Below are 56,718 nucleotides of genomic sequence, written 5' to 3' on the forward strand. Positions count from 1 at the left end.
AGGGTATCATGGCGTGCGGCGAATACGGCCCCGGCCGCTTGCCCGAGCCGCCCGCGATCGTCGCCGCGATCGAGGCGATGCTCGCCCCGACCCCGCCGAAGCGCCTGGCGGGGCGCCATGTCCTCGTCACCGCCGGACCGACGCACGAGCCGATCGACCCGGTGCGCTACATCGCCAACCGTTCTTCGGGCAAACAAGGCTTCGCGATCGCCGCAGCACTGGCGCGGCTCGGTGCGCGCGTGACGCTGGTCGCGGGCCCCGTAAGCTTGCCGACGCCGCCCGCGGTCGACCGGATCGACGTCGAGACCGCACGCGAGATGGCGGACGCGGTCGACCGCGCGCTGCCCGCCGATGCCGCCGTCATGGTCGCCGCCGTCGCCGATTGGCACGTCGAATCCGTTCCGCAGAAAATCAAGAAGGGCGACGCCACGCCGACGCTGACGCTCGCGGAAAATCCCGATATCCTCGCGACCTTGGCGCGCAGCCCGCGCCGCCCCCGCCTCCTGATCGGGTTCGCCGCCGAAACCGAGCACGTGATCAAACATGCCGTCGCAAAGCGCGTGCGCAAGACCGCGGACTGGATCGTCGCCAACGACGTATCGGGCGACGTGATGGGCGGCGCGGACAACAGCGTCCACCTCGTCACCGAAGCCGGCGTCGAGAGCTGGGAGCGTCTTCCCAAGGATGCGGTCGCCGCACGACTGGCGGACCGCATCGCCGATGCGCTAGAAGCCGCGTCATGATCCGTATAGAACTGAAGCGCCTGCCGCACGGCAAAGGCCTGCCGTTGCCCGGCTACGCGACCGAGGGGGCCGCCGGAATGGACGTCGTCTCCGCAGAGGCACTGACGCTCGCCCCCGGCGAACGCGCCGCGGTCGCGACCGGCTTTGCGATCGCCATTCCCGCCGGCCACGAGGTCCAGGTCCGTCCGCGCTCCGGCCTCGCGCTGAAGCACGGCGTCACCTGCCTGAACACGCCCGGCACGATCGACAGCGACTATCGCGGCGAAGTGAAGGTGATTCTCGCCAATCTCGGCTCGGCGCCGTTCGCGATCGCGCGCGGCGACCGGATCGCGCAGCTCGTGCCCGCCATTGTCCTCCGCGCGACGCTCGACGAAGTCGTGACGCTCGACGACACCTCGCGCGGTGCAGGCGGGTTCGGATCGACCGGGCGATGATCGGCCCCTTCCTCGCGCTTCTCCAGGTCGTCGCCCTTCCCGGTTCGGCCGTACCGCCCCCCCCTGCACCGACGTATCCAACCATGCCATCCGGCGGGGCGGCCTCGACGAGCGTGCCGCTCCCGCCGCAGGATTGGAGCACCCTGCCGGTTCTGCGGATCCGTCAACGTTCGACGACGCTCGCCAACACGTCGGCCTATGTCCATGCCGAGGTCGTGGCGGGACGGTGCACGAAGGCCAGCCGGACGGCGCAGGGGTGGACGCTGAGCGTCGACCTTGCCGTGTTGATGACCTCCGAAGGCCGCGTGCGACGGATCACGCCGCGCGCGATCGATTGCCCGACGGTCGAGCAATATGCGGCCGGCGTCATCCTTGGCGCGCGCGATGCGATCGACGTGATCGATACGGATACCGACACTTGGTATCGCACCAGCCTGACGTTCGCCTGGGGCGCATGATCCTCTCCGACGACGAACTCACCCGGTATGCGCGGCATATCGTCCTCAAGGAATTCGGCGGCAGCGGGCAGGCGCGACTGAAGGCGGCGACCGTGGTGATCGTCGGGGCCGGCGGCATCGGCTCGCCTGCGATCCAGTATCTCGGCGCAGCGGGCGTCGGGCGACTGATCCTGGTCGACGACGACAGCGTCGAGCCGTCCAACCTGCAACGACAGACGATCTTCACGACCGCGGACACCGGCGTTGCCAAGGTGGACGCGGCAGCGGGGGCGGTACGCCGGATCAACCCGCATGTCGCCGTCGAGACTCATTGCCTGCGGATCGATCGGGCAAACGTCGCGAGCCTGTTGGCCGGGGCCGACGTCGTCCTCGACGGCTGCGATAATTTCGCGACTCGCTTCTGCGTCGCCGATGCCGCGTACGCGCTTGGCATTCCACTGGTTTCAGCGGCGGTCGGCCAGTTCGAAGGGCAGCTGGCAACCTATCGCGGCTGGGAAGCGGACAAGCCCTGTTATCGCTGTTTCGTCGGCGAGGATCCCGAGCGTGCCGAGACCAGCTGTGCCGAGGATGGTGTACTTGGCCCCGTCACCGGCGTCGTCGGCAGCCTCGCCGCGCTTGAGGTGCTTCGCGCGATTGCCCCCTTCGGCGACGATCCGGCCGGCAAATTGCTGTTGATCGATCTACTAGCGCTCCGCTTCCGTTCGATCCGCCTGCCGAAAGATCCTGGTTGCAGTGCGTGCGGAAAAAGAGAGCCTACGCTGTAAGTTAGCCTACGAAGTGCGCTAAGCTGCGGCATCGCTTCGGCAAATAACTACTATGGCAGTGTTCATAGTGCATAGTAGTTCTTTTGCATCGCGGTATTTCGCGGTAATGCTGCGTGCAAGGGGGACTGCACGCGTGTCCAATAGGTCTATGAACGTAGAGGACAAGCTAATCGATCGGTCGGCAAGATCCGTCGGTGAGAAGAGGATCGTCCGGACTTGGCGGCCGAGCGCGTCGGCGTTGAGGATCCGTATGATCCTTGGAATCCTGACGGTCGACATCGGATGTATCGTCGCCAGTTATCTGGCAGCGGTCTGGTTGCACGGGATGATCGCCGCCACCCCGGCATGGGCCGACGTCAACTGGATCCTGATCCTGGTCGTTCTGCTGCCGGTATTCGTGCTGACGACGCTCAACAACCAGAGCTACGCCGCCGCCAATCTTCAGGACCCGTTTCGATCGGTATCGCGAGGACTGCAAGCGTACGCCTTGGCGATCTCGGCCGTAATCTTCATCGCCTTCTGTCTCAAGACGAGCGACTCGTTCCCCCGCCTAGTCGTATCGATAGGATCGGGATTTGCTCTGGCGTCACTTGCGCTGGGGCGCTTCCTGTTCGTCCGGCACATGCACGCGATCATAGGCGGAAATCCGTTCAGTATCGTGCTGTTGCACGACCCCGGGCAGCGGATTCCACAAGGCAATTTTTCGGTCGTCATATCCTCGGATGCGTATTTCGACCCCGACCGGCATGATCCGGTCATGTATGATCGCCTGGCGCAATCGCTCTCGGGTGCCGATCGCGTGATCGTGGCGTGCGCGCCGCAACGCCGGCTCAGCTGGGCGCAGGCGCTGAAGGGCGCGAACATCCAGAGCGAGATCTTCATGCCTGAGCTGGATGCGCTCGCGCCGCTGGGGATCAGCGCACATGCGCAGATCCCGACGGTCATCATCGCAAACGGCCCGCTTGGCCTGTTCGATCGCTTCGTCAAACGCGGATTCGACGTCGCCCTGGCCATGGGCGCGCTGCTATTTCTAATGCCGATGCTGATCCTGATCGCGATCGCGGTGAAGATCGATTCCCCCGGCCCTGTGTTCTTTAGCCAGATACGGATCGGCCGGAGCAACCAGATGTTCCGCCTCATGAAGTTCAGGAGCATGCGTATCGACGGGTGCGATGGCGACGGCGCACGATCGACGGCGCGCGACGACGATCGCATCACGCGCGTCGGCAAGATCATCCGCAGCACCAGCATCGACGAACTGCCGCAGCTATTGAACGTGCTGAAAGGCGACATGAGCATTGTCGGGCCACGTCCGCACGCACTGGGATCGCGTGCCGCGGACAAACTGTTCTGGGAGGTCGATCAACGATACTGGCACCGCCATGCTGCCAAGCCGGGGTTGACCGGTCTGGCTCAGGTTCGCGGGTATCGCGGCGCGACCCTCTACGAGGACGATCTGCGCAATCGCCTGCAGGCCGATCTCGAATATCTCGAGCACTGGTCGATCTGGCGCGACATCAAGATCATCGTGCTCACGTTTCGCGTCTTGCTGCACCGGAACGCGTTCTAGCGGTCCGGTGCAGCGATCGCGCTGCGCAATCCGACGCCTCAGTCGGCCAGCAGCCTTGTCGCAAACTCGCGAATACCCGGCCCGATGTCGTCGCGGGCCAGCGCGATCGCCAGGTTCGCCTGAATGTAACCCGCCTTGTCGCCGCAATCATAGCGCTGACCGTCGAACGTGAACCCGTGAAACGGCTGGGTGCCGATCATCTGCGCCATCGCGTCGGTCAGCTGGATTTCGCCACCCGCGCCTTTTTCCTGCGTCTCCAAGATTTTCATGATCTCGGGCTGAAGGATGTAGCGGCCGGGGATCATCAGGTTCGACGGCGCAGTGCCGCTCTTGGGCTTCTCGACCAGCGCCGTGACCTCGGTCAGCCGACCATCGATCGCGCCCGGCGAGATGATGCCGTATTTGTCCGTTTCCGAATCCGGCACTTCGAGTGCACCGATCACGTTGCCGCCGACCTGGTTATAGGCCTCGACCATCTGCTTCAGGAAGCCGGGCTTGCCGACCATCAGTTCATCGGGAAGCAAGACCGCGAACGGCTCGTCGCCGACGATCTCGCGGGCGCACCACACGGCATGGCCGAGACCGAGCGGCTCCTGCTGCCGGACGTAGACGGGCGAGCCCGGCTTCATCCGGATATGGCTGATCGCATCGAGCGACTTGCCGCGCGCGCGCATCGTGTCTTCGAGTTCGTACGAAATGTCGAAATGATCCTCGAGCGCACCCTTGTTGCGCCCTGTGACGAAGATCATCTGCTCGATGCCCGCTTCGAGCGCTTCTTCAACGACATATTGTATCAGCGGCTTGTCGACGACGGTGAGCATTTCCTTCGGCATGGCCTTGGTTGCCGGAAGGAAGCGCGTGCCCAGTCCAGCGACCGGAAACACGGCCTTGCGCAGCGGCTTTATCGTCATTCGAAACTCCCTGTATTCTCGCTGTGTCGTCTACCGGCCGACGCTCACCCATGCAAATGCCACAGGCGGTCAATTCGGTGCAGTCCATTAGCGCGTCATTAAAGGCGTTGGGTTAGGACGTTGTCATGTCAAAGATTCTCGTCATCTTCGGTACACGTCCAGAAGCGATCAAATTGTTTCCGGTTATTCGCGCCTTGGCCGCGACCCCCGGTCTGGTCGTCCGCACCTGCGTTACGGCACAACATCGCGGTTTGCTCGATCAGGTGCTCGCGATCGCCGATCTCGTGCCGGACATCGATCTCGACCTGATGGAGCCGGGCCAGACTCTCGATCGCCTGACTGCGCGACTGCTCACGGGTCTCGGCGAAGTCATGGACGCGGAGAAGCCCGATCTCGTGATGGTTCAGGGCGATACCGCGACCGCGATGACCGGCGCGCTCGCCGCCTATTACCGCAAGGTGCCGGTCGCGCATGTCGAGGCGGGACTGCGGTCGGGCGACATCTACCAGCCCTGGCCCGAGGAGGTGAACCGCCGCATCGTCGCGCCGATCGCCGCGCTGCATTTCGCACCGACCGACACCGCCGCGAACGCTCTGCGCCGCGAGACGATCGCCGAGGCCACGATCCATGTCACCGGCAACACGGTAATCGACGCGCTGCACTGGACCGCGGACCGCGTTGCGGCGGACCCGACACTCGCAGCGGGTCTCGACGCCATCGCGGCGCGTTTCGCCGGCCAGCGCATCGTCCTGGTCACCACGCACCGGCGTGAGAATTTCGGCGACGGGATGGCGGCCATTGCTCGCGCGATCGGCCGGATCGCGGAACGCGACGACGTCGCGGTGCTGTTCCCCGTCCACCCCAACCCCAACGTCGTCTCGGTGATGGACGCGATCCTGGGCGACCGCGCGAACGTCGCCAGGATCGAACCGCTCGACTACCCGCATTTCGTCCGCGCGCTGGGCATGGCGGAGATCGTCCTGACCGATTCGGGCGGCGTGCAGGAGGAGGCACCGGCGCTCGGCAAGCCGGTGCTGGTGATGCGCGAGACAACCGAGCGGCCCGAGGGCGTGGCGGCCGGCACCGCCAAGCTGATCGGCACCGACGAGGACCGAATCGTATCGGAAATCTTTACGTTGCTGGATGACTCCGCGGTATATGCCGCGATGGCCCGCGCCCATAATCCGTTCGGGGACGGCCATGCCGCGGGTAGGATCGCAAAGACCATCGCAGAAACACTCGCAAAGGGCGCCGGGCATGCTGTCGGATACTAACCTCAACGTCGTCGTGCTCGGGCTCGGCTATATCGGGCTCCCCACCGCAGCGATCATCGCGCGGACCGGCGCGCAGGTGCTCGGCGTCGACGTGACCGAATCGGTCGTTGAGACCGTCAATTCTGGCCGCGTGCATATCGAGGAAGTCGATCTCGACGGTCTCGTCTCCGGCGTCGTCGCACGCGGCACGCTGCGCGCTTCGACCGCGATCGAGCCTGCGGACGTCTTCGTGATCGCGGTGCCGACCCCGTTCGATTCCGATCACGCCCCCAATATCCGCTATGTCCTCGATGCCGCGACCACGATCGCGTCGGTGCTCAAGACCGGTGATACGATCATTCTCGAATCGACGTCCCCGGTCGGCACCACCGAGAAGGTCCGCGATCTGCTGGCGAGCTTGCGCCCCGACCTGCGCGTACCGGGCAAGACCGGCGACCAGGCCGACATCGCGATCGCCTATTGCCCAGAGCGCGTGCTGCCCGGCCGCATTCTGGTCGAGCTGATCGACAACGACCGGGTCATCGGCGGGATCACCCCGCGGTGCGCGCGCAAGGCCTTGACCTTCTACCGCCGCTTCGTGCGCGGTGCCTGCGTGACCACGACCGCACGCGCGGCGGAAATGACCAAGCTCACCGAGAACGCGTTCCGCGACGTCAACATCGCGTTCGCCAACGAATTGTCGCTGATCGCCGACACGATGGGCGTCGACGTGTGGGAGGTGATCCGCCTCGCCAACCGTCATCCGCGCGTCAACATCCTCCAGCCCGGCCCCGGCGTCGGCGGACATTGCATCGCGGTCGATCCGTGGTTCCTGGTCCATGCGGCGCCCGACCAGACCCCGCTGATCCGCACCGCGCGGGAGGTCAACGACGGCAAGACCGACCACGTCATCGCGCAGGTCGCCGCCCTCGTCGAAGCGTCGCCGGGTGCAACGGTCGCGTGCCTGGGCCTGGCCTTCAAGGCGAACATCGACGATTTCCGCGAGAGCCCGGCGCTCAAGGTCGCCCAAGCCGTGGCGGACCAGTTCGGCGACCGGGTGCGGATCGTCGAGCCCTATGCGCAGACACTGCCGGCCGTGCTGGCGGATACCGGCGCGACGCTGATCGACGTCGATACCGCGATCGAGACGTGTTCGATCATGATCGTGCTGGTCGACCACGATGTCTTCAAGTCGATCCCGCTCGAGGAGCGCGCCGACAAGGCGGTGCTCGACACGCGCGGCATCTGGCCGGATCAGCCGCGTGCCTCGCTCCCCGCGGTTAGCGCAACGGCACGTCACGAGTCGCTAAGACTGGCGGGATGATCGGCCGCGTTGGGGTCGCCGCGATTTCTCGCGCGGCGGCTTCGAGCACGTCGGCCCGCGCCTTGGACGAGGCATGGGTACGACTGCGGAACAGTCCGCCGTCGATATTGCCACCTTTCTGACGCCAGAACCTGGGCGCGGCCATCGGATCATACCCCGCGTTCGCCAGCAGATAGATGCCGAGCAGGTCGGCCTGGTCCTCCGTCTCGCGGATCAGGCGGCCGTTGCGACCGAGTTCCGCCAGCAGGCCCCGGTTGATCTTCGCCGCGTCGAGCCTTTCGCGGTGGCGCAGGATGTTGTGCGCGAGTTCGTGCGAGACGACGACGGCGATCTCTTCGTCGGTATATCCGTCGAAGAATCGCTCGCCGATCTGGACGATCGCGCCGTCCGCGGTCGCTCCCAGGCCGCTGCCGAGCAGGATCTCGAACCGCGAACGACAGCCGGTGACCGGTTTGACCATGATCGACAACCGCCGTCCGCCGCGAAGGATCGTCAGGCGTACCGGCCGTTCCAGCGGCGATCGTACAATCACGGCCTCCGCTGCGTCGCGCGCCGCGGCACCTTCCGGTGTGGTCGAATCGGGCAGCGGCGGCTGCGCGACGTCGTTGATCGCAGCGATCGAATCATTGGCGCGAACGCCCGCCCGATCGGCCGGTCCGTTTGCCACGACAGCCTCGACGCCGACGGTCGATGCGAACCCGAACGCAACCGCCGCCCGCCCGCGCGCGGCCGGGCCGTATTGGGTCAGCGCGTGGATCGGCATGCCGAGTTGCGGCTGAAGCTGGTCGCACAGCGCCGCGTTGGCGGTCGTCAACCGATACGCGATCGTCGCCATGCGCAGGTCGGCGGTTCGCAACGTCTCGAAGAATGCCGGCGACAACCCATCGTCGGCGCGCGCCGCTTCGGCGGGGGGAGCGGCCGCAGCGAGCAGCGCGAGAGGGAGGAGGCGAGCGATCGTGGACATGGCACGCTCCTTAACCGCACAGGCGGGCGGCGTCTCCTCGCACGAACGCAGGCGCGTTGCGGCTCGTCGCGTTAAACTCTATGCGACCTTTCGCGATCAATCGCGTTGACCAGCCGATGTTTGATCAGCCTCCGTACATCTTGCCCCCTTCATCGATAGCATCATGATTTCAAAGCTTTTCAAGTCACGTACCGTTGCCAAGATCAACCAGCCTCAGATTCCGGACGGCCGTCGCGTCTACGCGGTAGGCGATATCCATGGTCGCGCGGATCTGCTGGACGAACTGATCGCGATGATCGAAGCGGACGAGCATACCCGTGGACCGGCAGAGACGACGCTGATTTTCCTGGGTGATATCGTCGATCGCGGTCCGGCTTCCGCCGCCGTGATCGATCGGCTTCGCACCCTGCGCGCCGCACGCCCCGACGTGCGCTTCCTTCTCGGCAACCACGAAGAGATCTTCCTCGGCGCGCTCGACGGCGAGCCGAAGGCGCTTCGCCTGTTCTGTCGTATCGGCGGCCGGGAAACGGTATTGAGTTACGGCATGGACGCCGCGGAATACGAACGACTCGATTACGAGGAACTCGTCCACCGTCTCGAAACGCTCGTGCCGGACGAGCATCGCGATTTCCTGAACGGCTTCGAAGACATGATCGTCATCGGCGATTACGCGTTCGTCCATGCGGGCGTGCGTCCGGACACGCCGCTCGACCTACAGCGTACGGCCGACCTTCGCTGGATTCGCGACCCGTTCCTCGATCACCGGACGGCACTCGAGAAGACTATCGTCCATGGTCACACGATGACCGACGAGATCGAGCGTCGCGGCCACCGGATCGGGATCGATACCGGCGCCTACGCGTCGGGGCGGCTGACCGCGCTCGGGATCGAACGGGGTGAGACCTGGACGTTGCAGACCGGTACCGCCGTCCGAGTCTGACGGGGCTGATCCTGATCGCTGATCCTGATCATCGTGAATCTGGCCCAATCCGAGGCCTTATGCTTTTATCGTACGAACCGGACGTTATAGTACGGATGCGGAAGTTGCGTTGCACTACCGCAACAGTGCGGAACGCTTCGCATTGTTACAAACAGGCCTTGGTTGCCTTGGGTAAGGTTTTATGCCATTGCCTGAGATGACGAGCACAAAGGGAGTTCATCATGCGTCTTGGGAAGTATCTTCTGACCGCAGCAGCAGCCACGATGGCAGTTGCTCCGGCCGTGGCAGCACCGGCAAACATGTCGGTTGCTAAGTCGGTTCGTTCGGGTTCGGTTTCGGCTGACAAGAACGAGCTCGCTGGCGGTGGCATCATCGTTGCGATCCTCGCAGCAGCAGCAGTTGTCGCTGGTATCGTCATCGTTGCAGACAACGACGACGATTCGGACAGCAACTAAGTCTTACGACTTGGTTCGAGAATAGCGGCCTTCGGGCCGCTATTTTTTTGTCTATTGTCCTGGGCCTGCGCCGATCCGAACATGGGCGAATCGCCCGGTACCGACTTTGGGGCGATCATTCTTCCCCTCGGGAACCCCGGACGCCTGGCGATGCCGCCCCCCTTCCCCGCGGCAACCGAGGTTGGCGTGCGAGGTCCGCAATGGACTGGGCATCGAGCACATCCCCCGCTGGTACCTGCCGTCAGGACGACGGACTCGGAGCGGACATCATGCTCGCACGCCGAACGGCACCACCGAACCGCGCCCTGCCCACCAAACGCAAAACGCGCCCGGCGGCGAACCGCGGGCGCGTTGCATGTCTCGACCGTAGGAGGATACGAGCGACGTCGGCTCGTATCGCGCCCCGTCGTGTTACGGCTGGGGCTGGCCCGGGGCACCGCCCGGCATGCCGCCCTGGGCACCACCCGGCATAGCACCAGGCGCGCCACGGCTCATCTGGGCCTGCGCCTGCATCTGCTGCACCACGCTCTGCGGCAGGAAGTCGAGCAACTCGACGTCGAACACCAGCGTCGAATTCGCCGGGATCGGACCGTTAGCCTTGTCGCCATAGCCAAGCGCTGGCTTCATCCAGAAGCGGTACTTCGACCCCTTCGGCATCAACTTCAGCGCTTCTGAGAAACCGGGGACCACGCCGGTGACGGGCATCGGCGTCGGTTGCTGCGACTTGTCGAAGGTCGTGCCGTTGAGCAGCTTGCCCTCGTAGTTGACCAGCGCGACGTCCGCGTCGGTCGGCTTTGCCGCACCCGGCTTGCCAGGCGCGATCACCTTGTACTGAAGCCCCGACGCGGTCACCACCACGCCGCGTGCACGCGCATTGCGTGCGAGCGGATCGTCACCCTGCCGCGCGAGCGCGACGGCGGCGATCAGCGCGAGCGCGATACCGACCCAGAGATAAACGAGGTAGCTGCGCTTGGTGGGCTGCAGCGGCACTGCGGTGACGGTCGACATCGGATCAGGCCCCGGTCATCTGGTCACGCCGGAGCGCCGCGCGTGCCGTTGGAAAGCAAACGGGGGCGCCGATCACGACACCCCCCGAAACTATCGGCCTACCCGTTCACCGGGCTGGCCGACCAAATCTTACCGTGCGCCGTCGCGCTCTGCGCGCTTGCGATCGAGCTTGCGCGAACGACGAATCGCCGCTGCACGCTCACGTGCACGCTTCTCGGACGGCTTTTCGTAATGCCGGCGCAACTTCATCTCGCGATATACGCCTTCGCGCTGCAGCTTCTTCTTGAGCGCGCGAAGGGCCTGGTCGACGTTGTTGTCGCGTACGATGATCTGCATAAACCCGTTAAGCTCCGGTCGAATAGATTTTTGCCGTCGCGAATAGGTCCGCGCCGCATGAACTGGGGCCCCTATCAGGGGAGTGCAGGGGTTTCAAGCCAAACCGGTGATGCCGACAAGTCTGCCCACGACTTTGCTGCCTTTGCGGCAGGGCCAATGCGTCGCTAAGAGCAGCGGCATGACCCGCATCCCCCTGACACTGTATAACAGCCTCACGCGCCAGCTCGAGACGTTCCGGCCGATCGATCCGACCGATGTCGGGCTCTACACCTGCGGGCCGACCGTCTATAACTACCAGCATATCGGCAACATGCGTGCCTTCCTGTTCGCCGACACGCTGGGCCGCGTGCTCCGGTGGAAGGGGTGGCCGACGACTCACATCATCAACATCACCGATGTCGGACACCTGACATCCGACGCCGATGTCGGCGACGACAAGATGGAGAAGGCGGCCGCCGCGCAAGGGCGTTCGATCTGGGAGATCGCGGCTTACTATACCGACGTGTTCAAGCGTGACGTCGCGCGCCTCAACATTGTGCCACCGGCGCGCTGGGCAGTCGCGACCGATCATATCGCCGAGATGATCGCGTTCGCCGAACAGATCGCGCCGAAGCATTGCTACGCGCTCGACAGCGGGCTGTATTTCGACGTGTCGACGGTGCCCGACTACGGGCGCCTCGCGCGTGCCGGCAACGACGATGTCGAAAGCCGGATCGAGCCCGTAGCCGGCAAGCGCAACCCACAGGATTTCGCGATCTGGCGCACCTCGGCGCCGGGCGAGAACCGCCAGATGGAATGGGATTCGCCCTGGGGTCGCGGCGCGCCCGGCTGGCACCTCGAATGCTCGGTGATGAGCAAGCACTATCTCGGCGCGCATTTTGACATCCACACCGGCGGGATCGACCACCGCGAGATCCACCATCCCAACGAGATTGCGCAGAATCAGGCGCATTGCGATTGCGCGGATACCGGTGCGAGCGTCTGGATGCACAACAACTTCCTGGTCGAGCGTGCGGGCAAGATGTCGAAGTCGACCGGCCAGTTCACGACGATGCAGACGATCGTCGACCGCGGCTTCCACCCCCTCGCCTACCGCCTCATGTGCCTTCAGGCGCACTATCGCAGCGAGCTCGAATTCTCGTGGGAGAACCTCGCAGCGGCAGCGATTCGCCTGAAGCGGATGGTGCAGGCGGTCGAGACCTTGCGTGCCCGCGAGCCCGGCGGCCCGTCGGGCAGCGCGCATGCCTATGCCGATCGGCTCGAGGACGCCGTGTCGGACGATCTCGCCACGCCGCGCGCGCTGCCGATTCTCGACGAACTGCTTGCCGACAAGCGAGTCGCGCCGGCGGACCGGATCGCCGCGCTGGACGATTTCGACGCAGTGCTGGGGCTCGATCTCGCGACGATCGGCCGCGAGGACCTGCGCATCCGCCCGGCAACCGCGACGATCGACGAAGCCACGATCGCGACACGCCTCTCGGACCGCCGCGACGCACGCGCCGCAAAGGACTTCGAGCGTTCGGACTCGATCCGCGACGAGCTGGCGGCGGCCGGCGTCGAAGTGATGGACGGCGACTCGCTCGGCTGGGACTGGAAGATCGTGGCAGTATAGGCGTGTCGGCCGTCATTCCCGCGTAGGCGGGAACCCATACTGGCAAGCCTAGCGCTAAGATCGCGGATCTTGGAGCATATGGATCCCCGCCTGCGGGGAGATGACGGGAAGATCATGGGAGCGTGAGAACGCATCGGAACGCGCAAGCCGATCCCATCCGCGATACCACCCGTCCGCAAACTTGACTTGCCCCGCCGCGCGCCGATGTTCGCATCATGAAAGCCGTCCTCCCCGCCGCCGCCCGTCCGCTCCTCGAACCGCATCTCCCCGCGGACCTCGAAACCGCTTGGTTCGCCAGACCCGCTGAAGCCAACGCGATGATCGCCGACGCGGACATCGCCTGGGTCGACATGCAGCCGACCGAACTCGTCGCCGACGCGATCCGCCACGCCGGCCCTAAGCTGAAATGGGTCTCGACGATCTACGCAGGGCTCGACGCGTTTCCGCTCGACACGTTGCGCGACAATGGCGTCACGCTGACCAACGGTGCGGGCATCAATGCCGTCGCGGTCGCCGAATATGCCGTCATGGCGGTGCTCGTCGCCGCCAAGCGCTTCGATACCGTCGTGCGCGCGCAGGACCGCCACGAATGGCTGAAGGACGCGCCCGGCAAGGTCGAACTTGCCGGCAGCAAGGCGCTCGTCATCGGCTATGGCACGATCGGCACGATGATCGGTGACCGGCTGGCCGCGTTCGGCGTGGACGTGACCGGCGTAACCCGCACGGGCCGCGACGGGACGATCGGCCCGGATGCATGGCGCGATCGGCTCGGCGAGTTCGACTGGGTCGTCCTCGCCGCCCCCTCGACCGGCGCCACGCAGGCGATGATCGGCGGCGACGAACTTGCGGGGATGAAGCCGTCCGCCTGGCTGATCAACATCGCTCGCGGCGACATGATCGACGACGATGCGCTGATCGCCGCGCTGACCAAGGGCATCATCGCCGGCGCGGTCCTCGACCCGACCAACCCCGAGCCCTTGCCGCCCGAGCACCCGCTATGGTCGACGCCGAACGCGATCGTGACGATGCATTTGTCGGGCCGCAGCCAGACGACGATGTTCGCACGAGGGGCAGCTCTGTTCCGCGAAAACCTCGCCGCGTTCCTTGCCGGTACCCCGATGAAGAACGTCGCGGACCTCGACGCGGGCTATTGAAACCAGCCGCCACACCTGCCCGAAAGCTTTACTTCATTGCGCGAAAAGGCGTTTTCCCGCATGGCCAGCCTCACAATTCATCAATCGGACGACATGATATGGCCGCGAACTGGGCCCCCGACAGCTGGACGCGTCACGAAGCACGACAGCTTCCTACCTATCCCGACGCCGCAGCGCTGACCGCCGCGACCGACCAGCTTGCGACGTTCCCGCCGCTCGTCTTCGCCGGTGAAGCCCGCAACCTGACCGCCAGTCTCGCCGAAGTCGCAGCCGGCAAGGCGTTCCTGCTCCAGGGCGGCGATTGCGCCGAGTCCTTCGCCGAGCATAGCGCGAACAACATCCGCGACACGTTCCGCGTCATCCTGCAAATGGCCGTTGTACTCACCTTCGCCTCGAAACTCCCGGTCGTGAAACTCGGCCGCATGGCGGGGCAGTTCGCCAAGCCGCGCTCGACCGATACCGAGACGATCGGCGGCGTCGAGCTGCCGTCGTACCGCGGTGACAACGTCAACGACATCGCCTTCAACGCGGAGTCGCGCGCGCCCGACCCGCAGCGGATGATCCGTGCCTATTCGCAGTCGGCCGCCACGCTCAACCTGCTGCGCGCGTTCGCACAGGGCGGCTACGCGAACCTGCACCAGGTCCACCGCTGGACGCACGACTTCATGGGCCGCAGCCCCTGGTCGAAGAAATACGCCGAGACCGCGGACCGGATCGGCGAGGCGCTCGAGTTCATGGCCGCCTGTGGTATCGACCCCGAGACCGTGCCGCAGCTCGCGCAGACGCATTTCTATACCAGCCACGAGGCGTTGCTGCTCCAGTACGAGCAGGCGCTGACGCGTCAGGATTCGCTGACCGGCGACTGGTACGACACCAGTGCGCACTTCCTGTGGATCGGCGATCGCACGCGGTTCGAGGGGTCGAGCCACGTCGAATACCTCCGCGGCATCGGCAACCCGATCGGCATCAAATGTGGCCCGAGCCTGGAGCCCGACGCATTGTTGCGGATGCTCGACACGCTCAACCCTGGTCGCGTCCCTGGCCGGATGACGCTGATTACGCGCTATGGCTATGACAAGATCGAAGCGAACCTGCCCCGCCTAGTCCGGGCCGTCACGCGCGAGGGCCATCCGGTGGTGTGGAGCTGCGATCCGATGCACGGCAACGTCGTCAAGGCCGCCAACGGCTACAAGACGCGCCCGTTCGACCGCATCCTCGCCGAAGTCCGCGGCTTCTTCGCGGTCCACCGCGCGGAAGGCACGCACGCCGGCGGCATCCACGCCGAGATGACCGGCCAGAACGTGACGGAGTGCACCGGCGGCGCGATCGACGTGACCGAGCAATCGCTGGCCGATCGCTACCACACGCACTGCGATCCGCGCCTCAACGCCAGCCAAAGCCTCGAACTCGCCTTCCTGCTGGCCGAGATGCTCAACGAGGAAATGGCCGAGCGCAAGAAGGTCGCCGCCTGAAGAAAATATGGCGGGCGTTTAGGAATGTTCGGCAAGCGTCTTGACGCCTGCCACCCCATTCCGTAGACGCCCGCATCTGCTAACGGCCCCTTCGTCTAGCGGTTAGGACGACGCCCTCTCACGGCGTAAGCACGAGTTCGATTCTCGTAGGGGTCACCAGCACTTCACGCCGCGCAGTCTCGATCGATCGCCGCCAAACTGCGGCTATATTAGCCGTGACCTGTGCTGCATGTCCGTCGATCGCCACACGATCATCTCCCGAATTTCTGCCAAACGGTTACAGTGGCGCCATACCGCGACGATATGACCCCGACGGTTCGATCGACGCATTATTCGGAGAGACGGCATGACTGCGACCTACGATACCAAACTCGGGCTCTATATTGCCGGCGAATGGCTGAACGGCGACGGTCGCGATACGCGTGACGTGCTCAATCCGGCGACGGGAGCGGGACAGGCCGCGTTACCGCTCGCCAGTGCTGCTGATCTCGACCGCGCACTCGAAGCGACGCAGCGCGGCTTCGTCGCCTGGCGTGCAACGCCGCCGGAACAGCGCGCTGCGATCCTGACGCGAACCGCGCAACTCCTGCGTGAGCGTGCCGATCACATCGCCCGCATCGCCACGCTCGAACAGGGCAAGATCCAGGCCGAGGCCAAGGGCGAAGTCGCCTTCGCCGCCGCGCTGCTCGATTTCCACGCCGCCGAGGGCCTGCGCGTCTATGGTCGCGTCCTGCCGCGCCCATCGGGTACGCGCAGCCTCGTCCTGCATCAGCCGGTCGGCCCGGTCGCCGCGTTCTGTGCCTGGAACTTCCCGATCATGAACGTCGTGCGCAAGATCGCGCCTGCGCTCGCGGCAGGCTGCTCGATCATCATCAAGCCGTCGGAGGAAACCGCGGGCAGCGCGGTCGAGGTGCTGAAGTGTTTCCAGGATGCCGGTCTGCCCGGCGACGTCGCGCAATGCGTATTCGGCGTGCCCGACATGGTCTCGCGCCATCTGCTCGCCTCGCCGATCACGCGGAAGCTGAGCTTCACCGGTTCGGTCCCGGTCGGCAAGGCGCTGATGAAGCTGGCCGCCGACACGATGATGCGCACGACCATGGAGCTCGGTGGTCATGGCCCGGTGCTGGTGTTCGACGACTGCGACCTCGACAAGACGCTCGACACGCTGGTCGCGCACAAGTTCCGCAACGCCGGTCAGGTCTGCGTCGCGCCGACCCGCTTCCACGTGCAGGACGGCATCTATGACCGCTTCGCTGCCGGCTTTGCCGAACGGACGCGCGGCCTGAAGGTCGGCGACGGGATGGATTCGTCGAGCCAGATGGGTCCGATGGCCAATGCCCGCCGCCCCGACGCGATCGCCGAACTGGTCGGCGATGCGACCAGTCACGGCGCGAAGCTGTTGGCAGGTGGGGAGTATGGCGGCCAGGGCGGGTTCTTCTTCCAGCCCACTGTCCTGTCCGACGTGCCGCTCTCCGCGCGCGCGATGAACGAGGAACCATTCGGCCCGGTCGCGCTGCTCAGCCGGTTCGGCAGCGACGAGGATGCGATCGCCGAAGCCAATCGCCTGCCGTTCGGCCTCGCCGCCTATTGCTTCACCGAGAATGGCCGTCGCCAGAACCTGCTCGGTGACGCGATCGAGGCCGGGATGGTCGGCATCAACACCGTCCGCCTGAGCTATCCCGACAGCCCGTTCGGCGGCGTGAAGGACAGCGGCCACGGCTCGGAGGACGGCCCCCAGGGCATCGCCGCACATCTCGTCACCAAGGCCGTGCACATCAGCTGATCGCGGCATTGCGGCGGATATCGGTTTCGATCGGTATCCGCCCATGTGTCGGTCTACGCACTGATGGCCTGAACGCCGTATCGACTTGTCTCACCCGCGGAGTATCGAAAACACGGCGCCAGGCGCTACCCGGCGCACCGTTCGCGCGTTACCACGAGCGATGACCGACGCGCCTGCCGAGATACCGTCGATACCCGCCGCCACGCTCGTCGTGTTTCGCGAAGGCAATGCGAGGCCACCGCAGTTGCTGATGGTCGAGCGCGCGAAGGCGATGGCGTTCGCCGGTGGTGCGCTTGTGTTCCCCGGCGGGCGAATCGATCCGGGCGATCACAGCCTCGCAGCGCTGCTCGATCGCCCCGACGACGACACCGCGGCGCGGATCGCGGCGATCCGCGAGACGATCGAGGAAGCCGGCCTGCCGGTCGGTTTGTCGCCGATGCCGTCCCCGTCGGCGTTCGAGACGCTGCGAGCCGCGCTCCATGCCGGCACCGCGTTCGGCGAGGCACTGGCGGAGGCGCGCGCCGGCCTGGACCTCGATACACTGGAATATTTTGCGCGCTGGCGACCCGCGCACGCCCATGCCCGAATTTTCGATACACGATTCTATCTGGCCCGGTTGCCGGCTGGTGCACCCGACGCGCGGGTCGACGCGACGGAGAATGTCCGGCTGTTCTGGGCGACCGCGGCCGATGTCCTGGCGGAGGCGGATGCGGGGCGCGCTACGATCATCTTCCCGACGCGGCGCAATCTCGAACGGCTGGCGCAGTTCGCCGACCTGGATGCGGCCCTTGCCGACGCGCGGGCGCATCCGGTGCGGACGGTGACGCCCTGGACCGAGATGCGCGACGGCATCGAACATCTCTGCATCCCCGACGATCTCGGCTATCCGGTGACATCGGAGCCGATGTCGGACGCGGTGCGAGGGTGACATGCGGGCGGTGCGGCTGACCCTGGGCTGGCTGGTCGGGCTTGCGGTTGTCGCGACGCTGGCGCTGATGCTCTGGGCGATGGCCCGCGGACGCCCCCAGGACCTGCCCTGGACGCCGCTCGATCTCGGGCAGCCGATCGGCATGTTCACCGGGCGAAAGCTAACGGCGCTGACCGAGGATTTCCCGCAGTGCCGCGCTTTGCTCGATCGCGCGGGCGTTCGCTACACGGTCCTGCCGCCGCGCAAGGATGAAGGGCAGTGTGGCTATGCGGATGGCGTCAGGCTGACCGGCGGCGCGCGAGAGATCGCCTTCGTGCCCGCGGGACTCGGCGTCGCCTGCCCCGTCGCCGCGGCGCTGTCGATGTGGGAATGGAACGTCGTCCAACCCGCCGCCGAGCGGCATTTCGGCGCGCGGGTCGCGAGTATCGATCATTTCGGCAGCTATAGTTGCCGCCGGATCTACGGTCGCGACGCGGGCAACTGGAGCGAGCATTCCACCGCCGACGCGGTCGACATCGCCGGCTTCCGCCTGACCGACAGCACGCGCGTCACGGTCGCGCGGGACTGGAAGGGTGACGACGCCAAGTCGGCCTTCCTGCGTGAGGTGCGGGATGGTGCCTGCACGCTGTTCGCGACGACCTTGTCCCCGGATTACAATGCCGCACACGCCGATCACCTGCATCTAGATCAGGCGAACCGTGGATCGATGGGCTGGCGCGCGTGTCGGTGACCACGATGGCTTGGGTGGTTCAGATGTGGAGCGCGTAACCACTCCTTCCTCAACTAAGATGTTCCCGCGTCTACCGGCTACCACCCCGGCGAACGCCGGGGCCCAATTGGGGGACGCTGATGACGAGGTTCGCACGTCGTTACGACAACCTCACCGATTGGGCCCCGGCCTTCGCCGGGATGGTGACCGATCCGACGCCTGTTGCAGCTCAAGTAAGGAAAGCTTCAATCCTCCCCCGCCAGGGGGAGGTGGCTGGCTCTTGCCAGACGCAGGGGGCGGACACGGAACCTACGTTATCGCCGCCTCCCCCTCCGCCGCCTCCGGCGTCACCTCCCCCTAGCGGGGGAGGATGAACCACAGCCTAGTCTCAGCTCGCCAGCGTCGTCCCGGAGTCCACCTTCTCGACCCAGTACGGAAAGAAGGCCGGCTGCCGGTTCGACCAGCCCGACGCCGTCGCAGCCGCCTCGCTGATCGACTGGAGCAGTTTCCGCCGCAATTCCGGATGCAGATGCGGCAGCGCCGCCGCCGCGCAGAATGCCGACGGCAGCCAAGGCCGAACCTCCGCGCCGATCAACCGCTCGTACAGGAAGCGCAACGCCGAGAAACTCGTCAGCCGCCCCTGCCCCAGGTCGAACGCCACCAGCGTCATCAACGGCGCCAGGAACGGCTCGATCGCATCCAGGCCGCTGTCGTCCGGCACCATCGCGCGCAGATCGGGGAGGTTGTTGTAAAGCCGCGCTTGCGCCCTGATGCTTGCCGCCTCGACCACATCGCGCGACCAGCGCTGCATCGCATCCTCGCGGTCCAGGCCTACATCGAGCGAACGCCGGATATACCGCTGCGTCGAACTCGGAAAAGCCGCGAATTCCTTCATCTCGGCGAGGGTCATCGATCCCTGTGCCGGTTTCATTCTGGAAGCCATGTCGTCACCCCGCTCTCGTCAAGGAACCGGCAGACTATGCGCTCGGATGGTTAACAACGACCCTAATGCGCGTCATCTTTCCGTAACACCAAGCGACCATGAAAGCTGTTGCGCTGCAACAAGGCTGCGACGAACCGAACGAAACTAAGCGATTTGATCGTCTTGCGAGGCGTTTGGGCAACAAAAAAGCGCCGGTCGTTGCCGACCGACGCCCGTTCGTTGAGCAGATGCAAGGGTTACGCCTGCTTTTCGCGCAGCGCTCGTTCTGCGTCCTCGTCATAGCCCGAAGATTTTGCCGGCTCGCTGCCCGACCCCGGCTGCGTCGCCGAAATCGGATCGCTGCCGTCCATCGACTCGTCGAGCCCGTTGTCGAGACGTGCGTCGGCGCTATCCGGGTTCTTCTGCAGCCGCTTGCCGATCGACTTGTCCTGGCCCGCTTCCTGGCGCGGATCGCGACCGGAGCTCTTGCCCTCGGCATCCTTGTCGTCGGGCGCTACGGACAGGCTATCCAGCGCGCTCTTGTCTATGTCGGTCATTGCGACGTCCCTTTTTAATCTTGGCGATGACCAACGGTCGAAGGGGCGGACCGTTCCGCCACTGCGCCCCTCCCTGGAAGGGAGGGAAGAACAACCCTCAATCCAGCGATGTCACCTTGACCGTCTGCTCCCAGAGATACGCCTGCCCAAACACCGTCATGAACGCGATATCCGTCGCATCGCGCCCCACACAGACTCGCGCGATATCGCTGCACGTCGCCATCTTCGTCGCATCGATGAGCCGCCAGTCCCCCGCCAGCCACAGCTCCGCGACCGCATGGAAGTCGGGCGGATCGACCCCCGGCGCATAGGCCGACACGCACCGCGCCGGGATCCCGCCCGCCCGCGCGAGCGACACCAGCAGATGCGAATAATCCCGACACACCCCCGAGCGCGATGCAAACGTATCGAGCGCGGTCGTCTCTCCGCTGCTCGATCCACAGCGGTAGTCGAGCGACTGGTACACCCACTCGGTCAGGGCCGCCGCCAGCGGACCGCCTTCCAGCCCACCGAACTCGCGCGCGACGAAGCCCTCGAAACGGTCCGAGGGACAATAGCGACTCGGCATCAGATACGGCGTCAGTTCGCCATCGAGCATCCGCGGCGGCGTCGCCGGATACAGCTCGAGCTGCACCCGCTCGCGCTTCACCGCGACGATGGCCTTATACTCGGCCGTGAACCGCCCATGCCCGCGCGACCAGCAGCGCTGGCCAATCCCGTCCTCGCCGCGCACCGCCCGGATCGGGCTGTCGGACCACAAGGTGAGTGATTCGGACTCTATCGTCTGGTCGGCCATCGCCGCCGCCTCGATCTGGAGGAGCACATCGGCATCCCCCGTGATCCCGTAATCCAGACGCACGTCGATCGAGAGCCGCATTGCGCGTCCCATTCCTGTCCCGAGGCCAAAAGAAAAGGGCCCGGCGGTGTCCCGCCGAGCCCTGCGTTCGTCACACCCTTAGCGGGAGTTAGTTGCGGCTGCTACCAAACAGACGCAGCACGAACATGAACATGTTGATGAAGTCGAGGTACAGGCTCAGCGCCGACATGATGACGACCTTGCCGACCATGTCCGTCCCGGCGACCTGCGCATACAGGCTCTTGGTACGCTGCGTGTCGTAAGCGGTGAGGCCCGCGAACAGCAGCACGCCGACGCCGCTGATGACCAGCTGCATGACGCCCGACTGCAGGAACATGTTGATCAGGCTCGCGACCAACAGGCCAACGACACCGATGATCAAGAACGTCCCGAACGCCGACAGGTCGCGCTTGGTGGTGTAGCCGTACAGGCTGAGACCAGCGAAACCGGCTGCGGTGGCGAAGAACGCACCCGCGATCGACGTGCCGCTATAGACCAGGAAGATGGTCGACATCGACAGGCCCATCAGCACGGCAAAGCCCCAGAAGAGCATCTGCATCGTGCCCGTCGACATCTTGTTCTGGCCATAGCTCATGCCGAACACGATCGCGAGCGGCGAGAACATGATGACGTACTTCAGGATGCCGCCGCTTATGAACACCTGTGCGGCAGGCGATTCTGCGCCGCCCCATGCGAACAGCATCGCGACGATGCCCGTCAGCAGGACAGCCGAGCCCATGTAGTTATACACGGACAGCATGTACGACCGCAGACCAGCGTCATAGGCCTCGGTACGCTGGCCCGTGGCCGTCGTTCCGAACGGCGCGGCGCGGGGCCGGGGGTCAGACCAATTAGCCATTGTGAAATCAGCTCCTTTGTCCGGCATAGTGCCGGTTACAGTGCATATCGTCCTTTACAGGACGCTTTTCAAGCAGAGTGGTTGCATCGGTACGGTGGTTCGCGGTTAACCTGCCGCAATCCATGATCCGCCTTTTCGTAGCCCTCCGCCCGCCACCCTCTATCCGTCAGAGCTTGCTCGACATAATGGAGGGCGTGCCGTCCGCCCGCTGGCAGGACGAGGAACAGCTGCACGTGACGCTGCGCTTCATCGGCGAGGTCGAACGGCCGGTCGCCGAGGACATCGCGGTCGCGCTGAGCCAAGTCGTCGCGCCGATCCCTAGCGTCTCGTTGACCGGAGTCGGGCGGTTCGAGAAACGCGGGCGGACCGATACGCTCTGGGCTGGCGTCACGCCACACGGTGCGCTCACCGCGCTCCACCGCAAGGTCGATCAGGCGTGCGTTCGCGCCGGCCTTCCGCCCGAACACCGCTCCTATCTGCCGCACGTCACGGTTGCACGACTGGCGCGGTCGGCGGGCGTGGGGTTCGCGATCGAAGACTGGCTCGCGACCCACGCCGCACTGTCGAGCGCGCCCTTCCCGCTACCCCATCTCGTGCTGTACCAGAGCCACCTCGGCCGCGACGGCGCGACGTACGAACCGGTCGCACGCTGGGCGCTCGATACCGTGGGCGGAACCTGAGCCACGGCGGAGGGTTCGCCCAGAGACCAAGCCACAGATCAACAGGGAGAGACATTATGCGGATTGCGACACTGGCACTGCTCGGCGCGGCGACGATCGGGCTGACCGCCTGCGAGAAGACCGGCATGGAAACCGGCGCACCCGTATCCGGCGGCCAGCGCGCCACCGCGACGCTCCAGACCGCGACCGGCACCGACGTCGGCCGCGCCACCGCCACCGAAGTCGCGGGCGGCCTCCGCTTCACGCTCGATGCCAAGGCAATGCCCCCCGGCACGCACGGCGCACACATCCACATGGTCGGCCGCTGCGACGCCCCCGACTTCGCGACCGCGGGCGGCCATTGGAACCCGACCAACATGAAGCACGGCAGCATGAACCCACAAGGCCCGCACGAAGGCGACCTGCCCAATCTCGTCATCGGCACCGACGGCCGCGGCACGATCGGCATCACCATTCCGGGCGCGACGATGGCCGGCCTGATGGACGCGGACGGCTCGGCCTTCGTGGTACATGCGGGTCCGGACGACCTGATGACCGACCCGTCCGGCAACAGCGGGGGGCGCATCGCCTGCGGGGTGTTCCAGGCCGGGTAAAGCCCGCTCCTACGTTTGTGCTGGGTAGCGACCGAGTAGCCTCGCAGAAGCGTATCGAGGGTGCGTATCGAAGCACAGGTTCCGCGCACCGACCTGTCCTTCGATACGCCATCTCGATGCGCTAACGACGCAGCTACTCGACGGCTACTCGGGACGAACGGCGGGCGAGGCTGCAGCGATGGACCTGGAAACCCATCGATCCTCCCCCGCCAGGGGGAGGTGGCTGGCCCTTGCGAGACGGAGGGGGGGGGAAAGGGAAACCTCTGTTGCGTGTCCTCCCCCTCCGTCCCTACGGCGACACCTCCCCCTGCCGGGGGAGGATCGCAAAGCTCAGACCACCTCCCCAGCCGCCCGCGCCCGCTCCTCCCGCGTAGCCTCGGCCCCAGGCGCCAGCCGGTACGCCGCCACCGCACACACCAAGGTAATCGGCGTCACCACCAGCAACGACAGCATCCCGATCGACAGGCTCCCGGTCAGCGTCGACACCCGCCCCGCCATATACGGCCCAAGCGCCAGCCCGATCAGCGTCGTCCCGATGAAGAACGTCGCGGTCGCCGTCCCGCGCATCCGCGGCAACACCATGTCCTGCGTCGTCGCCGCCGCCGCCCCCAGCGCGCACGACGCGGTCAATTGCGCGAGAAAGATCCCGGTATAGAACGCCGCCGGCGACGACGCGGTGAAGGCGAGGATCAGGAACGGCACCGGCACCACCGCGCCGAAGATCACCACCCACAACCGCCCCGCCGGATTGCGCTGCCGCAACCGATCCGACACAACCCCGCCGATCGTGAGCCCGAGAAAGCCCGCGGTCGCGCCGAGGCTGCCGATCATGAACCCCGCCGACGCCGGCGTCGCACCAAGTTCGCGCAACGCATACGGCGCCGCCCAGAAACTCGCCGCATAGCTCAGGAACGCGTTCAGCCCATACGCCACCACCGTGCACAGGAACGCCGGCGTGCCGACGATCAGCGCAAAGGTCGGCGGATCGCGCCGCTTGAGCGCGGACGCCCACGAGAACACCGCATACACGCCGATCCCGATCGCCACCCATTGCGGCCAGGGCTCGCCCGCCGCCACAAGCCCCGACACCGCCGCGACCACCAGCGCTAGCGCAACAAGGTTGTACCCGAGCGCCCGCGCTCCACCCATCGCCGCACCGATCAACGTCAGCGGCGGCACGATCGTCACCAGCTCGGCCCCGAACGCGCGGAACGGCGCCGGGTGCTTCTCCGGCTCGGGCAGCCCCTCGACCAGGCCCCTGATCGGCTCCTTCAACGTCGCGATCCACACCGCCAGCAACAACCCCGGCACGCCGACCGCCATGAACGCCGCCTGCCAGCCGACCAGCCCCAGCGGTCCGCCTCCGGGATAGGCCTTGTTCCAGCCCTGCACGATCAGCCCGCCGATGAACAACGAACAGCCGCCGCCCACGTACAGCCCCGCGGAATAGATCGACAAAGCGGTCGCGCGCAGCCGCTTGGGGAAATAGTCGGAGATGATCGAGTACGCCGACGGACTCGCGGTAGCCTCGCCGATCCCCACGCCGATCCGCGCTGCGGCAAGATGCCCGCCGGTCTTCGAAAATCCCGACAATGCGGTCATCACCGACCACAGCGACAACCCGATCGTCATCAGCCTGACGCGGTGCCAATTGTCCGCCAGCCGCCCGAGCGGAATGCCGAACAGCGAATAGAACACGCCGAACGCGGTGCCGTACAGGAACCCAAGATCCTGGTCCTTCAGCCCCAGGTCGCGCTTGATGTCCTCCGCCAGGATCGAGATGATCTGCCGGTCGACGAAGTTCAGGACATAGACGAGGAACAGGATCGACAACACGTACCAGGCGTAGCGCGACGCGCCCTTCTCCGGCTCGCCCGTAACGGTTTCGGCGTTCGCCATGATCCCTCCCCGATGTTTTTCGAGCTATGGGTATCAGAGGCAGGAAGAGAGAAACAGAGCTTTCGGCAGGCTCGGGTACGCCAAAGCTAGCGGTGCACGTCCAACTCAGTGCGACCCGATCCGCCCCCGACGCAGCGCTCCCTGTTCCAGCCGCTGCAACAGCGTCTCGATCGTCGGCGGCGTGGCCGTCTCGGCCGGCGCACGCGGCGGTCGAGCGATCGGTGTCGGCGCGCTGACTTCCGGCGCAGGTTCAGGCACCGCGACAACCGGCTCCTCGGCGACCGCCGCCTCGACGATCGGCGGCTCGACCGGAGGCGGTGCAGCCGCGGTCACGAATGTCTCCGGTTCGACCGTCGAGGACATCTCGATCACCGGCGCGACCATCGACGGCGGCGCCAGCGGCGCAACCGGTCGAGCGGGCTCCATCGGCACCGGCCGCATCGCCTTCGGATCATACGCGGCCAGCGGCAGGTCGAGATCAGCGGGGATCGTCCGCTCATCGCGCGCAACACCATCGGTCGAGCCCGCGACCCCGACCTCCATCAGGGGCGTGCCGAGATCGGCCGCCGACATCGGCTTGCGCGGCGGTGCGTCGGGGTGCGCGTCGGCACGGCGGATCACCGGCACGCCGTCCTCCCGCCGCCGTACGCCGGCGAACACCCCGCCCGGCCCGAACAACAGATACAGCGACGACCAGAGGATCGCAGCAACCAACGCCCCCGCTCCCAGCGCGATCGCCACGCGCGCGGTCGCCCCGAGCGGCGGTGCCGCCATCGGTATCAGCGTCGCGATCCCGGTGTCCGATACCAGTGTCTCCAGCGCGTCACCCGACGACAGCATCACGCCGGCCGCCGCAACCAATCCCCCGGCAACCGCGCCGATGATCGGAAGCGCGCGGTTCAGGCTCGGACGCCGCAAAGTCTGGAGATCAAACGCTGCCATCAATCTTCCCGCACCGCGGCTGCGATCAGCCGCTCATAGACTGGCGCATAGCGGCGAATGTTTGACGACCAGTTACGCTCTTCCTGGACGAATGCACGCCCCCGCGCCCGCCGCGCGTCCCAGCCGGAGCGATCCGCGAACATTCCCGCAAGCGCAGCCGCGATCGCGGCCGGATCGTCGGGCGGAAACAGCGTTCCCGTATCGCCGTCGCGGATCAGTTCGCGGTGCCCGCCGACGTCTGACGCCGCGACCAGCCGCCCCTGCGCCATCGCCTCCAGCGGCTTCAACGGGGTCACCAGGTCGGTCAGCCGCATGCGCTTGCGCGGATAGGCCAGGATATCGACCAGCCCGTAATAGCGCTCGACCTCCTGATGCGGCACGCGCCCGACGAAGCGGATCGCCTCCGCCACCGGCGACGCCTCCGCCTGTGCGCGCAAGGCCGCCTCCATCGGTCCGCCACCGACCATCAACAGCCGCGCGTTGGGCCGCACCGCAACCAGCGCCGGCATCGCCGCGATCAGGTCGTCGAGCCCTTCGTAATCGTAGAAGCTGCCGATGAAACCGACGACATCCGCGCCGTCGAGGCCGAGTTGCGCGCCCAGGACATCGTCGCGCGGCGGCGCGTTGCCGAACAGGTCGAGATCGACACCGTTGGGCGACACCATGATCTTGTCCGCCGAAATCCCCCGCGCGATCAGGTCGCCGCGGAGGCCCTCGCAGATCACCGCGACGGCATCGGCACGTCGCACAGCCCAGGTCTCCAGCGTCCGCGTCGCCCGGTAGCGCAGCGACGTCGCCGTCCCCGTCCCGTTGCCGACCGCTGCATCCTCCCAGAATGCCCGAATCTCGTAAACCAAAGGCAGCTTGCGTTTCCGCGCGACGATCAGCGCGGCGAGCGCATCGATCACCGGCGAATGGGCATGGAGGATGTCGGGCTTGAAGGCATCGACCGCCGCCTCGATCCGCTTGGCGAACGCCGCGATCCCGACGACTTCGCCGACCGGTCCCGGCTTCACCCCGCCATCCGTACGGTGGAAGGTCAGCCCGTCGATTGACTCGACCGAAGCAGGGGCGACACCGTGCCGCGGGCCGGTCACCGCAGCGACCGTCCAGCCGAGCGCCTCCTGCGCCTTGAGGATCGCCCGCGTGCGGAACGTGTAGCCGCTTTGCAGCGGCAGGCCGTGATCGAGGATATGAAGGATACGCATCGTGGACGCCGTCTGCCACAGATCGCTTAACGGCGCGTCAACCGCCTATCCCTACAGACGATTCACTACAGACCATTCCATGAAGCCCGCATATCCGGAAAGGAGGCCGTACCCATGATCGACAATCTCGCGCTCGGCCTCAGCCACGGCCTGATGATGCTCGCCGCGTTCCTGCTGCTCAAGCGCCCCGATCTCGACCGCGAGCCCAGTCCGCACGACGCCCCCGATTCCAGGCGCAAGCCCGGCGAGAAACCCCGCCGCGATGCGTGATCTCGCGTTCATCGCCTTCCTGCTCGCGTTCTTCGCGATGGGGTTCAAGCGGCCGTTCCTGCTCGTGCTCGTCTATGTCTACATCGATATCGTCTCGCCGCAGCGGCTGACCTACATCCTGCTCAATTCGGTGCCCATCTCGCTGATCGCCGTCGCGCTCGCGGTCGGAGGGTGGATCCTCGCCGACGACAAGCGCGACACCCGCGTCGGCGGGCGGCAGGTGCTGATCGTCGTGCTGCTACTGTATTGCTGGGGCACGACGATCGCCGCGGACTTCCCGGTCGAGGCCAAGGAGAAATGGGACTGGGTGTGGAAGGCGCTGGCGTTCGCCGCATTCCTTCCCCTGACATTGCGGACGCGCGTACGGATAGAGGCGCTGCTGCTGTTCATGATCCTCGCGGCCTCGTCGATCATCATCGTCGGCGGCATCAAGACGATCGCCAGCGGCGGCGGCGGCTACGGCCAATTGAACCTCATGGTCGACAATAATTCGGGCCTGTACGAGGGCAGCACGATCAGCGCGGTGGCGATCGCGATCATCCCGATCATCATCTGGTTCATCCATCATGGCACGATCTTCAAGCCCGACTGGCGCGTGAAGGGCTATTGCATCGCGCTCGTCTTCGCCTGCCTGCTGATCCCGGTCGGCACCTCGACGCGTACCGGATTGCTCTGCATCGGACTGTTGGCACTGCTGTCGATCCGCAACGTGAAGCGCAAGATCGCGTATCTGGCCATGCTAGGGGTGCTGGGGGTCGCGGCGATCCCGTTCCTGCCGTCGACCTTCACCGACCGGATGAACACGATCAAGACCTATGACGCCGACGAATCCGCCTCGACGCGTCTCGCGGTCTGGAAATGGACGATCGAATACGCGAAGACGCATCCGTTCGGCGGGGGCTTCAACGCGTATCTCGGCAATCACATCCGCTATGACCTGAAGACGACACCCGGTGCTGCCGCCGGGGCAGGGTCGACCGTCGAAGTCGACAAGGCCCGCGCCTATCACAGCGCGTATTTCGAGATGCTCGGCGAACAGGGTTATCCCGGCCTCGCGCTCTGGCTGGCAATCAACCTGATCGGCATTTTTCGTATGGAGATCGTTCGCCGCAGATACCGCGATCCTGCGGGTGAATACCCCTGGGCCGGTCCGCTTGCCGCCGCACTCCAGAGCGGGCACATCGTCTACCTGCTCGGCGCGGGATTCATCGCGATCGCGTTCCAGCCGTTCATCTACATGCTTATCGGCGCACAGATCGGTCTCGACACGTACCTCGCGCGCAAGCGGAGCGAACAATCATTCCGGCCGATGCGCCGCGCTGTGCCCGCGGTGGCCAAGCGTGAAGATCCGGGCGCACTCTCGGCGTGACCGACCGGGCTCCGGTTCACGAACTGCGCGCGCTGACCGGCGTTCGCGGGATCGCCGCGTGGTTCGTCGTCCTCTACCATATCCGCTTGTCGGTCGCGGGCCTGCATGGCGGTCTGCGCGACGTGTTCGCCAAAGGCTATCTGGCGGTCGATTTCTTCTTCCTGCTTTCCGGCTTCGTGATCTGGCTGACATGGTCCGACCGCCTTCGAACGGGCGGCTGGGCCTGCATCCCCCGCTTCCTGCAGAAACGCATCGCCCGTATCTGGCCGTTGCATCTGGTCACCCTGGCGGCCGCCGTCGCGCTCGCCCTGCTGCTCCGCGCGACCGGCCGCAGCGATCCGCAGTTCGTGTTCCCCGAATTGCCGCTCCACGTCCTGCTGCTCCAGAACTGGGGCTTCACGCATCAACTCGCCTGGAACGACCCGGCCTGGTCGATCAGCGCGGAGCTTGGTGCATACCTGTTGTTTCCGTTGCTGGTGATGACAGTGGACTGGCGGCGCTTGCCGAGTTGGGGACTGCTGACGATCGCGGGCGGATTGCTGGTCGGCCTGCACCTAGCGATGGACGCCTCGACGCTTGGCACCGACATTCCGCGCTACGGCCTTCTCCGTTGCCTCATGGAGTTCACCACCGGCAGCATCGTCTGCGCGCTGTGGTTGCGGTGGCGTAGCGCGTCGCGAGCACCGGTATGTGCTGCGCTTGTGGCTGTGCTCGTCGCAGGATGCTGGATCGCCGGCGCCCCAGAAACGCTGGTAGTTCCGGCACTGTTCGCGACGGTCCTGCTCGTGCTGGCTCTGACCGCTGGCAAGCCTGCAAATCCGTTCGAACTGAGATGGACACACTATCTGGGCGAGATCAGCTACGCGACCTATCTCAGCCATTTCATCTTGTGGAAGGCGTTCAAGCTTGCCTTCGTCAGCGATGCGACCGCCGTGTCGCCCGCGAAGATCGCGCTGTATCTCTGCTTGGTGCTGCTGGCCTCGATCGCCCTCTATCACCTGATAGAACGCCCCGCCCAACGCTGGCTCAACAGGCTCCCCTTCCGCTTGCGGGAGGGGTTGGGGGAGGGGCGTCCGTAGAAGATCAACGCCCGTTCTCCTCCCCTAGCCCCTCCCGCAAGCGGAAGGGGAACAGCTCAATCCACAGGCTCGTCGGCTAGTTCTTCTTCCAGCGCCTCGATGATCGCCTTGTTGAACGCGGGGATGTCATCCGGCTTGCGGCTCGTGATCAGGTTGGCGTCGATCACGACTTCCTCATCCACTACGTCCGCGCCCGCATTCTCCAGGTCCGTCCGGATCGATGGGAAGCTCGTCAGCCGGCGCCCGTCAATCACGTCCGCCTCGGCCAGCAGCCACGGTGCATGGCAGATCGCGGCGACGATCTTACCGTCCTCCATGAACTCGGTGATGATCTCGATCGCACGCTCCTGCTGGCGCATCGTGTCGGGATTGGCGACACCGCCCGGCAGCACCAGTGCGTCGTAATCGTCGGTATCGACCTCGTCGAGCGTCATGTCGGGCGTCGCCGTCTCGGCCTTGTTGATATCGCCCTTCATGCCCTGGATCGGGTCCATCTTGATCGACGCGAGCGTTACCTTCGCGCCCGCCGCCTCCAGCGCCTTGCGTGGTTCGAACAGCTCGACGGTCTCGACACCGTCGGCAGCGAGCATCAATACGCGAGCTTGGGAAAGATCGACCATGTCATGTCTCCAGTGAAATCCCGTGCCCCCTCAACCAAGCGCAGCCCGCCTCGTTCCGGAACGATGCGCCTTCCCGAACATTTGCAGAGATAGTCAGAATCAGACGCCCCAAGGGACCACCGCATTGCCCATCAAGATCGTGTATTCCGACGACTCCAAGCCCGGCATCACCCGCAAGAAGATGCGGAACGGCTGGGGCTATTGGGATGCCAAGGGGGAACGCATCACCGACCGCGACGAGATCGACCGGCTGAACGCGGTCGGCCTGCCCCCCGCCTACCGCGACGCTTGGTTCTGCCCCAAGCCCAACGGCCATATCCAGGCGGTCGGCTGGGACGAGAAGGGCCGCAAGCAGTATCGCTATCACCTCGGCTTCCGCGAAGCGCAGGAGGCCGCCAAGTACGAACGCTGCGCCGATTTCGGCCACGCGCTCCCCAAGATCCGCAAGGCGGTCGAGGCCGATCTCCGCAAGCGCTCGCTGACTCGCGAGCGCGCGGTCGCCGCGGTCATCCGCCTGCTCGACGGCGGCCACATCCGCATCGGCAACGAAGCCTATGCCGAGGCGAACGAGAGCTTCGGCGCGACCACGCTGCGCAAGCGCCACGGCGAAGTGAAGGGCTCGACGCTGAAACTCCAGTACAAGGGCAAGTCCGGCAAGCTGCGGACGCTCAGGATCACCGATCGGTCGCTCAGCAGCTTCGTCAAGAAATGCCAGGACCTCGACGAGCAGCATCTGTTCGCATGGCTCGACGATGCCGGCGTCGCGCATCCCGTTACCTCGACCGACGTCAACTGCTACATCCGCGATGTCACTGGCACCGATTTCACCGCCAAGAACTTCCGCACCTGGGCCGCCAGCGTCGCCGCGTTCGAGGCGCTTGCGTCCGCCGAACGCGACCTCAGCCTCAAGACGATGCTCGAACCCGTCGTCGCCCGGCTCGGCAACACCCACGCGATCGCACGGAAGAGTTATGTTCACCCGTCGCTCATTGCGCTTGTGAAACAAGGCCAATCTGCCTTTCGCACCGCGCTCCGCCTCCCGCGCGCCAAGCGCTATCTCAGCCGCGAGGAATGTGGCCTGATCACCTTCCTCGAAGCCGGCGCCTGCCCGACCGCCATTATTGCCAAGGCGGCCTGACGAGTATTCCCATGTCCAACACTACCGCCCCCAAGCAGCCGATCTTCGACGCAGGCGACGTCGGCGACCAAGCCCAGGGCTTCGTCACCGCCAGCGTCGCCTGGGTACAAGCCTATTGGCTCCAGATCCTGATCGCGTTCGGGATCGGCGCGGTGATCGTCGTCGCACTCCACACCGCGCGCCGTTTCGGCAGCAAGCTCTGCGAACGCCCGCGCGCGCTCAACGGCTGGGGCATCGTCGTTGGCAAGGCGATCGCGCGGACCGGAAATTTCTTCATCGTCATGCTCGCCGCCAAGCTGGTCGCGGGATACTCCGCCGCCCCCGGCGAGGTCGCGACGACGATCAACTTCCTCTTCACCGTCGCCGCCGTCTTCCAGGCCGCCGTCTGGGTCCGCGAGATCATCCTCGGCGCGATCGAGCACCGCACGCAATCCGAACATTATTCGGGCGAAGCGCTGCTCTCGGCGATGGGCCTGATCCGCCTGTTCGTCACGTTCGTAGTGTTCGCGGTCGCGCTGGTCGTCGTCCTCGACAACCTCGGCGTCAACGTCACCGGCCTCGTCGCGGGTCTGGGCGTCGGCGGCATCGCGATCGGTCTGGCAGCACAAGGAATCTTCGCCGACCTGTTCGCCGCGCTCGCGATCATCTTCGACCGCCCGTTCCGCCGCGGCGATTCGATCAGCTACGACACCGCCTCGGGCAGCGTCGAGGCGATCGGCCTCAAATCGACCCGCATCCGCGGCATCGACGGCGAGGAGCGTGTGATCTCGAACAAGAACCTCCTCAACAAGGAGATCCTTAACAACACGCAGCGCAACCACCGCCGCGCGAAATTCGTCATCGGCGTCACCTATTCGACGCCCCCCGAAATCTGCTCGCGCATCCCCGCGATGCTGAAGGAGATCGTCGAGGCCAACGACAAGATCTTCACGCGGGCCGGCTTCACCGGCTTCGGCGCGTCGAGCCTGGATTTCGAGGTGCAGTTCGACAGCAAGGGGCCGGATTATGCGAGCTTCTACGACGGTCGCACGGCGGTCGGAATCGCGATCCTGAAGCGCTTCAACGACGAGAAGATCGAGATCGCCTTTCCGACCCAGGTGAATATGATGGCCGCACCGGATGGCTCGGTCGTGATGCCGTATCCCCAAGGGCGACGGTCGGACGCGGAAGCAACGCCTACCTGATTATCTACCCGGCCGCTCGACGCCTTCCTTCGGCTTCGGAATGTACGCGCCGGTTAGGGCAGCCCTACCCTACCTTGTTCTCCCGCGAAGGCGGGAGCCCAGTCTGGGTCCCCGCCTTCGCGGGGAAACAATCCTTGCTTGGGTAGCGCGAAACCACCGCTGCTGAGACAAGCTGGACGTGAAGAACTCGCCGCGACGCATCAACACCACCCCGGCGAAGGCCGGGGCCCAATTGGCAAGGTCGCAGTAACGAACCGCAACGGCCGTCAGCACCGTTTCCCAATTGGACCCCGGCCTCCGCCGGGGTGGTGCCCTATGATGTCGGGGACTTGCCTTATAAGACGAACGAAGGCCGAGTCCCGCCCGCTTAAATCCCACCCTCATCCAACGACAACAAAGTCGCATTCCCCCCAGCACTCGTCGTATCCACAGAAACAGCCCGCTCCGCACAGAACCGGTACAGATACCGCGGCCCGCCAGCCTTGGGCCCGGTCCCCGACAACCCCTCGCCCCCAAAAGGCTGAGACCCCACGACCGCGCCGATCATCGACCGGTTGATATACAGATTCCCCACCGCAGCCTCGGCCTCGATCACCTCGGCCGCCCGCGCGATACGGCTGTGCAGACCCATCGTCAGGCCGTAACCCTTGGCGTTCACCCGAGCGATCGTCTCGCTCAGCTTGCCCGCCTCCCACGTCGCGACATGCAGGATCGGCCCGAACCACTCCTGGTTCAGATCCTCGATCGCCCCGATCCGCACCAGCGTAGGCGGCACGAACAGCCCGTCCGTCGGCGCGTCGAGCGTCTTGACGATCTTCGTCTTCACGCTCTCGCGATACGCCATCAGCCGGTCATACGCGGCTTGGTCGATCACCGGCCCGACATCGGTCGCGGGATCGCCCGACCGCCCGATCCGCAGCGTCTCCATCGCCCCCGACAGCATCTCGATCACGCCCTCGGCGATATCCTCCTGCACCAGCAGCAAGCGCAACGCCGAGCAACGCTGCCCCGCAGACCGGAACGACGACGCGATCACGTCGGCCACCACCTGCTCGGGCAGCGCGGTGGAATCGACGATCATGGCGTTGATCCCGCCGGTCTCCGCGATCAGCGGCACGATCGGCCGTGTCTCGTCGTCGAGCAACGACCGCGCGATCTTCCGCGACGTCGCGGTCGACCCGGTGAACGCGACACCCTGGATGCGCACGTCCGCGGTCAGCGCCGCGCCGACCTCCGGCCCGCCGGTCACGAGCACCAGCGCATCGACCGGCACACCAGCCTCATGCGCCAGTTCCACCGCACGCGCCGCGATCCGCGGGGTCTGCGGTGCAGGCTTGGCGACCACGGTGTTGCCGGTGACGAGCGCCGCCACCGTCTGTCCGAGGAAGATCGCCAGCGGGAAGTTCCACGGCGCGATCGTCGCCCAGACACCGCGCCCCTCGATATGCAGCGTGTTGCGCTCTCCCGTCGGCCCCGGCAGCTCGATCGGATGCAGGTTCAACCGCGCCTGCTGCGCATAATACCGGCAGAAATCAGCCGCCTCGCGCACTTCGCCGATCGCATCACCAATCGTCTTGAACGCCTCCTGCACGCAGATCGCCATGAGTTCGTCGCGGTGCTTCTCGAGCAGGTCGGCGAGGCGCTCGAGGCAAGCCGCGCGCTCGTCGACCGGCGTGGTCGACCAACCCGGAAACGCCGCATGCGCACGCGTGATGGCAGCTACAACAGAACTCCCCTCCCGCTCGCGGGAGGGGTCGGGGGAGGGGATGACCAACCCGCGATCGGAACCTGTGGAGGAAAGGTCGGCCCCTCCCCCGACCCCTCCCGCAACCGGAAGGGGAGCAGAAACGGCAGCAACCACCGCCTCCAAAGTCCCCACATCACTCAAATCCAACCCGGCGGAATTCCGGTGCCCCCCAGCCCCGAACAAATCCACCGGCAACGGAATGCTAGGATGCCGCTTCCCTCCGACCGCAGCGATCTTCGCCACAGGATCCGCCAAGATCTCAGCCTCGGTCAGCCGCTCATCCGCCAACTGATGCACAAAGCTCGAATTCGCCCCATTCTCCAGCAACCGCCGAACCAGATACGCGAGCAGGTCCCGGTGCCCGCCAACCGGCGCATAGACCCGGCAATGATAGCCATTCTCCTGCACCAGCCGCTCGTACAGCCCGTCACCCATCCCGTGCAGCCGCTGGAACTCGAAGTCGCGCGAGTTGCCCGCCCATTCCATGATCGTCGCGACCGTCAGCGCATTGTGGCTCGCGAACGCCGGCCGGATATTCTCCGCGGCCAGCATGTCCTTCGCCACGGCCAAATACGACACGTCGGTCGCCGCCTTGCGCGTGAACAACGGATAGTCCGCCAGCCCCTCGACCTGCGTGCGTTTGATCTCGCTATCCCAATACGCGCCCTTCACCAGCCGCACGTTCATCACGCGGTCCAGCCCGTTCGCCCATTCGATCACCGGCCGCGCGCGCTTACCGTACGCCTGCACCGCCATGCCGAACCCGTCCCAGCCCTTCAGCGACGGCAGCCCCGCGACCACGCCGATGATGTCAAGGCTCATCTCCAGCCGCTCGGATTCCTCCGCGTCGACGGTCAGCGCGATGCCCTTCGACGCCGCCTGCACCGCCAGCGCCTCCAGCATCTCGGTCAGCGCAGGCACGCATTCGCTCCACCGCGCCACCTCGTACCGCGGGTGCAGCGCCGACAGCTTGACCGAGATCGAGTGCCCCGCCGCCGGATCGCGCCCGACCGCATCGACTGCGCCGACATACGCCTGGAAGTATCGCTGCGCATCGGCATGCGTCCGCGCCGCCTCGCCAAGCATATCGAAGCTCGCCGTGAAGCCCTTGTTCTCCGGCCGGCGCATCCGCTTCATCGCCTCGTCGATGGTACGACCCATCACGAAGATCTCGCCCATCATCTTCATCGCCGCGCCGACCGCTTGGCGCACGAACGGCTCGCCCGCGCGGCTGATCAGGCGCCGCAGCGGCCCGGTCGATCCCTCGCCGACCAGCACGCGGCCGACCACCAGCCCCCAGGTCGCCGAATTGACGAGCTTCGAGTTCGACTTGCCCGCATGCGCGCGCCAGTCGGCATCGCCCAGCTTGTCCGCGATCAGCAAATCCGCCGTCTCGGGATCGGGCACGCGCAGGAACGCCTCGGCCAGCGACAGCAACGCGACGCCTTCCGACGAATTCAGCCGATATTCCTGGAGGAACTGGTTCACCCAGCCCTTGCTCTGCGCCGCCCGCAGGTCCGCGAGCAGGCCCAGCGCATGCCCCATCACGCGTTCACGCGAATCCGAATCGAGCGCGGCGCGGTCCAGCAACGGTTTTAGAACATCGGGTTCGCTCGCGCGGTACAGCTTCGCCATGATATCGCGGGCATGGGACGTTACGGCAGTCGACATTTTCCAGCTTCCGGTTGGGTGAGGCTTGCGATCCGCTCGCCTGTACGCCTAGAGACATTCCAGCGCTTAGCGCCAAATGAGCTTTGAGGGGAATGCCGTGGCGACGATCACCACCGCGCAGATGCAGCAGCGCATCGGCACCGAGACGGTTTCCGACTGGGTCGAGGTGACGCAGGCCATGATCGACAAGTTCGCCGATGCGACCGGCGACCACCAGTTCATCCACATCGATCCGGTCCGCGCGGCGCAGACCCCGTTCGGCCGCACGATTGCGCACGGCTTCCTGACGTTGTCGCTGATGCCGCTGCTGTCCTCGAAGGTGCCCGACGCGCCGACGATCGAGGGCGCGAAGATGGGCGTGAACTACGGCGGCAATTCGGTCCGCTTCCTCACCCCAGTCCGCTCGGGCTCGAAGGTGCGTGGTCGCTTCAAGCTGCTCTCGTTCGACGAGAAGCGTCCCGGCCAGTGGCAGCAGACCAACGCGTTTTCCGTCGAGATCGAGGGCCAGGAAAAGCCCGCCCTGATCGCCGAATGGATCAGCCAGATTTTCGTTTGAAACTAATTCCCCTCCCGCAAGCGGGAAGGGAGCAGATAAGGATATACCCATGCGTTCAGCCGTCATCGTCTCCACCGCCCGCACCCCCATCGGCCGCGCCTATCGCGGCGGCTTCAACAACACCCCCGCCCCGACTTTGGCGTCGCATTCGATCAAGGCCGCGGTCGAGCGCGCCGGCATCGACGGCGCCGAAGTTGACGATGTAGTCTTCGGCTGCGCCCTCCAGCAAGGCCACCAGGCCGGCAACATCGCCCGCACCTCGCTGCTCCGCGCCGGGTTGCCCGTCACCGTCTCGGGCATGTCGGTCGACCGCCAGTGCGCGTCGGGCCTGATGGCGATCGCCACCGCCGCCAAGCAGATCATCACCGACAACATGGACATCACGATCGGCGGCGGTGTCGAGAGCATCAGCCTCGTCCAGACCCCGCAGATGCGCGTCGCCCCCGATCCCCAGCTGATCGCGATGCACAAGGACGTCTACATGCCGATGCTGCAAACCGCCGAAGTCGTCGCCAAGCGCTACGGCATCAGTCGCGACGCGATGGACGCCTACGCGCTCCAGTCGCAGCAGCGCACCGCCGCCGCGCAGGCCGCCGGCTACTTCAATGCCGAGATCGTGCCCGTCGATGCCAACATGGCCATCGTCAACAAGGAGACGAAGGAGGTCACGTACAAGGACGTGACGATCACCAAGGACGAGGGCAACCGCGCCGACACCACGCTGGAGGGCCTCCAATCGCTCAAGCCGGTGATGGGCCCCGACTTCACGATCACCGCTGGCAACGCCTCGCAGCTCTCGGACGGATCGTCGTCGTCGGTGCTGATGGAAGAGAAGATCGCCTCGCAGCGCGGTCTCCAGCCGCTCGGTCGCTATGTCGGCATGGCGGTCGGCGGCACCGAGCCCGACGAGATGGGCATCGGCCCGGTCGTGGCGATCCCCAAGCTGCTCAAGCGCTTCGGCTTGAAAATGGACGATATCGGCCTGTGGGAGCTGAACGAGGCGTTCGCGGTGCAGGTGCTCTATTGCCGCGACCATCTCGGCATTCCCGACGAGCTGCTCAACGTCAGCGGCGGCGCGATCTCGATCGGCCACCCCTACGGCATGACCGGCGCCCGCGCGACCGGCCACGCGCTGATCGAGGGCAAGCGTCGCGGTGCCAAGTATGTAGTGGTCACGATGTGCGTCGGCGGCGGCATGGGCGCAGCCGGGTTGTTCGAAGTACTGTGAACTTGCAAGATATGTCGAGAAGCGATATTTAGTCTTTCGGCAAAGGACATTCTTGCCTTTCTGTGCGAGCCCTGGTTGTGTCAGCAGCCGGGGCTCAACTGCGTTTGGGGCCCGAGTGTCAGCTCGAACCCCGCCCGTGTGCTTATCCTCGACGTGCCACTTCGATGATCTTCACGACCAAGGTCGCAAAGGCGAAGAGCACGCCCAGTATCAGACACAGATCGACAAGAGACATTCTCGATCCTTTCATGTGCGACAGCAGACTTGCTGCCGCCGCCACCATGACGCGTCGCACGCGCAATCACCAAGCGGCATCGCGTGCGCCGATCGGCCGCCCCCGCGCAACCAACCTCCGCCCCGCCCGTTCTCAGTGGCAATCCAAGCCAATAGGAGAATGACGATGGCCGACAAGGATACCCCGCAGGAAGTCGCAGCGAAGTTCATCGATAAGCTGAAGGCCAGCCCGTTCGTGATGATCGGCCTACATGACGGCCAGCATTCCGAGCCGATGACCGCGCAGATCGACGACGATCAGCCCAACACGCTGTTCTTCTTCGCCGGCCGCGACAACCGTATCGCCAAGGGCGGCGCCGCGATGGCGCAGTTCGTCGGCAAGGGCCATGATTTCTTCGCGTGCATGGCTGGCGACGTCTCGACGTCGAACGACCGCACGCAGATCGACAAGCTTTGGAACAACCAGGTCGAGGCATGGTTTCCGGGCGGCAAGGAAGACCCCAACCTGACGCTGCTGCGCTTCGACATCGACAGCGCCGAGCTGTGGGAAACCGATATCTCGATCGGCGGCCGCCTCAAGATGCTGTTCGGCGGCACGATCCGTTCGGACGAGTCGAGCAGCCACGCAGTGGTAAACTCGATCGCGTAACGACTGCGGGCAGCCTGCGAGGGCTGCCCGTTTCTCTCACCCGTTCGCGGTGATGAACTCCTCCACCACCGGCGCGATCTTCTCCCGCCAGCGCGTGCCGTTGAAGATGCCGTAATGACCAGCACCTTCCGCGATGAGGTAGCGCTTCTTCTCGTCGGGTAGCGCAGTCGCCAGCGTCAGTGCCGCCTTGGTCTGCCCCAACCCCGAAATGTCATCACGCTCGCCCTCGACCGCGAGTAGGCCAATGTCAGTGATCGCCGCCGGATCTACCAGCCGACCACGATGCGTCATGATCCCACGCGGCAGCGCATGGTTCTGAAACACGACGTCGATCGTCTGAAGATAGAATTCCGCAGTCATGTCGCACACCGACCGGTATTCCTCATAGAAATCCTGGCTCTGCGATGCGCTTTCGCCGTCGCCTTGGACGAGATGCTTATACATCTCCCAATGCGAGACCATATGGTTGCCCAGATTCATCGACATGAACCCGGCAAGCTGCAGGAAGCCAGGATATACCTTCCGACCCGCACCCGGATAATTGCCCGGGACGGTCGCGATGACGTTCTGCTCGAACCACGCATGCGGCCGCTCGGTCGCCAGCGTATTTACCGCAGTCGGCGCCTCGCGCGTGTCGACGGGACCACCCATCATCGTCAGCGTCTTCGGACGGCACGGGTTCTTGTCCGCACTCATCAAAGCGACGGCGGCGTAACACGGCACCGAGGGCTGGCAGACGGCGAGCATGTGCGTGCCCCCCCGCCCCTCATTCGCACCGATCGTCTCCAGATATTCGATCAGATAATCGATGTAGTCGTCGAGATCGAACCGCCCTGCCGACAGCGGCACGCTGCGCGCGTCGCGCCAATCGGTGATGTAGACGTCGGCGAACGGCAGCATCCGCTCGACGGTGCCGCGCAGCAACGTCGCGTAATGACCGGACATCGGCGCGACGATCAGCAGCTTCGGACCACCCTCAACGCCCTTGCGCACGAAGCGCTTCAGCTGCCCGAAGTCCTTCCGGAGCACGATCTCCTCGCGCACCGCGACCTCGCGGCCGTCGATCGTCGTCGTGTCGAGACCGAAGGCAGGCTTCCCTCGCGTTGCATTCGCGTGTGCGAACACTTCGAGCGCCGATGCGACCACCGTGCCGCCGCCCAAATAGGCGAACGGGTTTGCCGGATTGTTGAGCATATCCGCGCCGAAGCTCGCCATCTTGCTGGCGCCGGCCATCATCGAACGCTGGAATTCATAGGCATCGTAGAGCATGCGGTATCCTCTCGCCTCATCGGGCTTTGCACGGTGGTAACGCAATTTTGCCGCAGTGCAACGCGCGATCGACCGCCGCTCCGTCCCGCGCGACCGGATCACTGCTCTCGGCGACGCCCGGTTCTCGTTGAGCGCCACCCCCGCCACTGCTAGGCACCGCGCATGGCCAAGCCGATACCCGAAGAGAAGACGTCCCGCCGGATCGGCGATCTCGCGATGGTGTGGCGTCACGCCTCCCAATACCCCCGCCAGATCGCGTTCGCGGGGCTCGCGCTGATAATGACCTCGGCCGCGACGATCGGCATTCCTTACGGGTTCAAGCGCGTTATCGACCGCGGCTTTGGCCCCGGCGCGGGCGGGTCGGTCGCCAACTCGTTCCACTATCTGCTAATGATCGTCGTCGTGCTCGCACTCGCGACCGCGGTGCGCTTCTATTACGTCTCGTGGCTTGGCGAACGCGTCGTCGCGGATATCCGCACCAATGTGCAGCGCCACCTGCTCCGCCTGACACCGCGCTTCTTCGAGGAGAACCGCCCGTCCGAGATCGCCTCGCGCCTCACCTCGGACACCGCGCTGATCGAGCAGGTCGTCGGCAGCACGGTGTCGATCGCGCTGCGCAACACCTTCACCGGCATCGGCGGGCTGATCTACCTGTTCGCGATCTCGCCGAAGCTCGCGGGCATGCTGATGATCGGCATCCCGCTGATCATCCTGCCGATCGCGCTGCTCGGCAAACGCGTGCGCAACTACTCGCGCACGTCGCAGGACCGCGTCGCCGATGTCGGCTCGATCGCCACCGAGACGCTCGGCGCGATGAAGGTCGTGCAGGCGTTCGGGCAGGAAGACCGCGAGGCGATCCGTTTCTCTGACGCGGTCAGCGCGACCTTCGCGGCGGCTCGTGCCCGGATCATGCTGCGTGCGGTGATGACCGCGATCGTCATCGGCCTCGTCTTCGGGTCGATCACATTGGTCCTGTGGGAAGGCGCAATCGACGTCGCCGCCGGGCGCATCAGCGGTGGCGCGATCGCCGCGTTCGTCCTGACCGGCGGCATCGTCGCCGGCGCGTTCGGCGCGCTGACCGAAGTGTACGGCGACCTGTTGCGCGGCGCCGGTGCGGCCGGACGCCTGTCCGAGTTGCTCCGCGAAAAGCCCGAGATCGCCGCGCCCGCCAACCCGGTCGCCCTGCCCCAACCGCCACGCGGCGCGCTCGCGTTCGAGGGCGTGCAGTTTCACTACCCGACGCGGCGCGACGTCGCCGCCCTCAACGGCTTCTCGCTTGACGTCCGGCCCGGCGAGACGGTCGCCGTCGTAGGGCCTTCGGGTGCGGGCAAGACGACGTTGTTCCAGCTGGTCCAGCGGTTCTACGATCCCGACGCGGGGCGCGTAACGCTCGACGGCATCGACCTGCGCGACGCCGATCCCGCCGAAGTCCGCGCACGCATCGCGATGGTCCCGCAGGAGACGATCATCTTCGGCGCGTCGGCGCGCGACAATCTGCGCTACGGCGACTGGTCCGCAACTGACGACCAGCTCTGGGCCGCCGCCGAAGCCGCCAACGCCGCCGAGTTCCTCCGCAAGCTCCCCGAAGGCCTCGACACGTTCCTGGGCGAAGGCGGCGCGCGGCTGTCGGGCGGCCAGCGCCAGCGCGTGACGATCGCGCGTGCGCTCCTCCGCGACGCGCCGATCCTGCTGCTCGACGAGGCCACCAGCGCACTCGACGCCGAGAGCGAGCGGCTCGTGCAGGAAGCGCTCGAACGGCTCATGGCGAACCGCACCACGCTGGTCATCGCGCACCGCCTCGCCACCGTGCGTGCGGCCGAGCGGATCATCGTGATGAACGATGGACAGATCGTCGAAGAAGGCTCGCACGGATCGTTGATGACCAACAGCGGGCTCTACGCGCGGCTGGCGAGCCTGCAGTTCAACGAGGCCGCTTAGACCTTCGTGGTCTTGGGTTTCTTTGGTTTCGGCAGCGGCAGTTCCGCGGTCGAGATACGGACGAGTTCGGCCAGCCAATCGGAATCGTCCCAGCGATCGGCGTCGACCAGCAGGCACGGTTTCGCGCCCGGATAAGGCGGCGCTTCGTCGATCGCCCCAGCGAACGCGCGGCCACCCGGGGTCGGCTTCACGAACAGCTGGTCGTCGCAGATCAGCGCGACCATCCTGCCGTCGCAATAGACGCCGTATTCGCCGAACATCGGCTTTGCGGAGACCTCCCCCGCCGCGGCGAGCTGGTCGACGATGAACGCGACGGTCTTGCGATCGGATGCCATAGGGTGATCCTCGCAGATCGGCGTGGCCTTGGCGAGCCATGCCGACGACGGCGTTTCGCTTGCGATGCCGTAATCGCGCGCGCAAACTCGGCAAAACAGGAGATGGATATGCGCGACTTCGACATCGTCATCTACGGCGCGACCGGGTTCACCGGGCGGCTCGTGGCGGAGTATCTCGTCCAGACCTATCCCACCGGCGTTCGGTGGGCGATGGCGGGGCGCTCGCTGTCGAAGCTGCAGGAGGTCCGCGACCTGATCGGCGCGCCTGCCGAGAGGGCGCTGATCGCTGCCGACTCCGACGACCCCGCCAGCCTGCGCGCAATGGCCGAACGTGCCACCGTGGTCATCTCGACGGTGGGACCGTACCAGCTGTACGGCTCCAACCTCGTCGCCGCGTGCGCCGCGACCGGCACCGGTTATGTCGATCTGTGCGGCGAGCCCGCATGGATGCGCCACATGATCGACGCGCATGAAGGCGAAGCGACGCGCACCGGTGCGCGCATCGTGTTCTCCTGCGGGTTCGACTCGATCCCATTCGATCTCGGCGTGCTGACATTGCAGGATGCGGCGAAGGCCAAATACGGCGCCCCCGCTCCCCGAGTGAAAGGCCGCGTGCGGAAAATGCAGGGGACGTTCTCGGGTGGCACTGCGGCCAGCCTCAAGGCGACGCTTGCTGCTGCCGCGCGTGATCCCGGCATCGTCAAGCTGCTGACCAGTCCGTTCGCGCTGACCCCCGGCTTCCAGGGACCGCATCAGCCGACCGGGATGATCCCCGAGTACGACACGACCATCTCGGCCTGGGTCGCGCCGTTCGTGATGGCGCCGATCAACACCAAGAATGTCCACCGCACCAATTTCCTGCTCGGCGAGGCCTATGGCGCGGACTTCGTCTATGACGAGATGATGGTGGCGGGACTGGGCGATCTCGGCAAGGTTGCAGCCGAGGCGATCGCGAAGTTCAATCCGTTCTCGGGCGACAAGGGGCCGAAACCCGGCGAAGGCCCGTCGAAAGAGGAGCGCGATGCCGGCCATTACGACCTGCTGTTCGCGGGTATCATGCCCGATGGCGAGCGCATCGACACGGTCGTCACCGGCGATCGCGATCCCGGCTATGGCTCGACCAGCAAGATGATCGCAGAGGCGGCGTTATGCCTGGTTCAGGATATCGAAGCCGATGGCGGGATCTGGACGCCCGGCGCTCTGATGGGGACGAAACTGCGTGATCGTCTGGTGGCGAAGGCGGGGCTCACCTTCACAACCGGCTGATCAGCCGCGAAAGAACCACGTCGCGATCCAGGAGATCAGCACCGACGCGATAATCGCGATCGGCACGGCGAGACGTCGGCGTCGCTCGATCGCAGCATAATGCGCGTCGAGATCGAAATAGAAGCGGCCTTGCGCGGTTTCGCGGACGATGCCGTTGGCACGCAGCCGATCGAGCGCCCCCTGCTCCCTGGGGTCACGAGGTAGGAAGGCGATCGCATCATCGGGTGCGATCGCGTGTCGCGCCAGGAACAGCGCCGGGATGACTCCGCGGATCCGGTGCGGTCGCAGCGCCATCGGCATGCCGGAGGGGCTCGGAATTACCGGCGAGAGCTTATTCGGCAAGCGCGAAGACCGTCGCCGCCGCCGCAACGCTTGCAGCTACGCCCGATACTCCGACGATCGCTGCGGCTCGTAGTCGCACCGAAGCGCGAAATGCACCGAGCTTCCGCGCATCGAGATGATACCGCCCCGCCCCGTCGTCGACGATCGCGCCATAGACGCGGAGTTGCCGAAATATCCGTGCGTCCTTCGCTGCATAGGCGATCGCACGATCAGCCGACGTGGCCCGTGCCACGACGAAATCCTTGATGATCCGTCGCCGCGATCGGCCTAGAATAAGTCCCCGCATACTCTTCCCCCCACGCCGATCTCGCATAGCGCGGGGGGTTTGCGCAAATCCTAACGTCGCTTGCCCTGGTGGCGGATGTTCGCCGGGCGACCACGCCGCTTGATCTCGCGCACCGGCTTGCGGCCGCCACGCGGAGGCTGGGCCGCGCCCTTCCCCTCGGGCATCTCGAAGCGCAGCGCGCCCGATACCGGGTTTGCCTCAGCCAGTCGCAGTTCCAAGGTCTGGCCTTGTGCGAAGACGTCGCCGCTATGCTCGCCGGTCAGCGTACGGGCGCCTTCGTCGAACCGGAAATACTCGCCACCCAGATCGCGCACCGGCATCAGGCCGTCGCCACCGATCCCCTCGACCGTCGCGAAGAAGCCGAAGTTCGTCACGCCGGTGATCCGTACGTCCATCACCTGGCCGACGCGCTCCGACAGGAACGCCGCGACATAGCGATCGGTGGTATCGCGCTCGGCCTCCATCGCGCGGCGTTCGAGCCGGCTGATGATCTCGCCGACCGACTCCATGTTGGCCGCATCGTCCGCCGGCAGCCCGCCCTCGCCAAGGCCGTACGCCGAGACCAGCGAACGGTGGACGAGCAGATCGGCATAACGCCGGATCGGCGAGGTGAAATGCGCGTAGCTGCCGAGACTGAGGCCGAAATGCCCGTGATTGCCGGGCGCGTAATAGGCCTGGGTCTGCGTTCGAAGGATCTGCTCCATCACCTGAGGACGGAAATCCGCGTCGCCGATCCGTTCGATGATATGATTGAAGGTCGCCGGGCGGACGACCTGCCCGAGCGCGAACGGGACGTCGAACGTCTCGAGATATTCCTTCAGTGCGGCGAGCTTCTCGCGGCTCGGCGGCTCATGAATACGGTACATCACCGGCGCCTTTTTCGCCTCCAGCGCCTTGGCGGCGGCGACGTTGGCGGCGATCATGTAATCCTCGATCAGCCGGTGCGCGTCGAGGCGTTCGCGCGGGGAAACGGACATGATCCGCCCCTGCTCATCGAGCACCACGCGGCGTTCGGGAAGATCGAGATCAAGCGGCGCGCGTGCGTCGCGCGCCTTGGCCAGCGCATGCCAACAGGCCCAAAGCGGCTGTAGCACGCTCAACATATCTCCCCTCCCGTCTACGGGAGAGGAGGAGGTATCGATGATCGCCTGCGCCTCCTCATAAGACAGGTTCGCCGCGATCCGCACCACCGCGCGCGTAAAGCGCCACGACTTGAGCGAGCCATCCTTGCCGATCCGCAGATGGCACGCGAGCGCTGCACGGTCCGCGCCTTCCTTCAGCGAGCACACCTCTGCCGAGAGAATTTCGGGCAGCATCGGCACCACGCGGTCGGGGAAATACACCGAGTTCCCGCGCCGCCGGGCCTCGCGGTCGACCTCGGACTTCGGCCGCACGTAGAAACTGACGTCGGCGATCGCGACGATCGCCTTCCACCCGCCGACATTCGAGGGATCGTCGTCCGCCTCGGCCCAGACCGCATCGTCGTGATCGCGTGCATCCTCGGGATCGATGGCAACGATCGGCAGTTCACGCAGGTCTTCCCGCCCCTCCCCCAGCGGCAGCTTCGAGACCCGCTCGGCTTCGTCGAGTGCCTCCTGCGAGAAGACGTCCGGGATACCGAGCTTGTGGATCGCGATCAGCGAGAAGCTGCGAGCGGCGAACGGATCACCCAGCTTTTGCACGACACGGGCGGCGATCTTCGGTGGCTTCCCCGCCAGTTCTGCCAGCACCAGATCGCCCGGCGCGGCGCCGCCGGCATCCGCCACGGCGAACTCGCGCCGCTCGCGCTTGTCGACACCCGTCAACCAGAGCCGCCCCGACTCTTCACGCAATACGCCGAGTACCTGTTCGGAGGCCAGTGCGAGCACCTTCATCGGATGCGCGATCCAGCCGTTCCCGGCCTCCTCGGTGCGCGCCAAGATCCGCTCACCTACACCCAGCGCACCGCGCTTCCGCTCGCGCACGCGAAGACGCGGTGGTGGCACGCCCTCCGCTTCCCAGCGCTCGGGCACGGCCCAGACGTTGCCGCCGTCGTCCACGTCCGCGATCCGCAGCACCGTTACCTTGGGGATGCCACCCATCTTGTGGAACGCGCGCCCCGGGGCGCTGTCGATCAGCCCCTCGTCGGCCATGTCCTTCAGCAGCGCTTTCAGCCCGATCTTGTCCTGCGCGCTGAGCCCGAAGCCCTTGGCGATCTCGCGTTTGCCCGCAGGCACGTCGGAAGTGGCGATGAAGTCGAGGATCTGCTCGCGCGTCGGAAGACCGGCTTTTGGTTTGTACATCGTACAGAGATAGTCGGTAGGCCCGCCATTACCAAACGGCTAAGCTACGGGCATGATGCAAAGTTACGACATCCTCATCGTCGGCGGCGGCATCAACGGCGCCGCGATCGCCCGCGAGGCGGCACTGAACGGCCTGTCGGTCCTGCTCGTCGAGAAGGGCGACCTCGCCGGCGCGACCTCGTCCGCCTCGACCAAGCTGATCCACGGCGGCTTACGCTATCTCGAATATTACGACTTCAAGCTCGTCGCCGAAGCGCTGCGCGAACGCGAACGCCTCGTGAAGGCCGCGCCGCACATCATCCGCCCGATGCGCTTCGTCCTGCCGCACGAGAATGCGGTACGCCCGTGGTGGATGGTCCGGCTTGGGTTGTACCTGTACGACTGGCTTGGCGGCCGCATGACGCTGAAACGATCGCGCGGCCTGCGCAAGAGCGACGTCGCCTACACCGCGCCGCTCAAGAACGGCGCGCGCGGCTTCGTCTATTCCGACGCGTTCGTGGACGATTCCCGGCTTACCGTGCTGAATGCGATGGACGCGCACGACAACGGCGCAGAGATCGCAGTCCGCACCGAACTCGTTACCGCGCGGCGGGACGGCGCCGTATGGCGCGCAACGTTGTCGGACGGTCGCGACGTCACCGCGCGCGCACTCGTCAACGCTGCCGGCCCCTGGGTCGCCGAGTTGCTGGGACGGCTCGGCATCAATGCCAGCGCCGGCGTCCGGCTGGTCAAGGGCAGCCACATCGTCGTGCCCCGACTGTACGAGGGCGACCACGCCTATATCCTGCAGCTTGCCGACCGCCGGATCGTCTTCGCGATCCCGTATCAGGGCCAGACCGAGATAGGCACGACCGACATTCCCGTCGACCGGCCCGAAGACGCGGTGATCGACGCGGGCGAGATCGCGTATCTCTGCGACGCCGCGAACCAGCATTTCACGCGCCAGATCACGCCCGCCGACGTCACCTCGACCTGGTCCGGCGTGCGCCCGCTCTACGACGACGGCGCCAGCGACGCGAAGGCGGTCACGCGCGACTATGTCCTCGAACTCGACACGCTTGGGGATGCCGGCGAAGCACCTTTACTGTCTGTGTTCGGCGGCAAGATCACGACCGCGCGTCACCTCGCGGAGGAAGCGATCGCGAAGATCGCGCTGACGACAGGTGCGCGCGCCCGTCCAGCTACCAGAGATCGCGTCTTTCCGGGCGGTGTGATTCCCGAGTTCGCGACGTATCTATCGCAGGTCCGTGAACGCTGGCCCTATCTCGGCGCCGCACGCAGCGAACGGATGGCGCACGCTTATGGCGCGCTGCTCCAAGATATGCTGGCAAAGGTCACGGATATCCACGGACTTGGCGTCGATCTTGGCGATGGACTGACCGAAATCGAGGCGCGCTGGATGTACCATCGGGAATGGGCAAGGATACCCGAAGATGCATTGATGCGCCGTAGCAAAGTCGGATTGTGTCTGACAGGCGAACAAACCGCGGCGTTCGAAACCTGGTGGAACACGAATTTTCCCTCGTGAACCTTAGGGCTTGCATGTTTATCGATTAGGCATATCCTCGGCTAATATCTTTACGAGGAGATCTCCAATGGCGACATACCCGGACCTCCAAACCGATCCCGAAGACAAGAATCTCGTGATCCTGCAAAGCCTGATCTGCCTGTTGCGCGAAAAGAACATCCTGTCGCGCGCGGATATCGAAGAACTTTGCGACACGGTGAAGCGTCGTGCCAGCGACCATGCCAGCGACCCCCTTCCCTGCCAGATGGACGGCGCGCGTGCCGCGGCCACCGAAGTGGCGCAGATCGGCGATTATATCGGCCGCAAATATGGCGGAAAGCACCGCCGCACGATCTGAGCCCTTGCGTTGCGCGCGCCTGAGGCGGTTGTGTTATACGGTTCGCATGGGCTGGGGTGTGAATACGCCGCGGGCACGCGGGGTAATTAGACCGCCCGGTGACCCTGGTCACGCGACCAATTTGAACTGAGTACGGCTGAAGGCCTTAGTCGCGCTGGAGCCGTGCTAGAGCCGCGCTGGGGTGCTGACGCGGTTTGGTAAACGGACGTAGCGATTATCCGGAGCACATCCTGGGTTACTCAACTCCGCAATCTTCGGCCTTTTCTGCTGAGATACATTCCAAGCGTCATGGATGCGGTAGTCAGCGAGGATGGTTCACCCGTTCGATCCGCGTATTTGCGGCCCGGTAAGATGCTTGCGTCCGATAATGATCGGTGGCCCGCATAGCGCTCCAGACATCGTGGTCGTGGAGGGATAGCAAAGTCGACTTCCTGGAACTGCTCCGCTCCATGCTAGGCGCTATGGGGCTTGGAACAGAGCCCGCTCGCTGTCCCCATTACTGCGATCAGCAGGACCTTCTAGAAGGTCGACCGATACAGCCGCGACCATCGCGACCTCCCAGATGCAGTGCCTGCCAGAAGCAAGCAGTAGTCCGCCGCACCGTCCGCGACGGCGGCACAACTAGGCCCGGCGTATGCGGAATGGTGGGCTTCTCTCGGTAACCGCCCTTCTATCGAGAGCACTAATCGATACGTTTGCAATACCTCAAGCTAGCCCGGGTATTACGAGATGGCATGGGCAGCAAACCGGAACGGTCGCGTGAGACGTTTCAGCCGCAATCAAAATGCGCGAACAATCGTGAACGTTGTGTTCCGAGCTTCGACTCCGAGCTTTTCCCAACCCGCAATCAGCTCGCGACGAAGCACGTCTCGCCAGCGACCCGCAGCCGGCCACAGATATCGGCCGCCTGGTTCGCGCTGCCCGCATTCACGCGCAGCCGATACAGTGTCCGACCACCCGTCGCGACCGGCTGGACCGACTTGCCGAGCGCGCCGACATATCCGAACCGCTTCGAGAAGTTCGTCCAGGCCGCGTTGGCGACCGCTTCGCTGGGATACGCGCCCAGCTGGACCAGCGAACCCCCGGTGGCTGTTCCAGCGCCGCTAGGCTTCGACGGTGCCAGAGGCGCCGCGGCGACCAATCGCCCACCCGATGCCGGCACCTGCGCGACCGCGTTACGACCGACCGCATCATCCGCCTTGGCTGCAACCGCGCGCTTACCCGCAACCGGCGCCTCGGGCACGCCGCGCAGATCGATCGCGCCGTTGCCCGACTTGCCCGCGCTGGTTGCGATCGCCGAGTCGCCCTCACCCTTGACCTTGAGGCCGCCGGCGTCGTCGGGCTTGACCTTGTAGTCGCCTTCCTGCGCGGCGATCAGCTGACCATCGTCGGTCGGCGCGCGCTGTTGCAGCTTGTAGATGCCAAAGATGATCGCAGCGAGCACCGCCAGGCCGAGCACGACCAGCGCGATGACGCGGCCGATGCCGACCGTATCCTGCTCGTCCGGCTCGACGGTTTCGAGCCAGGGAAGCCGGTCTTCCTCGCGCAGATCCATGTCTTCGGCCATCACTTCATCTCCGAAACCGCTTCGACACCCATGATGGCGAGGCCGTTATGAATAATCTGCCCTATAGCGGACGCCAAGAAAAGCCGCGCCGCGGTCGCCTGCGGATCCTCGATCACCAGGAAGCGGCGATCAGGCCGGTCGTTGCCAACGTTCCATAGCGCATGGAACGCAGCAGCCAAGTCATAGAGATAAAACGCGATTCTGTGCGGTTCGCGCGCCGTCGAGGCGATCTCGACAAGCCGCGGAAACTGCGCCGCGAGCTGCACGAGTGCCAGTTCGTCCGTATCAAGCCGGGACAAATCGGCAGACATCGGCGTAATTCCCGCCTCTTCCGCACGCCGATGCAGCGAGGCGATACGCGCATGCGCGTATTGGACGTAGAACACCGGATTGTCCTTCGATGCCTCGACCACCTTGGCAAAGTCGAAATCCATCTGCGCATCGGAGCGCCGCGTCAGCATCGTGAAGCGGACGACATCCTTGCCGACCTCGCGGACGACGTCCGCCAGCGTGACGAAATTGCCCGAGCGCTTCGACATCTTGACCGGCTCGCCGTTGCGCAACAGCCGGACCATCTGGACCAGCTTCACGTCGAACCGCGTCTTGCCGCCGGTCAGCGCCGCTACGCCTGCGACGATCCGCTTGACCGTACCGCCATGATCCGCGCCCCAGATATCGATCAGCTGATCGGCGTTCTGGCTCTTCTGGAAATGATAGGCCAGATCGGCGCCGAAATAGGTCCAGGACCCGTTCGACTTCTTGATCGGACGATCCTGATCGTCGCCGAACTGCGACGAGCGGAACAGCGGCAACTCGACCGGCTCCCAATCGTCCGGCGTCTCGCCCTTTGGCGCTTCGAGCACGCCGTCGTAGACGAGATCGCGCGACCGCAGCTCCGCCTCGGCCGCTTCAGGCTTCTTCGCAGCCTGAAGTTCCGCCTCGGACGCGAACACCTCGTGCTCGATCCCGAGCAAGGCCAGATCGGCACGGATCATCACCATCATCGCCGCGACCGCCTGCGTGCGGAAGATGACCAGCCATTCGCTCTCAGGCGCGCCGACATAGCGGTCGCCGAACTCCCTAGCGAGCGACTGGCCGACGGGAACGAGATAGTCGCCGGGATACAGGCCCTCGGGGATCTCGACGGTCTCGCCAAGCGCCTCGCGGTAGCGGAGGTGGACCGAGCGCGCGAGCACGTCGACCTGGCCGCCGGCATCGTTGACGTAATATTCGCGGATCACCTTGTGTCCGGCGAACTCGAGCAGGCTGGCAAGCGCATCGCCGACGACTGCACCGCGGCAATGGCCCATGTGCATCGGGCCGGTTGGGTTGGCCGACACATACTCGATGTTGACCGTAATCCCGTCGCCCTGCTTCGACCGGCCGTAATCAGCGCCAGCCTCCGGAATCGCGGCCAGTTCGGCGCGCCAAGCGTCATCGGTCAGCTTCATGTTGATGAAGCCGGGACCCGCTACGCTCGCCGAGGCGACGTCCTCGAGCTTCGACAGTTCGGCGACCAGCGCATCGGCGAGGACGCGCGGATTGGTCTTGGCGGGCTTGGCGAGCACCATCGCGGCGTTGGTCGCGAGATCGCCGTGGCTGGTGTCGCGCGGCGGCTCGACCGTGACGTTCTTGCGATCGAGACCGGCCGGCAGCATCCCCGCCGCGGTCAGCGTGTCGAGCGCCGCATCGATATGCGCGGCGAAACGGGTGTAGAGCGTCATGGCAGTCCCGGTACGTCAAGGAAACGCGCGCTCTAGACCATCGCGGCGCGGCGCTCAATTTTAATCCCGTCGCCGGGTGGCCGTTAGCGCCCGCCTGGGCCCGTCCGCTACATCAGGAGGCCATCCCCGTTCCCCGCAGGCGCGGGGCCCAGCTAAACCACATCCACCGCGCGAGATGCTGGGCCCCCGCGTTCGCGAGGGAACAGAAGTGTATCGATGCATCTGCGGGAAAACTAAGATCAGCGTCAGACCCGAACCAGCCCCTCGATCGCCGCCGTTCTCGCGCTCGCAGGAAACAACGCCGCCATCGCCCGTGCAGGCTCGACGCCGAAATGCGACGAGACCGCGCCGCCGATGAACGCATCGAGCTGCATCGTCGGTTTCAAGTCGCGGGCCTCGAAGAGCGCGGCGGGGGCGAGGCCGGGCCAGTCCGATACCACCCTGCCCCCCTTCACCGCGCCGCCGAACAACATTGCAGACGTGCCGGTGCCGTGATCGGTCCCGCCGGTGCCGTTGACCGCGACGGTCCGTCCGAACTCGGTCGCGACCAGCACCATGGTGTCCGCCCATAACGGTCCCAGCCCCGCCTGGAGTGACGCGACCATCGCATCGAGGCCCTTCAACTGCGCGGTCAGCCGGCCGCGCTGGCCGGCATGCGTATCCCAGCCACCGGTCTCGATCATCGCGATCCGTGCTCCGGTGTCGGGCTTGAGCAACCGCGCGGCGAGCGCGCCCGTCGCGGCCGCATTGCGCCCGCCATCCTGCGCGAGATCGCTGGTGAGTTGCCGCGTCGCCATCGCCTCGCTCCACAGGCCGTGGAGCTGGTGGTCACCCTCGTACAGCATCGCCACGCGTTGCAGCAGGTCGTCGGACGCGTCCGGCAGGCTCGACGGCGCATAGGACGCGACCTCGCGCCGCCCCCGCAGCGCCATCGGCACGGTCGCCGCCACCGCGATCGCGCGCGCCTCGTCCGTCGGCAGCACGCCGAGTAGCCGATTGAGCCAGCCGTCGCGCACCTGGTACGCGCTGACCCCACCGGTTTCGAGCACGTTCTGGCCATCGAAATGCGAACGATCCCGGTAAGGCGACGCGATGGCGTGCGCGAACAGCGCCTGGCCCTGTTTGTAGAGCCCGGCACTCGACGTCATCGCGGGGTGTAGCGTGAACATGCCATCGAGCTTTGTACCCGTTGCGAAGTCCGCCGCGAGATCGCCGCGGGCGCCTGCAAACGCCGGATCGCCGACCGCGCCAATCGTACCGAGACCATCGGCGGCCCCGCGCTGGATGATGAACACGAAGCGCTTGTCGGTCGCCGCGCGCGCGAAGGCGATGCGCGGTGCGAAGGCGGACGCGAGAACGCCGAGCGTGCCGGTCGACAAGAAGGAACGACGGTCGAGCATGACTATCTCCGCAGCGATTCAGGGGCGACGAGCAACAGCGCGAGCGCCTGTGCAGGGCTTTCCGCACGCGACAGGCCCTGCGCAGTGGAGGAACTGAGCGAGGCGGGGAACAGCGTCGGCGCCAACGCCCGCGCATCGACCGGCCCGGCGCGCGCCGCGAACCGCTCCGCCGCCTCCACGCGTCGCAGGATCGCGTCGGGCCCGGCCCAGGCTCCGGCGATATCGTCGTACCCGACCGGCTGCCCCGGCTGCCATATCGGCTGGCCGAGTTGGTTCATCATTCCGACCGTGACGCCGGGCTGGACGATGGTCGTGCCGAGCGCGCGCTGTGTGGACAGATACCATTCCCAGGGCGACTTGAACTTCACCGGCTGCGGCACCCACGCCTCAGGCGACGCAATCAGCGCGCGATAGACAGTCGGCAGGTCACCACCCGATTTCAGGAAGGCCGTCTTCAACCGCGCGACCATCGCCGGCGGTGGCGTATCGCCTGCGAAGTGCCGCGCGAGTTTGGTCGCGATGTGCGTCGCGGTCGCGGGATGAATCGCCAGATCGGACAGCACGGCCTGGGCCTGTGCCTCCCCCGCCGCGGGATAGAGCTTCCCCATCACGGTGCGATCGCCGGGCTGATGAACGTCGTCTAGGAACAGGAATGCGCCTGCATGGGAATCGTCCTGGACACGGGCGCCGGGGCCACGGCCGATGCCCGCGACCGTCCAGCCGGTCATCGCGCGCGCGAATTCGGTGACGTCGGCCTGGCTGTAGCCGCTGCGGACGCCAAGCGTGTGCAACTCCATGATCTCGCGCGCGAGGTTCTCGTTGAGACCGGTGCGACGCTTGGTCTTGCGTATAGCGAACGGACTGTCCGGACCGATCGACACCGCCTGGTCGAGATACAGCAGCATCGCCGGATGCCGCTCGACCGCGTTCAGCATGTCGGCGAACTTGCCGAGGACATGCGGCCGGATCGCCTCGAACTCCATCGGGCCGGCCAGCGCCATTACCTCGAACTTCTCGGTGGAAACCGCGAAATGGTTCGCCCAGAAATGCACGAGCCGCTCGACGAACGGCGCCTCGCCGGTCAGCGCCGCCATCGTCCGCGCCGCGACCGCCGCGCCGTAATCGTTGCGGCTCTGCTTGCCGATGACTTGTCGCGCTTCCTGTCGTGCGGCCGCGGCTGGATCGATCGGCCCCGGCGCCATGGGGGCCCGAGCCATTCCGGGGGGCGCAGCGCCCGGCGACACGGGTGCGGGGGTCATCGCATTGGACATCGTTGGGACGGCGACGGCCGGCTTCCCGTCCATGCCGGTCATGGCTTTCGGCGTGCGCGGACCGAATTGCGCCCTGATCGCCTTTTCCTGCGCATAGTAGGCGACGAGACCTGTCGAAATGCCGGCCGTCGCAGGCGCGCTCGCGATGACCGGTGGCAGCGGCTCGAACCGGTCGCACTGCGCCAACACCCACTTCGCCGCATCGCCGACGATAGCTTCACCCGGCCTTGCGCCGAACCCGAACCGATTTAACGCGATACTGGAAGCAGACACGACACTTCTCCTTCGCATGCAAGTGTACGCGGCAAATGTCGTGGAAGTATGTCACCCGGCGCGCTGGTCGCACGCAGGGGGCCGTTCATCGTTGCAGTTGATGCAATCGCGACGGATCGGTTTGCAATTGCAACTCATGCTGCACCGCAATATTTCTGTGACTCGAGAGTTGGGTAAACACCTGATCCGGCTCGACGCACCACCGCGGGAGACACGATCATGCGCAATACTTTCAAGATCATCGCAGCAGCAGCGGCCGCCCTCACCTCGACGATCGGCATGGCCGCCGACGCCAAGCAGAGCTTCGTCCACGAGGGCAGCACGTACGTCTATACCTCGACGCAGGACGGTGGCCGCCAGGTCATCGACGGCCGTCGCTATCCGTCGGGCCAGAAGTTTCACCTGATCGTTCGCGGCGACCGCGTATCGGGTGTGTCGGGCGGCGTCCCGGTTGCGTTCAAGACCGCCGAAGCCAATGGCGCGGCTGGTGGCATTGCTTCGGTTACGCGCTGAGCTTAGCGGCGTTCAGTAGCATCTGCGGCGGTCGGACCCAGGTCCGGCCGCCGTTTTGCGTTTGAGTGAGCCTGCAACTTCTTAACTCCCCTCCCTGGAAGGGAGGGGGTGGGGGGTGGGTCGGCTTCCGTATGACGGTATGGACGCGGCACGAGCCAGCCTACCCACCCCCAGCCCCTACCTTTCAGGGGGGGCGCAGAAGTCAGAACCCTTCGGGCAGGTCGATCGGGCCGACCAGTTCGCGGTAGCGCGACACGGCGTACCGATCCGTCATCCCCGCGATGAAGTCGGCGATGTGGCGGCTGCGGTCCGGATCCTCCGACGGCAGGCGTTCCCGCCATTCCTCGGGGATCGTCAGCGGATCGTCGCGGTAGACCGCGAACAGGCCGGACACGATCCCATGCGCCGCATCCGCCGCCGCCAGTTGCCGCGGATGGTGATAGAGGTTGGCGTACATGAAGCGTTTCAGGTCGCGCTCCGCCTCGCGCATCTCGGGCGAGAAGCCGACCAGGCATTGGCCGGCATCGCGGACGTCGTCGACGCTGGTCACGCCGCTCGCCGCGATCCGCTGGCGCGTCTCGGCGATCAGGTCGTTGACCATCGTCCCGATCTGCGTGCGGACGAGCTCGCCGACCAGGCGCTTCGGGTCGATGTCGGGGAAGCGGCGGCGCACATCGTCCCAGCCGCGTGCGACCAGCGGCACGGCAAGCATCTGGTCGAGCGTCAGTAGCCCTGCACGCAGGCCATCGTCGATGTCGTGATTGTCGTAGGCGATATCGTCGGCGATCGCCGCGACCTGCGCCTCGAGGCTCGAGTAGCTGGTCAGGGCGAGCGGGTATTTCGCGTCTGCCGTCGCCAGCGCCCAGCCCGGATGCCGCACCGGGCCGTTATGCTTGGCGAGACCTTCGAGCGTTTCCCAGGTCAGGTTCAGCCCGTTCCACATCGGATAGGGCCGCTCGATCGTCATCAGCGTGCGCAGTGTATGGCCGTTGTGATCGAAGCCACCCTGCCCGGTCAACGCCGCCTTCAACGCATCCTCGCCGGCATGGCCGAACGGCGGATGGCCGATGTCGTGTGCGAGGCACAGCGCCTCGGTCAGGTCCTCGTTCAGCGCCAGCGTCCGCGCGATCGTCCGGCCGATCTGCGCGACCTCGAGGCTGTGCGTCAGTCGAACGCGGAAATGATCGCCGTCGGGCGCCATGAACACCTGCGTCTTGTGGCGCAGGCGACGGAAGCTGATCGAGTGGATGATCCGGTCGCGGTCGCGCTGGAAGGCGTCGCGAGGCCCGCGCGTGGACCCGTTCTGTT

General features: G+C 65.6%; 53 protein-coding genes and 1 tRNA gene (2 of these 54 only partly in view). 31 read left to right on the top strand and 23 right to left on the bottom strand.

The window, feature by feature from the left end:
* The 5 genes from coaBC to BM244_RS13675 form a co-directional block, all read left to right on the top strand.
* Positions 1-743, top strand: partial view of a bifunctional phosphopantothenoylcysteine decarboxylase/phosphopantothenate--cysteine ligase CoaBC gene (coaBC, locus tag BM244_RS13655; protein WP_093399444.1) — the 3' portion only. Its footprint begins 445 nt before the window's first position; 743 of the gene's 1,188 nt are visible here — the last part of the coding sequence; its start codon lies beyond the left edge, outside the window; its stop codon occupies positions 741-743.
* Complete coding sequence (dut, locus tag BM244_RS13660; protein WP_093399445.1) at positions 740-1,177, top strand: dUTP diphosphatase; 438 nt, start codon at positions 740-742, stop codon at positions 1,175-1,177. Before coaBC ends, dut begins: the two co-directional genes overlap by 4 nt.
* Positions 1,174-1,635, top strand: coding sequence for a hypothetical protein (locus BM244_RS13665; protein WP_093399446.1), 462 nt, complete (start codon positions 1,174-1,176; stop codon positions 1,633-1,635). The genes dut and BM244_RS13665 overlap by 4 nt, the downstream gene beginning before the upstream one ends.
* Entirely contained in the window at positions 1,632-2,399 is a 768-nt protein-coding gene (locus tag BM244_RS13670; protein ID WP_093399447.1) for a HesA/MoeB/ThiF family protein, read from the top strand. Before BM244_RS13665 ends, BM244_RS13670 begins: the two co-directional genes overlap by 4 nt.
* Positions 2,400-2,649: 250 nt before the next feature.
* Positions 2,650-3,969, top strand: a complete 1,320-nt coding sequence (locus BM244_RS13675) for an exopolysaccharide biosynthesis polyprenyl glycosylphosphotransferase (protein WP_175518200.1) — start codon at positions 2,650-2,652, stop codon at positions 3,967-3,969.
* A 38-nt stretch (positions 3,970-4,007) separates the two neighbouring features.
* On the opposite strand, the gene galU is transcribed toward BM244_RS13675, so the two are convergent.
* Positions 4,008-4,880, bottom strand: coding sequence for a UTP--glucose-1-phosphate uridylyltransferase GalU (gene galU / locus BM244_RS13680; protein WP_093399449.1), 873 nt, complete (start codon positions 4,878-4,880; stop codon positions 4,008-4,010).
* Between the two features lie 125 nt (positions 4,881-5,005).
* Here galU and wecB point away from each other — a divergent pair, with 125 nt between their 5' ends.
* Together wecB and wecC are read left to right on the top strand one after the other, a co-directional pair.
* Positions 5,006-6,154, top strand: a complete 1,149-nt coding sequence (gene wecB / locus BM244_RS13685; protein ID WP_093399450.1) for a non-hydrolyzing UDP-N-acetylglucosamine 2-epimerase — start codon at positions 5,006-5,008, stop codon at positions 6,152-6,154.
* Positions 6,138-7,457, top strand: coding sequence for a UDP-N-acetyl-D-mannosamine dehydrogenase (gene wecC, locus BM244_RS13690; protein ID WP_093399451.1), 1,320 nt, complete (start codon positions 6,138-6,140; stop codon positions 7,455-7,457). The genes wecB and wecC overlap by 17 nt, the downstream gene beginning before the upstream one ends.
* On the opposite strand, the gene BM244_RS13695 is transcribed toward wecC, so the two are convergent.
* Complete coding sequence (locus BM244_RS13695) at positions 7,414-8,421, bottom strand: M48 family metallopeptidase (protein WP_093399452.1); 1,008 nt, start codon at positions 8,419-8,421, stop codon at positions 7,414-7,416. The genes wecC and BM244_RS13695 overlap by 44 nt on opposite strands.
* A 163-nt stretch (positions 8,422-8,584) precedes the next feature.
* Here BM244_RS13695 and BM244_RS13700 point away from each other — a divergent pair, with 163 nt between their 5' ends.
* Positions 8,585-9,361, top strand: a complete 777-nt coding sequence (locus BM244_RS13700) for a metallophosphoesterase family protein (RefSeq protein ID WP_093399453.1) — start codon at positions 8,585-8,587, stop codon at positions 9,359-9,361.
* A 221-nt stretch (positions 9,362-9,582) separates the two neighbouring features.
* Positions 9,583-9,816: a hypothetical protein gene (locus BM244_RS13705; protein WP_175518201.1), complete on the top strand. Its 234-nt coding sequence runs from the start codon at positions 9,583-9,585 to the stop codon at positions 9,814-9,816.
* A gap of 411 nt (positions 9,817-10,227) precedes the next feature.
* Here BM244_RS13705 and BM244_RS13710 read toward each other — a convergent pair whose 3' ends face one another.
* Positions 10,228-10,824, bottom strand: coding sequence for an FKBP-type peptidyl-prolyl cis-trans isomerase (locus tag BM244_RS13710; protein ID WP_093399454.1), 597 nt, complete (start codon positions 10,822-10,824; stop codon positions 10,228-10,230).
* Positions 10,825-10,953: 129 nt separating this feature from the next.
* Positions 10,954-11,160, bottom strand: coding sequence for a 30S ribosomal protein S21 (rpsU, locus tag BM244_RS13715; RefSeq protein ID WP_055878578.1), 207 nt, complete (start codon positions 11,158-11,160; stop codon positions 10,954-10,956).
* A 178-nt stretch (positions 11,161-11,338) separates the two neighbouring features.
* Here rpsU and cysS point away from each other — a divergent pair, with 178 nt between their 5' ends.
* The 7 genes from cysS to BM244_RS13750 all read left to right on the top strand — a co-directional run bounded on the left by cysS (position 11,339) and on the right by BM244_RS13750 (position 18,839).
* Positions 11,339-12,772, top strand: coding sequence for a cysteine--tRNA ligase (cysS, locus tag BM244_RS13720; protein ID WP_093399455.1), 1,434 nt, complete (start codon positions 11,339-11,341; stop codon positions 12,770-12,772).
* Positions 12,773-12,987: 215 nt separating this feature from the next.
* Positions 12,988-13,926, top strand: a complete 939-nt coding sequence (locus BM244_RS13725; RefSeq protein ID WP_093399456.1) for a D-2-hydroxyacid dehydrogenase — start codon at positions 12,988-12,990, stop codon at positions 13,924-13,926.
* A gap of 98 nt (positions 13,927-14,024) precedes the next feature.
* Entirely contained in the window at positions 14,025-15,398 is a 1,374-nt protein-coding gene (locus tag BM244_RS13730; RefSeq protein ID WP_093399457.1) for a class II 3-deoxy-7-phosphoheptulonate synthase, read from the top strand.
* Between the two features lie 84 nt (positions 15,399-15,482).
* Positions 15,483-15,557: transfer RNA gene (locus BM244_RS13735), tRNA-Glu, on the top strand.
* Positions 15,558-15,744: 187 nt separating this feature from the next.
* Positions 15,745-17,181 (top strand): NAD-dependent succinate-semialdehyde dehydrogenase, encoded by a 1,437-nt coding sequence (locus BM244_RS13740; protein WP_093399458.1) that lies wholly within the window; start codon positions 15,745-15,747, stop codon positions 17,179-17,181.
* A 160-nt stretch (positions 17,182-17,341) separates the two neighbouring features.
* Positions 17,342-18,109 (top strand): NUDIX hydrolase, encoded by a 768-nt coding sequence (locus BM244_RS13745; protein ID WP_093399459.1) that lies wholly within the window; start codon positions 17,342-17,344, stop codon positions 18,107-18,109.
* Between the two features lies 1 nt (position 18,110).
* Positions 18,111-18,839 carry an extensin-like domain-containing protein gene (locus BM244_RS13750; protein ID WP_093399460.1) on the top strand — a complete coding sequence of 243 codons (729 nt, stop codon included), beginning with the start codon at positions 18,111-18,113 and terminating at the stop codon, positions 18,837-18,839.
* A 367-nt stretch (positions 18,840-19,206) separates the two neighbouring features.
* Here the strand turns inward: BM244_RS13750 and BM244_RS13755 are convergent, their stop codons facing one another.
* From BM244_RS13755 to BM244_RS13770, 4 genes are all read right to left on the bottom strand, one after another.
* Entirely contained in the window at positions 19,207-19,761 is a 555-nt protein-coding gene (locus BM244_RS13755; RefSeq protein WP_056065323.1) for a hypothetical protein, read from the bottom strand.
* A gap of 236 nt (positions 19,762-19,997) precedes the next feature.
* Complete coding sequence (locus tag BM244_RS13760; protein ID WP_060526722.1) at positions 19,998-20,297, bottom strand: hypothetical protein; 300 nt, start codon at positions 20,295-20,297, stop codon at positions 19,998-20,000.
* Positions 20,298-20,394: 97 nt separating this feature from the next.
* Complete coding sequence (locus BM244_RS13765; protein WP_093399461.1) at positions 20,395-21,174, bottom strand: transglutaminase-like domain-containing protein; 780 nt, start codon at positions 21,172-21,174, stop codon at positions 20,395-20,397.
* Between the two features lie 88 nt (positions 21,175-21,262).
* On the bottom strand, positions 21,263-22,012 hold the full coding sequence (locus BM244_RS13770; RefSeq protein ID WP_093399462.1) for a Bax inhibitor-1/YccA family protein: 750 nt from the start codon (positions 22,010-22,012) through the stop codon (positions 21,263-21,265).
* Between the two features lie 122 nt (positions 22,013-22,134).
* Here BM244_RS13770 and thpR point away from each other — a divergent pair, with 122 nt between their 5' ends.
* Positions 22,135-22,692 carry an RNA 2',3'-cyclic phosphodiesterase gene (gene thpR, locus BM244_RS13775; RefSeq protein ID WP_093399463.1) on the top strand — a complete coding sequence of 186 codons (558 nt, stop codon included), beginning with the start codon at positions 22,135-22,137 and terminating at the stop codon, positions 22,690-22,692.
* 56 nt (positions 22,693-22,748) lie between these two features.
* The gene (locus BM244_RS13780; RefSeq protein ID WP_093399464.1) at positions 22,749-23,285 is read left to right on the top strand and encodes a superoxide dismutase family protein; all 537 of its coding nucleotides are present in this window, start codon (positions 22,749-22,751) and stop codon (positions 23,283-23,285) included.
* Between the two features lie 330 nt (positions 23,286-23,615).
* On the opposite strand, the gene BM244_RS13785 is transcribed toward BM244_RS13780, so the two are convergent.
* The 3 genes from BM244_RS13785 to BM244_RS13795 all read right to left on the bottom strand — a co-directional run bounded on the left by BM244_RS13785 (position 23,616) and on the right by BM244_RS13795 (position 27,334).
* Positions 23,616-25,184, bottom strand: a complete 1,569-nt coding sequence (locus BM244_RS13785; protein ID WP_093399465.1) for a spinster family MFS transporter — start codon at positions 25,182-25,184, stop codon at positions 23,616-23,618.
* Between the two features lie 105 nt (positions 25,185-25,289).
* Positions 25,290-26,126, bottom strand: a complete 837-nt coding sequence (locus tag BM244_RS13790) for a hypothetical protein (protein ID WP_093399466.1) — start codon at positions 26,124-26,126, stop codon at positions 25,290-25,292.
* The gene (locus BM244_RS13795) at positions 26,126-27,334 is read right to left on the bottom strand and encodes a TIGR04063 family PEP-CTERM/XrtA system glycosyltransferase (RefSeq protein ID WP_093399467.1); all 1,209 of its coding nucleotides are present in this window, start codon (positions 27,332-27,334) and stop codon (positions 26,126-26,128) included. The genes BM244_RS13790 and BM244_RS13795 overlap by 1 nt, the downstream gene beginning before the upstream one ends.
* A 114-nt stretch (positions 27,335-27,448) precedes the next feature.
* Here BM244_RS13795 and BM244_RS23120 point away from each other — a divergent pair, with 114 nt between their 5' ends.
* The 3 genes from BM244_RS23120 to BM244_RS13805 are packed head-to-tail and all read left to right on the top strand — an operon-like array spanning position 27,449 to position 30,052.
* Positions 27,449-27,604 carry a hypothetical protein gene (locus BM244_RS23120; RefSeq protein WP_175518202.1) on the top strand — a complete coding sequence of 52 codons (156 nt, stop codon included), beginning with the start codon at positions 27,449-27,451 and terminating at the stop codon, positions 27,602-27,604.
* Positions 27,597-28,973, top strand: coding sequence for a putative O-glycosylation ligase, exosortase A system-associated (locus BM244_RS13800; protein WP_093399468.1), 1,377 nt, complete (start codon positions 27,597-27,599; stop codon positions 28,971-28,973). The genes BM244_RS23120 and BM244_RS13800 overlap by 8 nt, the downstream gene beginning before the upstream one ends.
* Positions 28,970-30,052, top strand: a complete 1,083-nt coding sequence (locus tag BM244_RS13805) for an acyltransferase family protein (RefSeq protein WP_093399469.1) — start codon at positions 28,970-28,972, stop codon at positions 30,050-30,052. The genes BM244_RS13800 and BM244_RS13805 overlap by 4 nt, the downstream gene beginning before the upstream one ends.
* A 56-nt stretch (positions 30,053-30,108) precedes the next feature.
* Here BM244_RS13805 and BM244_RS13810 read toward each other — a convergent pair whose 3' ends face one another.
* A complete protein-coding gene (locus BM244_RS13810) occupies positions 30,109-30,672 on the bottom strand; it encodes a type 1 glutamine amidotransferase domain-containing protein (protein WP_093399470.1) in 564 nt (187 codons plus the stop codon).
* Positions 30,673-30,853: 181 nt separating this feature from the next.
* Between BM244_RS13810 and BM244_RS13815 the strand changes: the two genes are divergently transcribed.
* Positions 30,854-31,810 (top strand): DNA topoisomerase IB, encoded by a 957-nt coding sequence (locus BM244_RS13815; RefSeq protein ID WP_093399589.1) that lies wholly within the window; start codon positions 30,854-30,856, stop codon positions 31,808-31,810.
* Between the two features lie 11 nt (positions 31,811-31,821).
* Complete coding sequence (locus tag BM244_RS13820; RefSeq protein WP_093399471.1) at positions 31,822-32,994, top strand: mechanosensitive ion channel family protein; 1,173 nt, start codon at positions 31,822-31,824, stop codon at positions 32,992-32,994.
* A 367-nt stretch (positions 32,995-33,361) separates the two neighbouring features.
* Here the strand turns inward: BM244_RS13820 and putA are convergent, their stop codons facing one another.
* Entirely contained in the window at positions 33,362-36,412 is a 3,051-nt protein-coding gene (gene putA, locus BM244_RS13825; protein WP_093399472.1) for a bifunctional proline dehydrogenase/L-glutamate gamma-semialdehyde dehydrogenase PutA, read from the bottom strand.
* A gap of 97 nt (positions 36,413-36,509) precedes the next feature.
* Between putA and BM244_RS13830 the strand changes: the two genes are divergently transcribed.
* The 3 genes from BM244_RS13830 (at position 36,510) to BM244_RS13840 (ending at position 39,079) form a co-directional block, all read left to right on the top strand.
* The gene (locus BM244_RS13830; RefSeq protein ID WP_093399590.1) at positions 36,510-36,968 is read left to right on the top strand and encodes a MaoC family dehydratase; all 459 of its coding nucleotides are present in this window, start codon (positions 36,510-36,512) and stop codon (positions 36,966-36,968) included.
* A gap of 49 nt (positions 36,969-37,017) precedes the next feature.
* Positions 37,018-38,196, top strand: coding sequence for an acetyl-CoA C-acyltransferase (locus tag BM244_RS13835; protein WP_093399473.1), 1,179 nt, complete (start codon positions 37,018-37,020; stop codon positions 38,194-38,196).
* 400 nt (positions 38,197-38,596) lie between these two features.
* Complete coding sequence (locus BM244_RS13840) at positions 38,597-39,079, top strand: pyridoxamine 5'-phosphate oxidase family protein (RefSeq protein WP_056052905.1); 483 nt, start codon at positions 38,597-38,599, stop codon at positions 39,077-39,079.
* A 36-nt stretch (positions 39,080-39,115) separates the two neighbouring features.
* Here BM244_RS13840 and BM244_RS13845 read toward each other — a convergent pair whose 3' ends face one another.
* Positions 39,116-40,348, bottom strand: a complete 1,233-nt coding sequence (locus BM244_RS13845; protein WP_093399591.1) for a polyhydroxyalkanoate depolymerase — start codon at positions 40,346-40,348, stop codon at positions 39,116-39,118.
* A gap of 162 nt (positions 40,349-40,510) precedes the next feature.
* Here BM244_RS13845 and BM244_RS13850 point away from each other — a divergent pair, with 162 nt between their 5' ends.
* Positions 40,511-42,286, top strand: a complete 1,776-nt coding sequence (locus BM244_RS13850) for an ABC transporter transmembrane domain-containing protein (protein WP_093399474.1) — start codon at positions 40,511-40,513, stop codon at positions 42,284-42,286.
* On the opposite strand, the gene BM244_RS13855 is transcribed toward BM244_RS13850, so the two are convergent.
* Positions 42,283-42,621, bottom strand: coding sequence for a TfoX/Sxy family protein (locus tag BM244_RS13855; RefSeq protein ID WP_093399475.1), 339 nt, complete (start codon positions 42,619-42,621; stop codon positions 42,283-42,285). The two genes, BM244_RS13850 and BM244_RS13855, sit on opposite strands and share 4 nt — an antisense overlap.
* Before the next feature lie 108 nt (positions 42,622-42,729).
* Between BM244_RS13855 and BM244_RS13860 the strand changes: the two genes are divergently transcribed.
* A complete protein-coding gene (locus tag BM244_RS13860) occupies positions 42,730-43,887 on the top strand; it encodes a saccharopine dehydrogenase family protein (RefSeq protein WP_093399592.1) in 1,158 nt (385 codons plus the stop codon).
* Here BM244_RS13860 and BM244_RS13865 read toward each other — a convergent pair whose 3' ends face one another.
* From BM244_RS13865 to BM244_RS13875, 3 genes are all read right to left on the bottom strand, one after another.
* Positions 43,888-44,187 (bottom strand): hypothetical protein, encoded by a 300-nt coding sequence (locus tag BM244_RS13865; protein ID WP_093399476.1) that lies wholly within the window; start codon positions 44,185-44,187, stop codon positions 43,888-43,890.
* Between the two features lie 31 nt (positions 44,188-44,218).
* Positions 44,219-44,461, bottom strand: a complete 243-nt coding sequence (locus BM244_RS13870; protein WP_139226939.1) for a hypothetical protein — start codon at positions 44,459-44,461, stop codon at positions 44,219-44,221.
* A 104-nt stretch (positions 44,462-44,565) separates the two neighbouring features.
* Positions 44,566-46,797 carry a ribonuclease R family protein gene (locus tag BM244_RS13875; RefSeq protein ID WP_093399478.1) on the bottom strand — a complete coding sequence of 744 codons (2,232 nt, stop codon included), beginning with the start codon at positions 46,795-46,797 and terminating at the stop codon, positions 44,566-44,568.
* 52 nt (positions 46,798-46,849) lie between these two features.
* On the opposite strand from BM244_RS13875, the gene glpD reads away from it, so the two are divergent.
* Together glpD and BM244_RS13885 are read left to right on the top strand one after the other, a co-directional pair.
* Positions 46,850-48,325 carry a glycerol-3-phosphate dehydrogenase gene (glpD, locus tag BM244_RS13880; protein ID WP_217649124.1) on the top strand — a complete coding sequence of 492 codons (1,476 nt, stop codon included), beginning with the start codon at positions 46,850-46,852 and terminating at the stop codon, positions 48,323-48,325.
* A 67-nt stretch (positions 48,326-48,392) separates the two neighbouring features.
* Positions 48,393-48,662: a hypothetical protein gene (locus BM244_RS13885; RefSeq protein WP_093399479.1), complete on the top strand. Its 270-nt coding sequence runs from the start codon at positions 48,393-48,395 to the stop codon at positions 48,660-48,662.
* An 847-nt stretch (positions 48,663-49,509) separates the two neighbouring features.
* On the opposite strand, the gene BM244_RS13890 is transcribed toward BM244_RS13885, so the two are convergent.
* The 4 genes from BM244_RS13890 to BM244_RS13905 form a co-directional block, all read right to left on the bottom strand.
* Positions 49,510-50,229, bottom strand: coding sequence for an SPOR domain-containing protein (locus tag BM244_RS13890; RefSeq protein ID WP_093399480.1), 720 nt, complete (start codon positions 50,227-50,229; stop codon positions 49,510-49,512).
* On the bottom strand, positions 50,229-51,953 hold the full coding sequence (gene argS, locus BM244_RS13895; RefSeq protein WP_093399481.1) for an arginine--tRNA ligase: 1,725 nt from the start codon (positions 51,951-51,953) through the stop codon (positions 50,229-50,231). The genes BM244_RS13890 and argS overlap by 1 nt, the downstream gene beginning before the upstream one ends.
* 245 nt (positions 51,954-52,198) lie before the next feature.
* Positions 52,199-53,353 (bottom strand): DUF1501 domain-containing protein, encoded by a 1,155-nt coding sequence (locus BM244_RS13900; RefSeq protein ID WP_093399482.1) that lies wholly within the window; start codon positions 53,351-53,353, stop codon positions 52,199-52,201.
* A 2-nt stretch (positions 53,354-53,355) separates the two neighbouring features.
* Entirely contained in the window at positions 53,356-54,897 is a 1,542-nt protein-coding gene (locus BM244_RS13905; protein ID WP_175518203.1) for a DUF1800 domain-containing protein, read from the bottom strand.
* A 219-nt stretch (positions 54,898-55,116) separates the two neighbouring features.
* Here BM244_RS13905 and BM244_RS13910 point away from each other — a divergent pair, with 219 nt between their 5' ends.
* Positions 55,117-55,410 (top strand): hypothetical protein, encoded by a 294-nt coding sequence (locus tag BM244_RS13910; protein WP_254784441.1) that lies wholly within the window; start codon positions 55,117-55,119, stop codon positions 55,408-55,410.
* A gap of 202 nt (positions 55,411-55,612) precedes the next feature.
* On the opposite strand, the gene BM244_RS13915 is transcribed toward BM244_RS13910, so the two are convergent.
* On the bottom strand, positions 55,613-56,718 hold the 3' portion of the coding sequence (locus BM244_RS13915; protein WP_093399484.1) for a deoxyguanosinetriphosphate triphosphohydrolase. It continues 61 nt past the right edge of the window; 1,106 of the gene's 1,167 nt are visible here — the last part of the coding sequence; the start codon falls outside the window, past its right edge; it ends in the stop codon at positions 55,613-55,615.

This window comes from Sphingomonas sp. OK281 (assembly GCF_900115295.1).
GTDB lineage: Bacteria > Pseudomonadota > Alphaproteobacteria > Sphingomonadales > Sphingomonadaceae > Sphingomonas.

What these genes read in the sequence shown, in the direction of transcription:
- dut (WP_093399445.1), top strand. Translation starts at nt 740, where the DNA reads ATGATCCGTATAGAACTGAAGCGCCTGCCGCACGGCAAAGGCCTGCCG.
- BM244_RS13665 (WP_093399446.1), top strand. Translation starts at nt 1,174, where the DNA reads ATGATCGGCCCCTTCCTCGCGCTTCTCCAGGTCGTCGCCCTTCCCGGT.
- BM244_RS13670 (WP_093399447.1), top strand. Translation starts at nt 1,632, where the DNA reads ATGATCCTCTCCGACGACGAACTCACCCGGTATGCGCGGCATATCGTC.
- BM244_RS13675 (WP_175518200.1), top strand. Translation starts at nt 2,650, where the DNA reads ATGATCCTTGGAATCCTGACGGTCGACATCGGATGTATCGTCGCCAGT.
- galU (WP_093399449.1), bottom strand. Translation starts at nt 4,880, where the DNA reads ATGACGATAAAGCCGCTGCGCAAGGCCGTGTTTCCGGTCGCTGGACTG.
- wecB (WP_093399450.1), top strand. Translation starts at nt 5,006, where the DNA reads ATGTCAAAGATTCTCGTCATCTTCGGTACACGTCCAGAAGCGATCAAA.
- wecC (WP_093399451.1), top strand. Translation starts at nt 6,138, where the DNA reads ATGCTGTCGGATACTAACCTCAACGTCGTCGTGCTCGGGCTCGGCTAT.
- BM244_RS13695 (WP_093399452.1), bottom strand. Translation starts at nt 8,421, where the DNA reads ATGTCCACGATCGCTCGCCTCCTCCCTCTCGCGCTGCTCGCTGCGGCC.
- BM244_RS13700 (WP_093399453.1), top strand. Translation starts at nt 8,585, where the DNA reads ATGATTTCAAAGCTTTTCAAGTCACGTACCGTTGCCAAGATCAACCAG.
- BM244_RS13705 (WP_175518201.1), top strand. Translation starts at nt 9,583, where the DNA reads ATGCGTCTTGGGAAGTATCTTCTGACCGCAGCAGCAGCCACGATGGCA.
- BM244_RS13710 (WP_093399454.1), bottom strand. Translation starts at nt 10,824, where the DNA reads ATGTCGACCGTCACCGCAGTGCCGCTGCAGCCCACCAAGCGCAGCTAC.
- rpsU (WP_055878578.1), bottom strand. Translation starts at nt 11,160, where the DNA reads ATGCAGATCATCGTACGCGACAACAACGTCGACCAGGCCCTTCGCGCG.
- cysS (WP_093399455.1), top strand. Translation starts at nt 11,339, where the DNA reads ATGACCCGCATCCCCCTGACACTGTATAACAGCCTCACGCGCCAGCTC.
- BM244_RS13725 (WP_093399456.1), top strand. Translation starts at nt 12,988, where the DNA reads ATGAAAGCCGTCCTCCCCGCCGCCGCCCGTCCGCTCCTCGAACCGCAT.
- BM244_RS13730 (WP_093399457.1), top strand. Translation starts at nt 14,025, where the DNA reads ATGGCCGCGAACTGGGCCCCCGACAGCTGGACGCGTCACGAAGCACGA.
- BM244_RS13740 (WP_093399458.1), top strand. Translation starts at nt 15,745, where the DNA reads ATGACTGCGACCTACGATACCAAACTCGGGCTCTATATTGCCGGCGAA.
- BM244_RS13745 (WP_093399459.1), top strand. Translation starts at nt 17,342, where the DNA reads ATGACCGACGCGCCTGCCGAGATACCGTCGATACCCGCCGCCACGCTC.
- BM244_RS13750 (WP_093399460.1), top strand. Translation starts at nt 18,111, where the DNA reads ATGCGGGCGGTGCGGCTGACCCTGGGCTGGCTGGTCGGGCTTGCGGTT.
- BM244_RS13755 (WP_056065323.1), bottom strand. Translation starts at nt 19,761, where the DNA reads ATGGCTTCCAGAATGAAACCGGCACAGGGATCGATGACCCTCGCCGAG.
- BM244_RS13760 (WP_060526722.1), bottom strand. Translation starts at nt 20,297, where the DNA reads ATGACCGACATAGACAAGAGCGCGCTGGATAGCCTGTCCGTAGCGCCC.
- BM244_RS13765 (WP_093399461.1), bottom strand. Translation starts at nt 21,174, where the DNA reads ATGCGGCTCTCGATCGACGTGCGTCTGGATTACGGGATCACGGGGGAT.
- BM244_RS13770 (WP_093399462.1), bottom strand. Translation starts at nt 22,012, where the DNA reads ATGGCTAATTGGTCTGACCCCCGGCCCCGCGCCGCGCCGTTCGGAACG.
- thpR (WP_093399463.1), top strand. Translation starts at nt 22,135, where the DNA reads ATGATCCGCCTTTTCGTAGCCCTCCGCCCGCCACCCTCTATCCGTCAG.
- BM244_RS13780 (WP_093399464.1), top strand. Translation starts at nt 22,749, where the DNA reads ATGCGGATTGCGACACTGGCACTGCTCGGCGCGGCGACGATCGGGCTG.
- BM244_RS13785 (WP_093399465.1), bottom strand. Translation starts at nt 25,184, where the DNA reads ATGGCGAACGCCGAAACCGTTACGGGCGAGCCGGAGAAGGGCGCGTCG.
- BM244_RS13790 (WP_093399466.1), bottom strand. Translation starts at nt 26,126, where the DNA reads ATGGCAGCGTTTGATCTCCAGACTTTGCGGCGTCCGAGCCTGAACCGC.
- BM244_RS13795 (WP_093399467.1), bottom strand. Translation starts at nt 27,334, where the DNA reads ATGCGTATCCTTCATATCCTCGATCACGGCCTGCCGCTGCAAAGCGGC.
- BM244_RS23120 (WP_175518202.1), top strand. Translation starts at nt 27,449, where the DNA reads ATGATCGACAATCTCGCGCTCGGCCTCAGCCACGGCCTGATGATGCTC.
- BM244_RS13800 (WP_093399468.1), top strand. Translation starts at nt 27,597, where the DNA reads ATGCGTGATCTCGCGTTCATCGCCTTCCTGCTCGCGTTCTTCGCGATG.
- BM244_RS13810 (WP_093399470.1), bottom strand. Translation starts at nt 30,672, where the DNA reads ATGGTCGATCTTTCCCAAGCTCGCGTATTGATGCTCGCTGCCGACGGT.
- BM244_RS13815 (WP_093399589.1), top strand. Translation starts at nt 30,854, where the DNA reads ATGCGGAACGGCTGGGGCTATTGGGATGCCAAGGGGGAACGCATCACC.
- BM244_RS13820 (WP_093399471.1), top strand. Translation starts at nt 31,822, where the DNA reads ATGTCCAACACTACCGCCCCCAAGCAGCCGATCTTCGACGCAGGCGAC.
- putA (WP_093399472.1), bottom strand. Translation starts at nt 36,412, where the DNA reads ATGTCGACTGCCGTAACGTCCCATGCCCGCGATATCATGGCGAAGCTG.
- BM244_RS13835 (WP_093399473.1), top strand. Translation starts at nt 37,018, where the DNA reads ATGCGTTCAGCCGTCATCGTCTCCACCGCCCGCACCCCCATCGGCCGC.
- BM244_RS13840 (WP_056052905.1), top strand. Translation starts at nt 38,597, where the DNA reads ATGGCCGACAAGGATACCCCGCAGGAAGTCGCAGCGAAGTTCATCGAT.
- BM244_RS13845 (WP_093399591.1), bottom strand. Translation starts at nt 40,348, where the DNA reads ATGCTCTACGATGCCTATGAATTCCAGCGTTCGATGATGGCCGGCGCC.
- BM244_RS13850 (WP_093399474.1), top strand. Translation starts at nt 40,511, where the DNA reads ATGGCCAAGCCGATACCCGAAGAGAAGACGTCCCGCCGGATCGGCGAT.
- BM244_RS13855 (WP_093399475.1), bottom strand. Translation starts at nt 42,621, where the DNA reads ATGGCATCCGATCGCAAGACCGTCGCGTTCATCGTCGACCAGCTCGCC.
- BM244_RS13860 (WP_093399592.1), top strand. Translation starts at nt 42,730, where the DNA reads ATGCGCGACTTCGACATCGTCATCTACGGCGCGACCGGGTTCACCGGG.
- BM244_RS13865 (WP_093399476.1), bottom strand. Translation starts at nt 44,187, where the DNA reads ATGCCGATGGCGCTGCGACCGCACCGGATCCGCGGAGTCATCCCGGCG.
- BM244_RS13875 (WP_093399478.1), bottom strand. Translation starts at nt 46,797, where the DNA reads ATGTACAAACCAAAAGCCGGTCTTCCGACGCGCGAGCAGATCCTCGAC.
- glpD (WP_217649124.1), top strand. Translation starts at nt 46,850, where the DNA reads ATGATGCAAAGTTACGACATCCTCATCGTCGGCGGCGGCATCAACGGC.
- BM244_RS13885 (WP_093399479.1), top strand. Translation starts at nt 48,393, where the DNA reads ATGGCGACATACCCGGACCTCCAAACCGATCCCGAAGACAAGAATCTC.
- BM244_RS13890 (WP_093399480.1), bottom strand. Translation starts at nt 50,229, where the DNA reads ATGGCCGAAGACATGGATCTGCGCGAGGAAGACCGGCTTCCCTGGCTC.
- argS (WP_093399481.1), bottom strand. Translation starts at nt 51,953, where the DNA reads ATGACGCTCTACACCCGTTTCGCCGCGCATATCGATGCGGCGCTCGAC.
- BM244_RS13900 (WP_093399482.1), bottom strand. Translation starts at nt 53,353, where the DNA reads ATGCTCGACCGTCGTTCCTTCTTGTCGACCGGCACGCTCGGCGTTCTC.
- BM244_RS13910 (WP_254784441.1), top strand. Translation starts at nt 55,117, where the DNA reads ATGCGCAATACTTTCAAGATCATCGCAGCAGCAGCGGCCGCCCTCACC.